The sequence below is a fragment of the Nostoc sp. FACHB-280 genome, from assembly GCF_014697615.1.
Classification (GTDB): domain Bacteria; phylum Cyanobacteriota; class Cyanobacteriia; order Cyanobacteriales; family Nostocaceae; genus Nostoc_B.
The window spans coordinates 115,343-173,013 of the sequence record NZ_JACJSD010000012.1 but is presented as its reverse complement, the minus strand read 5'-3'; the positions used below and the strand labels follow the sequence as shown (position 1 = coordinate 173,013).

General features: G+C 40.3%; 30 protein-coding genes, 1 tRNA gene and 1 CRISPR repeat array (2 of these 32 running past the window's edge). Of the genes, 21 read left to right on the top strand and 10 right to left on the bottom strand.

Going from position 1 to position 57,671, the window contains the following annotated elements; all coding sequences use genetic code 11:
• A protein-coding gene (hemN, locus tag H6G75_RS11580; RefSeq protein ID WP_190980081.1) for an oxygen-independent coproporphyrinogen III oxidase crosses the window boundary here: on the top strand, positions 1-363 show its 3' end. The gene continues 1,020 nt to the left of window position 1, outside the view; only the last 363 of its 1,383 coding nucleotides appear in the window; the start codon falls outside the window, past its left edge; it ends in the stop codon at positions 361-363.
• Positions 364-553: 190 nt separating this feature from the next.
• Here the strand turns inward: hemN and H6G75_RS11575 are convergent, their stop codons facing one another.
• Positions 554-1,408, bottom strand: a complete 855-nt coding sequence (locus H6G75_RS11575) for a sulfurtransferase (protein ID WP_190980080.1) — start codon at positions 1,406-1,408, stop codon at positions 554-556.
• A gap of 95 nt (positions 1,409-1,503) precedes the next feature.
• On the opposite strand from H6G75_RS11575, the gene H6G75_RS11570 reads away from it, so the two are divergent.
• Both H6G75_RS11570 and H6G75_RS11565 read left to right on the top strand, forming a co-directional pair.
• Positions 1,504-2,175 carry a LuxR C-terminal-related transcriptional regulator gene (locus tag H6G75_RS11570; protein WP_190980079.1) on the top strand — a complete coding sequence of 224 codons (672 nt, stop codon included), beginning with the start codon at positions 1,504-1,506 and terminating at the stop codon, positions 2,173-2,175.
• A gap of 1,001 nt (positions 2,176-3,176) precedes the next feature.
• Entirely contained in the window at positions 3,177-4,001 is an 825-nt protein-coding gene (locus tag H6G75_RS11565; protein ID WP_190980078.1) for a lectin ESA-2, read from the top strand.
• Between the two features lie 252 nt (positions 4,002-4,253).
• Here H6G75_RS11565 and mrdA read toward each other — a convergent pair whose 3' ends face one another.
• Positions 4,254-6,074, bottom strand: coding sequence for a penicillin-binding protein 2 (gene mrdA, locus H6G75_RS11560; RefSeq protein WP_190980077.1), 1,821 nt, complete (start codon positions 6,072-6,074; stop codon positions 4,254-4,256).
• Between the two features lie 383 nt (positions 6,075-6,457).
• On the opposite strand from mrdA, the gene H6G75_RS11555 reads away from it, so the two are divergent.
• The 5 genes from H6G75_RS11555 to H6G75_RS11535 all read left to right on the top strand — a co-directional run bounded on the left by H6G75_RS11555 (position 6,458) and on the right by H6G75_RS11535 (position 19,763).
• Positions 6,458-8,050 carry a tetratricopeptide repeat protein gene (locus tag H6G75_RS11555; RefSeq protein WP_190980076.1) on the top strand — a complete coding sequence of 531 codons (1,593 nt, stop codon included), beginning with the start codon at positions 6,458-6,460 and terminating at the stop codon, positions 8,048-8,050.
• Between the two features lie 219 nt (positions 8,051-8,269).
• Positions 8,270-8,545: a hypothetical protein gene (locus tag H6G75_RS11550; protein WP_190980095.1), complete on the top strand. Its 276-nt coding sequence runs from the start codon at positions 8,270-8,272 to the stop codon at positions 8,543-8,545.
• A 290-nt stretch (positions 8,546-8,835) separates the two neighbouring features.
• Positions 8,836-11,005: a CRISPR direct-repeat array (repeat unit 37 nt; unit sequence ATTGCAATTTCAACTAATCCCTATTAGGGATTGAAAC).
• A 357-nt stretch (positions 11,006-11,362) separates the two neighbouring features.
• The gene (locus H6G75_RS11545; RefSeq protein WP_190980075.1) at positions 11,363-12,622 is read left to right on the top strand and encodes a glycoside hydrolase family 10 protein; all 1,260 of its coding nucleotides are present in this window, start codon (positions 11,363-11,365) and stop codon (positions 12,620-12,622) included.
• Between the two features lie 314 nt (positions 12,623-12,936).
• Entirely contained in the window at positions 12,937-18,456 is a 5,520-nt protein-coding gene (locus H6G75_RS11540) for a tetratricopeptide repeat protein (protein WP_242051509.1), read from the top strand.
• A gap of 398 nt (positions 18,457-18,854) precedes the next feature.
• Positions 18,855-19,763 (top strand): DUF4351 domain-containing protein, encoded by a 909-nt coding sequence (locus tag H6G75_RS11535; RefSeq protein ID WP_190980073.1) that lies wholly within the window; start codon positions 18,855-18,857, stop codon positions 19,761-19,763.
• 24 nt (positions 19,764-19,787) lie between these two features.
• On the opposite strand, the gene H6G75_RS11530 is transcribed toward H6G75_RS11535, so the two are convergent.
• The 4 genes from H6G75_RS11530 to H6G75_RS11515 form a co-directional block, all read right to left on the bottom strand.
• On the bottom strand, positions 19,788-21,278 hold the full coding sequence (locus H6G75_RS11530) for an HlyD family secretion protein (RefSeq protein WP_190980072.1): 1,491 nt from the start codon (positions 21,276-21,278) through the stop codon (positions 19,788-19,790).
• A gap of 39 nt (positions 21,279-21,317) precedes the next feature.
• Complete coding sequence (locus H6G75_RS11525; RefSeq protein ID WP_190980071.1) at positions 21,318-23,534, bottom strand: peptidase domain-containing ABC transporter; 2,217 nt, start codon at positions 23,532-23,534, stop codon at positions 21,318-21,320.
• 51 nt (positions 23,535-23,585) lie between these two features.
• Positions 23,586-26,888: a type 2 lanthipeptide synthetase LanM family protein gene (locus H6G75_RS11520; RefSeq protein ID WP_190980070.1), complete on the bottom strand. Its 3,303-nt coding sequence runs from the start codon at positions 26,886-26,888 to the stop codon at positions 23,586-23,588.
• Between the two features lie 174 nt (positions 26,889-27,062).
• Positions 27,063-27,305: a mersacidin/lichenicidin family type 2 lantibiotic gene (locus tag H6G75_RS11515; RefSeq protein ID WP_190593185.1), complete on the bottom strand. Its 243-nt coding sequence runs from the start codon at positions 27,303-27,305 to the stop codon at positions 27,063-27,065.
• A gap of 493 nt (positions 27,306-27,798) precedes the next feature.
• Between H6G75_RS11515 and H6G75_RS11510 the strand changes: the two genes are divergently transcribed.
• The 7 genes from H6G75_RS11510 to H6G75_RS11480 all read left to right on the top strand — a co-directional run bounded on the left by H6G75_RS11510 (position 27,799) and on the right by H6G75_RS11480 (position 38,735).
• A complete protein-coding gene (locus H6G75_RS11510) occupies positions 27,799-28,350 on the top strand; it encodes a hypothetical protein (protein ID WP_190980069.1) in 552 nt (183 codons plus the stop codon).
• A 526-nt stretch (positions 28,351-28,876) separates the two neighbouring features.
• Positions 28,877-30,652 carry an XRE family transcriptional regulator gene (locus tag H6G75_RS11505; protein ID WP_190980068.1) on the top strand — a complete coding sequence of 592 codons (1,776 nt, stop codon included), beginning with the start codon at positions 28,877-28,879 and terminating at the stop codon, positions 30,650-30,652.
• A 9-nt stretch (positions 30,653-30,661) separates the two neighbouring features.
• Positions 30,662-32,089: a DUF1822 family protein gene (locus H6G75_RS11500; RefSeq protein WP_190980067.1), complete on the top strand. Its 1,428-nt coding sequence runs from the start codon at positions 30,662-30,664 to the stop codon at positions 32,087-32,089.
• Between the two features lie 107 nt (positions 32,090-32,196).
• Positions 32,197-34,527, top strand: a complete 2,331-nt coding sequence (locus H6G75_RS11495; protein ID WP_190980066.1) for a CHASE2 domain-containing protein — start codon at positions 32,197-32,199, stop codon at positions 34,525-34,527.
• On the top strand, positions 34,524-35,297 hold the full coding sequence (locus H6G75_RS11490; RefSeq protein WP_190980065.1) for a DUF928 domain-containing protein: 774 nt from the start codon (positions 34,524-34,526) through the stop codon (positions 35,295-35,297). The genes H6G75_RS11495 and H6G75_RS11490 overlap by 4 nt, the downstream gene beginning before the upstream one ends.
• A gap of 224 nt (positions 35,298-35,521) precedes the next feature.
• Entirely contained in the window at positions 35,522-36,091 is a 570-nt protein-coding gene (locus H6G75_RS11485) for a hypothetical protein (RefSeq protein ID WP_190980064.1), read from the top strand.
• A gap of 400 nt (positions 36,092-36,491) precedes the next feature.
• Positions 36,492-38,735, top strand: coding sequence for a GAF domain-containing protein (locus tag H6G75_RS11480; RefSeq protein ID WP_190980063.1), 2,244 nt, complete (start codon positions 36,492-36,494; stop codon positions 38,733-38,735).
• A 178-nt stretch (positions 38,736-38,913) separates the two neighbouring features.
• On the opposite strand, the gene H6G75_RS11475 is transcribed toward H6G75_RS11480, so the two are convergent.
• From H6G75_RS11475 to H6G75_RS11465, 3 genes are all read right to left on the bottom strand, one after another.
• Entirely contained in the window at positions 38,914-40,314 is a 1,401-nt protein-coding gene (locus tag H6G75_RS11475) for a Dyp-type peroxidase (protein ID WP_190980062.1), read from the bottom strand.
• A gap of 664 nt (positions 40,315-40,978) precedes the next feature.
• The gene (locus H6G75_RS11470; protein WP_199337826.1) at positions 40,979-41,431 is read right to left on the bottom strand and encodes a hypothetical protein; all 453 of its coding nucleotides are present in this window, start codon (positions 41,429-41,431) and stop codon (positions 40,979-40,981) included.
• A gap of 387 nt (positions 41,432-41,818) precedes the next feature.
• The gene (locus H6G75_RS11465; protein WP_190980060.1) at positions 41,819-42,028 is read right to left on the bottom strand and encodes a hypothetical protein; all 210 of its coding nucleotides are present in this window, start codon (positions 42,026-42,028) and stop codon (positions 41,819-41,821) included.
• 10 nt (positions 42,029-42,038) lie between these two features.
• Between H6G75_RS11465 and H6G75_RS11460 the strand changes: the two genes are divergently transcribed.
• The 5 genes from H6G75_RS11460 (at position 42,039) to adhE (ending at position 55,169) form a co-directional block, all read left to right on the top strand.
• Positions 42,039-42,110, top strand: a tRNA-Lys gene (locus H6G75_RS11460).
• A 416-nt stretch (positions 42,111-42,526) separates the two neighbouring features.
• Positions 42,527-48,484 (top strand): AAA family ATPase, encoded by a 5,958-nt coding sequence (locus tag H6G75_RS11455; RefSeq protein ID WP_190980059.1) that lies wholly within the window; start codon positions 42,527-42,529, stop codon positions 48,482-48,484.
• A 451-nt stretch (positions 48,485-48,935) separates the two neighbouring features.
• A complete protein-coding gene (gene pflB, locus H6G75_RS11450; protein ID WP_190980058.1) occupies positions 48,936-51,164 on the top strand; it encodes a formate C-acetyltransferase in 2,229 nt (742 codons plus the stop codon).
• Between the two features lie 431 nt (positions 51,165-51,595).
• Entirely contained in the window at positions 51,596-52,399 is an 804-nt protein-coding gene (gene pflA, locus H6G75_RS11445; protein ID WP_190980057.1) for a pyruvate formate-lyase-activating protein, read from the top strand.
• An 82-nt stretch (positions 52,400-52,481) separates the two neighbouring features.
• Complete coding sequence (gene adhE / locus H6G75_RS11440; RefSeq protein WP_190980056.1) at positions 52,482-55,169, top strand: bifunctional acetaldehyde-CoA/alcohol dehydrogenase; 2,688 nt, start codon at positions 52,482-52,484, stop codon at positions 55,167-55,169.
• A gap of 272 nt (positions 55,170-55,441) precedes the next feature.
• Here adhE and H6G75_RS11435 read toward each other — a convergent pair whose 3' ends face one another.
• The gene (locus tag H6G75_RS11435; protein ID WP_190980055.1) at positions 55,442-55,906 is read right to left on the bottom strand and encodes a hypothetical protein; all 465 of its coding nucleotides are present in this window, start codon (positions 55,904-55,906) and stop codon (positions 55,442-55,444) included.
• A gap of 703 nt (positions 55,907-56,609) precedes the next feature.
• Here H6G75_RS11435 and H6G75_RS11430 point away from each other — a divergent pair.
• A protein-coding gene (locus H6G75_RS11430) for an efflux RND transporter periplasmic adaptor subunit (protein ID WP_190980054.1) crosses the window boundary here: on the top strand, positions 56,610-57,671 show its 5' portion. 486 nt of this gene lie beyond the right edge of the window; only the first 1,062 of its 1,548 coding nucleotides appear in the window; the start codon lies at positions 56,610-56,612; its stop codon lies beyond the right edge, outside the window.

Here is a 57,671-nt window from a genome sequence, read left to right as displayed (position 1 = left end):
TATGTCCAAAACCATAAACAACTCAAAGAATATTATCAAGCAGTTGATAATCATGTTTTACCTGTGAGTAAAGGGATCAAACTTACTCAAGATGACATTATTCGGCGCGAAGTCATCATGTGCATTATGTCTCATTTTCAGTTGTACAAACAAGATATTGAAGAGAAATATCACATCAATTTTGATGAATATTTCTCCCAAGAATTAGCAGCACTACAGCCATTAGTCGAAGATGGATTACTGAAATTATCTGCCCATCACCTGCAAATTACAGACATCGGCAGGTTATTAGTCAGGAATATTGCGGTTGTTTTTGATGCTCATAATCAAAAACAAGACAAACAATTCTCCCGTGCTATTTAACTCTGAACTGGCAACTATTTCAGAAACAATCCTAGAGTTAGTTTAGTTAATTTACAACTCCAACTCATCTTAAACTTGGATTTTGGTATCACTGTGTAAGTCCTAAGAAGAAAACAACACTAGATTAAGACTCTGATTTGATTTTGGAAAAAACCAGTACATTCAGACAAGGCTTTTTCCTACTTTCTACTCATTGTTTACACAAGTGATGAATAGGGACATGAGTTAAACGACTCCATTCATTCCAAGAGCCGTCGTAATTGCGAACATTTGGATACCCTAGTAAATACTTTAAGACAAACCAAGTGTATCCAGAACGACCACCGATCGCACAATAGGGAAAAATTTCTTTATCAGGTGTAATACCTTGGCTGGTATAAAGATTTTTTAGTTCAGCAAATGATTTAAAAGTACCGTCCTCATTCAGTGTCAGGATATGTTCCAGATGAACTGCGCCGGGGATATGTCCAGTGCGTTCATTGGCTTTGGGTGGTTGGTTAAAAAACCACTCGCCGTTGTACTCTTGAATTGTGCGGACATCTAACAAAATGCGTTCCTGTTGATGAATTGCAGTTTCAACTTCAGGATGTAAGACTCTCAAACTATGATCAGGCGCTTGGGGTTGATAATCAGTGGATGGAAATGTAGATAACTGAGTTGCGAGTGGACGATTTTCTGATTGCCATTTTTGATAGCCGCCATTGAGAACTCGGACATTATCATGACCAAAGACTTTTAATAACCAAAAAATCCAGCCGCCTATGCCGGGATAATTGCCATAAGCAATTACTATTGTATCATTAGTGATACCAGAGCGTGCCATGAGTTTGGCAAAAGCGATCGCATCTAAATTAATTTTGAAATCTGGTAAGAGCAAGTCTGTAAAAATATTCCAAAATACAGCACCTGGTAGATGAGCATTTTTGTAAGGCTCTGGACTTGTATCTACTTCAACAATACGAACATTCAGATCATAAAGATGATCTGCTAACCATTGAGTATCAACGATAACTGATGGATCAGCGTAATCAGAATTTGTAGTCATAGTTACTTTATCCCAAAATCTGCACTCAGTACTTTGCTCTAAGATAAATTTGGTAGTGGTATTGCTTCTAGACCTCGAAAGTGTACAATTTGCCTATGGTTGCGTTACAAGATATATTTCGGGCAATTGCTCAAGCTCAAGATGAACAGACATTGCGATCGCACATATCCACAGATATCAGTCAGTATTTTGCCGCTACACGCAGTGGGCTGTTTTTCTTTGATCAAACTCATCTGATTGACAAAGCAATACAAATTGCCTTGTCACCCCAATACAACCCAGTTGCACGCTACTTACTAGAACGCCACGCCCCAGTTCACGAAGCCTTAGTAGTCGAACCAAAAACATGGAAATTGATTTGTCCCCGTCCCGATCATTATCATGTCATGGCCGGGCCAATTGTCAGCACTGGTAAATTAGTTGGTGCATTAGGTTTTACCCGTCAACAAGATATACCTAGCTTCGATTCGCAAAATCTCACAGATTTAAGTGCGATTTGCCTGCATATTTCCACTTGGGTCACAATGAATAAATCCCCACATCCACCTTTACAAACAACAAATTTAACCCCTAGAGAAGTGGAAATTGCTACCCTAGTCGCGCAAGGGTGTAGCAATGCAGAAATAAGTCGTGAACTGTGGATTACCCAGAACTCTGTTAAACAAGCTTTAAAAAGAATGTTCCGCAAGCTAGAAGTTTCATCTCGCACACAAATGTTAGCCAAGCTTTCTACAATTACCCAGTTCAAACAACTACCAAAACACTAATTGTAATTTTCATGATGTAAATTAACTTTTGCTATTTCTTTAGATGAATTAAGAAATAGTAAACATTAATCAATCTCAAAATTTGGAGAGTTCAGATCATGTCCGGTTAATCAGTTATGATTCCAGAAATCTGTGCAGAAACGTTAAAACCATCTCCTCTGCTCCTCTGTTTCCGGTCGCCGAGCGAAGTCGAGGTGCTGCTCCCTCTGTAGCCTTAATGATAAGTATTTGACCGGACATTATAGCAATCCTAAATGATATACAAACTCTCTCTACCTTGTCTCCCTAATCTCCCTTGTCTTCCTTGTCTCTTTTGTTCATTTCTCAAATAGGACTGCTATATATCAGATCCCCAACTTCTTTAAGATATTTATAAATTGCATAAGAAATTCTGAATTAACCTGTTAAGTGTCTTAAATGTCTGATTTTATTTAGTTTAGTAATCTTAAATGTCTTAAATGTCTGATTGTTAGACTTATTTCCTGATTTGTAAATTAAATTAAAGCAGCAGATAGCTGCTTAACGTATTGACAAATGAAAATTCATTGAATAGCATTGTCACATAGTTATCACATTTGATTTTTCACAAAATCAAGATACACTGATGACTTCTAAATAGTTCCCTATGTTTAGGATTGATTCAGTAAATCAATCTGAACCATCAATAAAACCGCACCATATTAGTCAAGATATTAGAAGAATATAGCAAGTCTAAAATAAGGCTTTGATGTCCAGTAAACAGCTTCTAAAAAGTCTCTAGCCAGATTTTAGACGTGCTTTGGAAATTGCTCTGTAGGAATCCTATTTGATTTCTGAAGACATATATATCAGAGTAGCTTAACTAGCTTTGAGCTAGTAAGCTTGGCAATACCTAATAAAAGTTGTAAGTGAGTGAAATAATTCACTCTCAATTGTGCTGGAACTCACCTATGTTTTCAGAAATCAAATGGGGTTCCTAAAGGAGAACCCTGAACTAAATCATCAAAACATTGGAGAAAAAAATGACAATTACTGCAACAATTAACAATCTCTATATCGTCCAAAACCAGTGGGGTGGTGCTTCTGCGCCTTGGAATCCCGGTGGTGCATGGGTAATTGGAGGCAGATCAAATCAACGTGTTGTTGCACTGAAAGTTACATCAAACGACAATGGTAAGACTCTGAATGGAACCACGACTTATGCTGGTGAAGGGCCAATTGGTTTTAGAGCTACCTTAACTACCAGCGACACATATAAAGTAGAAAATCAGTGGGGAGGTGCTTCTGCGCCTTGGAATCCTGGTGGAAGTTGGGTACTCGGTAGCCGGGGAAATCAAAATGTTGTGGCAATTGATATCACATCCAACGACGGTGGTAACACCTTCAATGGAACAATAACTTATGCAGGCGAAGGCCCCATCGGCTTTAAGAGTGCGGCTGCAAATGGCAGTGTCTATACTGTAGAAAACCAATGGGGAGGTTCTTCTGCACCTTGGAATCCTGGTGGAACTTGGGTACTGGGCAGCCGGGATAATCAAAATGTAGTAGCAGTGAATGTTACCTCTAATGATGGTGGAAAAACCTTAACTGGAACTAACACCTATACAGGTGAAGGCCCCATCGGTTTTAGAGGCAACCTTTTTGGTAGCAACAACTACAACGTAGAAAACCAATGGGGAGGTTCTTCCGCGCCCTGGAATGCTGGTGGAACTTGGTTAATTGGTAGTCGCGCCGGACAGAATGTAGTGGCAGTGAATGTTACATCTAATGATGGTGGAAAAACCTTAACTGGAACCATTACCTATGCAGGTGAAGGCCCCATCGGTTTCCGTGCTACTAAAGTCTAAAAAGGCGATCGCCCACAAAGGTTAGTATACTCAGTCAGGTAGGGTAGGCGATCGCATATCCTACTTGACTAATACTGGTTCTTGCTTAGGTAACGCAGAGACTGTCAGTGGATCGTAGCCTAATTGTTTGAGAAATCAACTCTCATCACCAAATCAAGAATATCACCACGAATGTCATACCAAATTCTCGCTCCTGACTTCTGAATTTTATTTTGAAAAACCAAACATTACCAGACTTAGCAATCTTTCACACTATTGTTTTTTCGCTTCTGGTTTTTGATACTTACCTGGATACTTCCTTTGATAGTAATCTTCCATAATTTGTAGAATCATCGGCGCGGCGACGCTACCACCACCACCACCAGAATGTTCTGCAAAGGCGACAATTAGCAAGTCTGGATTATCGGCTGGCGCGTAAGCACCAAACCAAGCATGATTTTGTTTAACACGACGTTTCCACGCTTCGGCTGTACCACTTTTACCAGCTACAGGGGGAATTGTGGGTTTATTTAAAACCTTACCTGTACCGTCAGAAACAACTTTCCGCAGTCCATCACGCAAAATTTTAACGGTTGTCGGCTTCATATTTAAAGATTCGCGCCAACTTTGAGCATCTTCATTATCTTTAAGTAAATGTGGCTGGACTCGATAGCCGCCGTTAGCGGGGACTGCAAACATAATTGCTACTTGTAAAGGTGTGGTTTGTAAAGCACCTTGACCAATAGACATATTAATTGTGTCGCCTACAGTCCAGGGTATTTTCCAGGCTTTTTGCTTCCAGTTTTCATCGGGGACTAATCCTTTGGCTTCTTCTGAGGCGAACTCAAAGCCAGTTTTTTGACCAAATCCATATTTGCGCGTCCATTCAATTAAAGCCGGGCCGCCAACACCTCTACCTATTTGATAAAAGAAGGTATCACTACTCCATTGCATCGCGCCGACAAATCCTAAAGGCCCGAAACCTGCGTGGTTCCACTCGCCAAATCTGGTTCCACCAATGGTTAAAGAACCGTAGGTTTGTAAAATTGTACTGGGGGAAAATTTGCCTGATTCTAAGCCGGCTGTGGTTGTGACAATTTTAAAGGTGCTGGCGGGGGGAAAGGCGCTGAGGGCGCGATTCACTAGGGGATGGTCTTCACCTTGTACCGATTCCCAGTCTTTTTGCGTGAGTTTCTGTTTAGAAAAGATGTTGGGGTCAAAGGTGGGATGGGAAACTAAGGCTAAAACTGAGCCATTTTTGGGGTTGATGGCTACTATAGCACCATCGCGATCGCCTAAAGCTTTTTCGGCAGCTCTTTGAATGTCTAAATCTAAAGTTAAATGCAAATCATTCCCGGCTTTGGCTTGTTTTTCTCCTAACACCCGCAACGGTCGCCCAGCCCCATCTACTTCTACTTGCTGACCACCCCATTCACCCCGCAACAGTTTCTCGTAAGCTTTTTCGACTCCCATCTGGCCGATAACATCGCCTAAACGGTAGCCGTCTTGTTTTCTTTCTTTTAACTGTTCTGCTGTTAATTCTCTGGTATAACCAAGTACATGGGCTAATGCTGTGCCGTGGGGATAATAACGTACAGCTTCCGTGTGAATTTCCACTTCTGGTAGTTCGTTTTCATACTCTTTGATTGCTGTGACTTGGGCTTCATTTAAATCACGGGCAATTCTGATTAAAGAAGATGAATTTGCACCTGCTTCATCTAGCTTTTTTTCAATGTCTGCTTGGGGAATATCTAAAATGCTGGCTAACCTCGGCCCCACAATTGGCCAAGAGGGTTTGGTGTGCGCCATTGGCCAAAGATACACGGAACGGGGATAGCGGGTACTGGCTAAAAGTTTGCCATTGCGGTCAAAAATATTTCCCCTTTCTGGCTGTTTGGCAATAACTCGAATGCGGTTAGACTCGGCGCGTTGGCGGTGTATGTTTCCCTCAACAATTTGCAAATATGCCAACCGCGCCCCGATGCCACTTAGCATTGTGAGGGTAAAGATCATCAAAAATATAGACTGAAAATTGCGCCCGACTGTCCGTGTATTTTTTTTGCTACCTAAAGGAGAAGGGTGTAATACTGCCATAAATAAAGGTAATTACTGATAAGTACTATCTGTATACAATGGTTCTGAGCTTCTACCGGGTATTACTGTTAATCACAATAATTTTTTGTATATAGTTTTACTTATTTAAGTAAAACCATATCGCTGATTCAGTTTATCAAGAATTATTGCAATTAGCCATTCGTAAAGTCTATGGCCAGAGTAAATTATTCTGGAGAAATTTAAAGACGAAGGGGACAAGGGGGACAAGGGGGACAAGGTAGAGAGTGTTTTTCAGGGGAAATGTTTACGTATATGGGATATTTGAATAAAATAATCTAATTCCCAGATTCGCAGATATATCAGTCTCCCGACTCCCTGTCTCGACAAGATGTTTAGAAATCAAATAGGATTGCAATATCTCAATGGACTGGATTACGCTGCTGCGATCGCTACAGTCTGATTTTATTCAAAGGCTAACATCTGGTTCTCTGCTACGTTGCGAAACGGAAGGTCAATACAGCGAATTAACTATAATCTCTGGGGAGAGATTAAAAACACTCCGCGACTTTTGCTGGCAAATGGCTGAAAAATACAAGCGGGTTTCGCCAGTGCGTGATGTTTTTATCAGCTATCTCAAAGGCAAATTAGGCGAGGAAGTTGTTAAAGAACGTTTGGCTGATTTAATTACCGAAGTTGATTATGAGAAACGCTTTGGTGGCGATGGCAAAATAGATTTTACCCTAACTACTAACCCATCAGTGGGAATTGAAGTTAAATCTCGGCATGGTAGCCTTGATCGGGTGAGATGGTCTGTTAGTTCGGAAGAAGTAGAAAAAAATGCAGTTGTAGTCTGTATTTTAATTCAAGAAGAAGTACACGAAGCGCAATCTGAGTATCATCTTTTTTTAGCCGGATTTTTACCAACTCGGATGATTAAACTCAAAACAGGTAGAATTGCCTTTGGCATAGAACAATTATTATATGGTGGTGGTTTGCGTTGTTATTTAGAACAATATCAATCTACTATTAATTATCAGGAATCACGCTCAGAAGATAATCAAAAAACACCAATTTTAGTGGCGCGTCCCGCAGTGAATCAAGATAATCAATTTTTGGTTGTGCAGGCAGAAATAGATTCTATCAAACTAGGTAATGATTGCTTTGCTAAGGGAGAATATGCCAATGCGATCGCTAATTATAGCCAAGCCTTAAAATTACACCCAAATGATGCAGAGATTTATTATCAACGCGGATTAAGCTATTATCAATTGGGAGATTATGCAGAAGCGATCGCAGATTATTCCCAAGCCATTCAACTTAACCTCAATGATGCCAAATTGTATATTAAACGTGGGTTAGCGAGTTATCAGTTAAGCGATTACACTTCAGCCATTCATGATTACTCCCAGGCAATTAATATTAATCCTCATCTGGCAGTAGCTTATAAAAATCGTGCCGATGCTCGTTCCCATTTAGGAGATAATCAAGGTGCAATTGAAGATTACAGTCAAGCACTTAAAATTAATCCTAACTATGCCATCAATTATCAAAACCGTGGCATGTCCCGTTATTTTTTAGGGTATCAGCAAAGCTTTACTAAAGCGATTAAGTTAAATCCTCACGATGCTATTGCTTACAAAAACCGTGGTAACGCGCGTGCAGATATTGGTGATTATGAAGGTGCAATTGATGATTATACTCAAGTAATTGCTATTAACCCTCATGATGCCCATGCTTATTATAATCGTGGTAATGCTCGTTATGATTTAGGCGACAATGCCGGAGCTTTTGAAGATTATACTCAGGCTATACAAATTAATCCTAATTATGCCGATGCCTATTATAATCGCGGCAATGTGCAATCAGAAATTGGCGACAAGCAAGAGGCAATTACAGATTTTAAAAAAGCTGTAGAACTTTATCGCAAAGAAGGTAAATTAGATGCGCTTAAAGATGCGCGAGGACGAGTTTTAGATTTACAAATTGAAGAGTCGTTGGATATTCTAAACTTTTAATTTAGGTTAGAGGTAACAGGTGACAGGTTAGAGGTAACAGGTTTTTTGTATTATTTGATGCTTCTAAAAATAGGGTAATTCTTAACAAGAATTTTTTTATTCATGCTTGACAAGTATAAATTTATACCATATCATAAAGATATGGAAAAGGCGATCGCCCTCGGCCAAGAGTCTGCGATCGCCTTCCTGTAATCCCCATATCGGAGTACAACTATTATGATGCCACAAAATCAAATTTCAGCCCAGTCACATTTAAGACAATACCTGCCTAGTGCAGAGTCCAATCCAGCCACCCCCAATCAGTTATCAGAAAAGCCACTTCCCAAACGCGAACCCGTCAAACATTTACTCATCGGTTCAGCGCCAGCCGTCACCATCACCATTCATCGTTTGCACCTCATTGGTTACGCCAGCGTTGGCGACTGGAGTCCACTTTTACCAACCGCCAACCCTGATGAAGTCATGAGTATTTTAATTCGCCAACTCTTGATGTAATATCTAGATCCCCGACTTTCTCAAAAGGTCGGGGATTTGAACACCATGACAAATTTAGTCAAAATGCGCGGATAGATAGGTGTACAAAATCGCCCTTGAGTAAGAATGGCTGGATGGCTTAGAGGGTAAGGTTTTGCAGAAAAAATTAATTAAAAATATCCGCGCGGCTTATACAGTATAGGTTTCAGCAATTTAGCGTAAATCGATTGACATTACACCATGTTAAAATTATCCCATCCGCGAAACCGCACCTTGAAAACTAAATACAGTAAGCTTTTCCGGCTCCCGCGATTGCAATTTCAACTAATCCCTATTAGGGATTGAAACGCTTGTAACCTTGGGCAAGGTTCGTAAGTACCTGATTAATAATTGCAATTTCAACTAATCCCTATTAGGGATTGAAACGCGGTTTTTGCGAGATCACGGCACAGTTGTCAAATTGCAATTTCAACTAATCCCTATTAGGGATTGAAACGGTATCCATCCTCAAAAGCATGGGCGGCATTTTCATTGCAATTTCAACTAATCCCTATTAGGGATTGAAACCCGAAGCAAAATGATAAATGCCAGTTCTGGGATGATTCGGCAATTGCAATTTCAACTAATCCCTATTAGGGATTGAAACATTTGCTGTTATTGTGTCACGGCTGCATCGACTGATTGCAATTTCAACTAATCCCTATTAGGGATTGAAACAAAAGTCCCCAGTTCCGGCGAATGGTTAGAACGTCATTGCAATTTCAACTAATCCCTATTAGGGATTGAAACATTGGCTATAGCCGTAAAAATTTAGCTATAGTTTATGGTTCAAATTGCAATTTCAACTAATCCCTATTAGGGATTGAAACTCATTAGAAGTACCAACCAAAACGCATTGTCTTGGAATTGCAATTTCAACTAATCCCTATTAGGGATTGAAACACTCAAATCCCGCTTGATGTAATCAATGCGACAACCGAAATTGCAATTTCAACTAATCCCTATTAGGGATTGAAACCAGCAACCCTGAACTTAAATATTCTTGAGATAGAATTGCAATTTCAACTAATCCCTATTAGGGATTGAAACTGCGGAGATTTCAAGAAAAATGGTGTAAGGTACAATATTGCAATTTCAACTAATCCCTATTAGGGATTGAAACATCAATGGCACTTTTTGTGCCATTCTTAGCAATTGTATTGCAATTTCAACTAATCCCTATTAGGGATTGAAACGAGAGTGATCACTTTACACTTGCTCATGCCAAATATTGCAATTTCAACTAATCCCTATTAGGGATTGAAACTTATCAATCCATCACAGCTAAGACTTCACCTGAGAAATTGCAATTTCAACTAATCCCTATTAGGGATTGAAACATTAAAATCCTGAATAGCCTTAATTTGGATATTTCATTGCAATTTCAACTAATCCCTATTAGGGATTGAAACAAATTTACTATCGTTGTTGATGTGGTCAATGACCAAAGATTGCAATTTCAACTAATCCCTATTAGGGATTGAAACAATAGTACTATAAAAGTTCCTCTCTAAGTTCGGAGATTGCAATTTCAACTAATCCCTATTAGGGATTGAAACTGTTTAGCTCAATCGGATCAGGTAATCCAAACTACAATTGCAATTTCAACTAATCCCTATTAGGGATTGAAACCCTGGCGATATCGGGCAATTGCCGGCTCTTGATGCATTGCAATTTCAACTAATCCCTATTAGGGATTGAAACCTTGCAGATTTAGCATAGCTTCCAGCCCGCTATTGCAATTTCAACTAATCCCTATTAGGGATTGAAACCAGCTTCACCTTTAGCTGTCCACAAAGGACATATTGCAATTTCAACTAATCCCTATTAGGGATTGAAACCAAAATTTGGAACAGAAACCAAAGTAGTAAGAGTAATTGCAATTTCAACTAATCCCTATTAGGGATTGAAACGTTTCTCAACTTTAGCCTTTTGCTTCTTAGCTTCTGCTAGGATTGCAATTTCAACTAATCCCTATTAGGGATTGAAACATAACTTTTCCCCAGTGAAGAAAGTGGGGAGGAATTTCACAGATTGCAATTTCAACTAATCCCTATTAGGGATTGAAACTTGACCGCTACAAAATTGGCTATACCAACAGAAAATTTGAAATTGCAATTTCAACTAATCCCTATTAGGGATTGAAACAACTTCATACCGACGGTAAATCCATCCGATATGGGATTGCAATTTCAACTAATCCCTATTAGGGATTGAAACTATATGTGTAGATGGATTTAATTGAACACAATTATTGCAATTTCAACTAATCCCTATTAGGGATTGAAACCGGGAGCAAGATAACCAAGATACTCAGCAAGCCTCAAATTGCAATTTCAACTAATCCCTATTAGGGATTGAAACGCGATTGCCGCTCAAATCCGCAAAACCAAAGTTTACCTTTAATTGCAATTTCAACTAATCCCTATTAGGGATTGAAACTTAGATGGATACTAATATTTAATAAATTTACTGGGTATTACAATTCAAACTCTTATAACTTCGTGTCCTACCTTGCGAGAAGCCGCTATCGCGTCTCTGCGTCCTTTGCGGTTCGTTTATTCCTTAATTAGAGCTAGATTATTCATCCCAGGCTTGCTTCGTGTCCTTTGCGATTCGTTTATTCGTAATTTTGCGTAAGTCTTGTAATGTATCGGCAGGTTGACGAGATAATTCACAGATTGATAATAATTTAGGTAAAATGCCCCTAAGAATTAAGAATTAGATTCACATTATCCGGAAAATGCTAAATTATTTTGTATTTATAATTGTTCTTTGTAAAAGCAGTCAAACCCACTGATGAATCGGTTGACTAAACATTGGATTATTTACTTAATAGCTTTAGAATTTATACTTTGTTTAACAGTATTTACTCTACCTTCTTTTTCATTTTATGCTCAACCAAAAAACCAACCAATGGTTACAGAAATTCGAGGTGTTTGGTTAACTAACGTTGCTAGTGGTGTTTTATTTGTTCCTTGGGGAATTGACCGCGCGATTAATCAATTAGCGGCGTTAAATTTTAATACAATTTATCCTGTAGTGTGGAATCGGGGCAGTACTTTTTACAAAAGTAATGTTGCTAAAAATACAATTGGGGAAGAAGCAGAACCAACACTGAATTTTATGCACGGTGGACAAGACGTTTTAGCCAAGATTATTAAACTTGCTAAACCCAAAGGTTTGACTGTAATTCCCTGGTTTGAATATGGTTTTATGACACCGCCAAATTCTGAGTTAGCCAAACGTTATCCTGATTGGTTAACAATTGGACAAGCAGGTGTAAATTCTGTTAAAGAAGTTTTGCCAGAAGATGCTAATAATGGGGCTGCGACTAAACAAGCTTGGTTAAATCCGCTAAATCCAGAAGTTCAAGATTTTATTTTAGAACTCATTTTAGAAGTTGTAAGTAATTACAATGTAGATGGCATTCAACTAGATGATCATTTTGGAATGCCAGTACAATTTGGTTACGATCGCTTCACTGTCGAACTCTACAAACAAGAACATCAAGGTCAAAATCCGCCGACTGATCCCTTTAACCCCGAATGGATGCGTTGGCGTGCTAACAAAATTACTGCATTCATGGGGAGAATCTATCGCAGCATCAAAGAAATTGAACCGAATGCAAAATTATCGCTGTCTCCCAATGCAAAAGCCTTTGCGTATAAATATTATTTGCAAGATTGGGAAACTTGGGTAAAAAACGGCTGGGTGGATGAGTTGGTGTTGCAAGTATACCGCCATAACCAAAATAGTTTTAAAACCGAACTAGAACAACCAGCCATAAAATCAGCCCTCAGCAAAATTCCGGTTGTGATTGGTATCTCTACCGGAACTTTACGCAACCCGGTGAGAATTTCCCAAATTAAAGAACAAATTGATATGGTACGCGATCGCTCTTTTTCTGGCATCTCTTTTTTCTATTGGGAAAGTTTATGGGGTTACATCGCACCGGAAACACCCCAAAAGCGGCGCAAGGTGTTCCAAGAACTGTTTAACACCAAAGCCATCAGGCCATTTCCGATTGATGACACAGGTAGTAGGTTGAGGTTGTGATTTGGGGGATGAGGGGATGAGGAGACAAGGGGGACAAGGGAGACAAGGGGGATGAGGGGTGTTTCGACTTAATAATATTTTTGTGACATTGGATTGACTAACAGAAATTATTCAAGATATTAATGGGACGGGACTAATAATTAAGTAATACCAATTTAATGTGAAGTTGCACATATTTCGATCCCCCTAAATCCCCCTTAAAAAGGGGTGCTAAGAAACTCTTAGAGTAATTCTATCTGCACTGTTGAATTGAACTTTGTCCCACCACTTACAAATTTACCAAAATATTTTTAATGCAATTCCCAGCATTGAGAATGCCTACACTTGCTGTTTTATTGGCTATCTTTTCTATTGATAGTGGGTTGATGAATTATCATCCCATACAAGGGCGAGTGTTGGCAGCAGAATTAATTGCTAATCACCAATTTGTGGCTCAAATCCCAGAGGCGCAACAACTGTTTGAGCAAGGTAATCAACAACTGGCGCAAAGTCAATTTACTTCGGCGTTACAATCTTTTCAACAAGCATTAAATATTTATCAAGCAATTGGCGATCGCGCTTACACAGCCGCAGTTCTCAATAAATTAGGAGAAGTTTATCGCCATCAAGGACAAACTCAAACCGCCCTTCAACATCATCAACAAGCCTTAGAAATTACACGGGAATTGAATAACCGTGCAGAGGAAGCCGCATCACTGCATCAAATCGCCGCCGTTTACGCAACCCAAGGACAGTACAAAAATGCTCTGCAATTCTATCAGCAAGCTTTATCTATACGGCGTGAGGTAAAAGATAAATCTGGGGAAGCGATTACTTTGATTGGCTTGGGAAATACTTACGTCAGCTATATTAAATCGCAACTTTACTACCAGAAAATCAAAAAGCCGGAGGAAATTAAGTCTTACTTGGAGGTAAGAAAATATTACCAGCAAGCCTTAATGATTATGGGGGCTTTGGGCGATCGCGCGGGTGTTGGTTGGAGTCTCAACGGAATTGGGATGACTTACGCCGCGTTAGATCAAAAAGAACAAGCTGTAAAATACTACGAACAAGCCTTAGCCCAGATGCGCCAAGCAGGCGATCGCATCGGCGAAGCTACAGTAATGTTGAATTTGAGCCAAGATTACAACTGGGGAATCGACAATCAACGGGAATCGCGCCCGATTTCTCTGGATTTCTCCGAACCAGCTTTAGCTATTGTCCGCGAAATTGGCGATCGCCCGTTAACAGCAAAAATCCTGAATGCGATCGCCTCCACCTACAAAAATCAAGGACAACAGCCGCAAATAGCCCTGGAGTATTATCAACAGGCTTTACCAATAGCGCGAGAAATTGGCGATCGTTCCCTGGAAGAGAAAATCCTGAATAATCTGGGCTATATTTACCATAACCAAGGCTACCCACAAACGGCGCAGGAATATCAAGAACAAGCCTTAGCCATCAGACAAGAAATGGGTATTCATGTGGGGTGGGCGACAAATATTGTCAAACAAGCAATTTTGGTGACTTACAACATACCCCAAAAAAGACCAACTTTAATTACACTCCTGACAGGGGAAGCACTCATCCACTACCGCAACGGTGCAGAACACGCCAAGTTTGCAAGATACCCAGCCGCCTTGTCATCCTATCAGCAAGCTTTAGCGATCGTCCGTCAGCAAAAAAATCGCCCCTGGGAATGGGTAATTCTCAATCAAATGGGGACAATTTACGAAACTCTCGGACAGTTACCAGTAGCCTTAGATACCTATCAGCAAAGCTTGGTAATTCGGCGGGAAGTTGCTGAACAGTCAACAAAAACACCAATCCCCCAGACAATTCGGGTCGCCTTTGGTACTGATGTTAACATTCATAGCCCAGAGGGAATCAAACTAGAAGATGGACTCAGCAACGGTTTGATTCAGGTAGGGAAAGGAAAACCAATCAAAACTGCTATCACGACTGTTGAATCCGCAGAAATAGCCGAGATAGAGAAACGCGGACAACGGCTAGAAGTAATCGCTGGGGTCGCTGGATGGCAAAACTTCGCTGAAAATGAGGAAGAAAATACCTTAGCGAATATTGCGGATATCTACAAAACTCTAGGACAGTACCAAACTGCCTTGCAATTCTACAAAGAAGCCTTGGCAATCATCAACGCAGAAATGTCCAGCCCAGAAAATATCGAAGTTCGTCGGCGCAGAGAGGAATTGTCACCAGGAGATTATCGCCAGCAGGAACAGCGAATTAAAAGAAGTATGGGTGAAGTTTACGCCGCATTAGGACAGTATCAAACTGCCTTGGATAATTATCAGCAATCTCTGGCAATTGTGGACATGGAGAACAGCAGCCACAGGTTGGTTAATCAAAAACCGATATTGTTAACCCAAATTGGGGAAATTTACACCAATTTAGGACAGTATGAAGCAGCGTTGACAGCTTACCAGCAAGCCTTAGCGATCGCCCGTGATCCTCAAACTCAAGATAACTATTTTGTGCCAGAACAGCAAATCCGCCAATTTGGACAACAGGAATTATTTCGCTGGACAAGAATACCCTTTGAAAAGCCAGATCAAGCCGCAATTCTCAACAGTATCGCCGCAATTTACGCCAAATTAGAGCAGAAGCAAACAGCGCAGGAGTATCGTGAGCAAGCAATTACATTACAGCGCGAAATTGGCAACCGTATTCAAGAAAATATTACTGGTCAAAAAGCAGTTTTAATTACAGAAGTTGGTAGAGATGCAGCGAAAAAAACCCTTGTGCAAGTACACCCACTGGAAGGAGAAGCAGTAGTTTTGTTTGCCAAGGGAAACAGTTACGCGACCCAAGGACAATACCTCAAAACTCAGTACCAAGCTGCATTACAAGCTTACCAACAAGCCTTAACAATTGTTCGCCAGCAAAAAAATCGTCCTTGGGAGGGGATAATTCTCACCCAGATGAGTGCGGTTTACAAACAATTAGGAGAAAATCAAGCGGCTACTCAAGTTGATCAACAAGCCTTGGCAATTAGACAGGAAATCGCAAAACAAAGTGAGAAAACAGCAATTATTCTGGGTAAAACGCCGTTGAGTGGGGCTTTTGAGGGCGAACAGATCGAAATTCGTTTTTCATCTGGTAAAATTACAACTTTTAAACCCACAGGTGGCGTGATTTTCTTCACTCAAACACCAGAAAAATTGAAAGCTGATCAACTGTATGAAGCAGCTTGGCGGCAGTATATAGAAAGGGAATATACCAGAGCCATCAAAACCTTTGAGGCAGCTTTATTAATTTATCAACAAATAGAAGATAAAACAAGTACGGGCAGAACTTTGTTCCACCTGGGAGACGTTTACCATCGCCAAAGAAATTATCAGCAGGCGTTGAAATATTATCAGCAAGCTTTGGCAATTCAACAAGAAATCGGCGATCGCGGTTGGGAAAAATCCAGCCTCAACTCCATAGCAGAAATTTACACCATCCAAGGTAATGAATTTTCGAGAGCAGGTAAATATCGAGAAGCTTTAGAAAAATACCAGCAAGTTTTGGAGATTGCGAAAAAATTAGGCAGCGAGCCAACCCAATGGTGGACTTTCCATCGCATAGCGAGAGTTTACAGCAGCTTGGGAGAGTATAAATTAGCTCTCGATTACTATCAAAAAGCCTTACCCATCCGGCAAGAAATTTTAGGCGACTGGGTACGAATTGAACTTGATATGGGACAGATTTATAAAGTGTTAGGACAATACGAACTCGCTTTGAAATCTTATCAGGAAGCCTTAAAAATCGCCAGAAGACCCGTACTGCTCGAATCAGACGGAAACAGAATAGGAGACATTGCAGGTGAAGTAAGGGCGCTGAATGCGATCGGCAATATTTACTACAGACAAGAAAAGTATGAATTAGCGTTAGATTTCTATCAGCAAGCCTTAACAGTGCTGCAAAAAATTCAGAACAAAGAACAACAAGAACTTCTCAAAGCAACAACATATTACAATATTGGGATTGTTTACTTCAAGCAAGAAAAATATCAATTAGCCTTGGCGTATTTGCAACCACCTTTAACTATTTATCAAAAATTCAAATCCAGAAATGCAGAAGGGATAAATCTCCACGCCATAGGAAACGTTTATTTAGAGCAAGGGCAATATGAATTAGCCGGAAAATTCTTGCACCAAAGTTTAGTAATTGCTCAAGAAATTGGCAACAAAGAAGGTGAAGGATACATCCTCAATACTATCGGGAAGTTACTCGAAAAACAGAACCAACCAGAATTAGCAATTATCTTCTTCAAACAATCAGTAAATGCTAGAGAAACAATTCGCAATAATATTAGGGAATTAAGCAAAGAACAACAGCAATCTTATACCGAAATCATTGCCAAAGATTATCGCCATTTAGCCGATCTTCTCCTGCAACGCAACCGAATTTTAGAAGCGCAACAAGTACTAGACTTACTCAAAGTCCAAGAAATTGAAGACTATCTCCGCGACGTGCGAAGAAGTGAAAAAACCGCGACTGGTGTTGTGGAACGTTCCCAAGAACGGCAAATTCGAGAGGTGATGCAAGCAGAATTTGAGCAAGCGATCGCCCTTGGTAGAGAACTCGCCCAACTGGAAAACATTAGTGTGAGCAGCCGCACCCCAGCCCAGAAACAGCGTATTTTAGAATTACGTAAAATTCAGCAGACACTAGCCAAAGACTTTAACACCTTCCTCGATAGCCCGAAAGTGCGCGAATGGGTCGCCCAACTCCAGCAAACCACCCAAGGGCAGAGTTTTAACCTGGAATCCTCCGCCAGCGCCTTACAAGATAACTTAAAAAAACTCCAGCAAGGCGCAGTCATACTTTATCCCCTAGTATTGAGCGATCGCTTAGAACTAGTTTTAGTCACCCCCTACGCACCACCAATCCGCCGCACCGTAGCTGTTACCCAAGAAGAACTCAACCGAGCGATTTTGGAATTTCGCACCACCTTACCAAAACGTACCCCAAAAATCACAGTTCCCGCCCAAAAACTCTACGATTTGCTGATTAAACCCCTAGAAAATGACTTAGCACAAGCACAAGCCCAAACCATCATCTACGCTCCCGACGGACAACTGCGTTATGTTCCCCTAGCCGCCCTTTATGACGGTCAAAAATGGTTAATCGAACGCTTCCAAATCAATAATATTACTGCCGTCAGCTTAACCGACCTCAACACCAAACCCCAAAATCGATTAAATGTCTTAGCGGCAGCCTTTACCCAAGGCAACTATAGTTTTCAGGTAGGATCTCAGCAGTTTGACTTTTCCGGTTTACCCTTTGCTGGTTTAGAAGTCGAAACACTCGCTCAAACCATTCCCAGCACCAAAAAATTATTAGATCAGCAATTCAATTCAGATATTGTGTTGGAAATGAATGATTACGCCGTCATCCATTTAGCAACTCACGCCGCATTTACCACCGGACAGCCAGAAGAATCATTTATTTTGCTAGGGAATGGCGATCGCGTCACCCTCCGAGATATCAAAAACTGGCGATTGCCCAATGTTGATTTAATAGTACTTTCAGCCTGCCAAACCGGATTAGGCGATCAATTTGGCAATGGTAGAGAAATTCTGGGTTTTGGCTACCAGATACAACAAACAGGCGCACGAGCCGCGATCGCCTCCTTGTGGTCAGTAGATGATGGTGGTACACAAGTATTAATGAATACTTTTTACAACATCCTGTCCCAAGGAAAAACCACCAAAGCCCAAGCCCTACGTCAAGCACAAATCGCCCTAATTACTGGCAAATACGGTAACTTAAGACCACAACTAAGCGGGCATCTCAGTCATCCTTTTTACTGGTCAGCCTTTATTTTGATTGGTAATGGCTTGTAATCAAAGAGGTGATATCTTGTCCGGTAAAAGAATTATCATCAAAGACCGCAGATAGGTAGGGAGCAGCTGACAGGTGTAGGTGACTCCTGAATGATATTGAGATAATTAACCGCAGATGGACGCGGATAAACGCAGATGAATTTATATTCTACCCAAGTGAAAATAACTAGACTCAACAAAAGCCCAAAGAATAATTTTGGAGGGGGTTTGGGGGACGCAACCGTCCCCCAATCGGGGGCTTGGGGGAGAATCCCCCAAATCTTAACTCATGGTCTGATAGTTAAGCAATTGAAGTAGTATGACAACTAGCTGGCGCGGTTTTTAGCTACCTTGTAGTGAGTGCGATCGCCTGATATATATGATGATTACTGATCACAGTTAAACTTAAAAATTATCCAGTGGCAAAAGCAGCAGATACCGGCAGTAAAAGATTAATTAGCCTCGCGCCCAATGCTTGGGCGCAATGGGTAACACAACTTCCAGATGTCGTGGCTCAGGAAATTCTGAGTGCTGAATTTCAATGGATTAGTCGGGAAACAGATGTGCTAATCAAAGCATACAGCGAATCCTGTGGAGATTTTTTAATTCTCAACGAGTTGCAGTTGCGTTACCCAAAAAATATGCCTCTCCGTATGAGGGCTTATGCAGCCTTAGCAGAAGAAAAATATCAACTACCGATTTATCCAGTACTCATCAATATCTTGCCTCCTCCATCCACAATCACGGTTGTGAGTAGTTACCAATCCGAGTTTTTGGGACTAAGAGTAATTCAAGACTATCACGTGATTAACTTGTGGGAAGTAGACGCAGAGATTGTGTTTAGCCAACCATTACCCTCACTATTGCCTTTTGTGCCGATTTTACGAGGTGGTGCAGAAACATCAGTTGTACAACGTGCATTACAGCAACTCCGAACCTCAGAACAATTTAATCAGTTAGAACCATTGTTAGCATTTTTTGCTAGTTTTGTACTAGACATACCTTTAGTCCAACAAATTATGAGGTGGGATATGACAGTATTACGTGAATCACCTTGGTATCAAGAAATTCTTACAGAAGGACTACAAAAAGGAATACAACAAGGAATACAACAAGGAATACAACAAGGTGTACAGCAAGGTGTACAGCAAGGACTACAACAAGGTGCGAGAAGACAGTTAATACAGGTATTGCAACTGCGTTTCGGTGCAATTCCCCAACAGGTGCAAGACCGGCTGCAAGATCAGAGCATTGAACAACTAGAAAATTTAATGGCTGCGGCGATCGCTGTCAACTCTGTCGATGAATTTCTTCAGAACCTTCCTTAACAAACGCTCTGCCGACTTCGGCGGTTAAACATCTGCAATTAACCGAGCTTTCCTCAGCAAAAATTTCAAAACTGTTTCTTTTTGGGAAATAATATCGGCTCTACCTTGCATTCCTGGTTGAATATGACATAGATGCTGGTTTCTACCAAAACTAAAACTTTTTGGGATGATTGTCACCTCGTAAACAGCAGAAACAGGATTATTGGCAACGGTGGAAACAACTTGATTTCCTGAAGGTTTGATTGTATCTTCAGAAATTTGACTAACAACACCTTTAAGAGTACCGTAATCGGGATAAGGACAGGCAGACACCCGCATCTGAACTTCTTGACCTTTGGCTAATTTACTGACATCATCAGGGGCGACGGCAGCCTTGATAACTAAAGGAGCATTGCTAGGGACAATTTGAGCAATTTCTTCACCCTGACGCACCGATTGACCAGGATTTCGCAAATTGAGTTGTGAGACAATTCCATTGTCACTGGCTGTAATTTTAGTTTGGCTGAGATCCATAACCACTTGTTGTAGTTCCTTGGTATCACGCTGGATCTGATTTTTCATTTGTAGTTGCTGTTGCAACAAAGCTTGCAATTCACGGTTGAGAGTGGCGAGAGTAGCTTGTCCACCGGCAATTTCTTGGGCTATTGTTTCTTGTGCGATCGCTACTTCCGCATCAATCGGATTGAGGGCAGCTTGAGCGCGGCGCAGTTTGGCTTGTTCAGCGACTACAGTTTGTTGTTGCTGGGCAATAATTTGCTTTTGTGCTTCTACCGCCGCTTGTCGCATCTCAATCGCTTGTTTTTGTTGAGCCACATCTAACTCTACTTCCTCTAATTGATTCAAAGACAAAACACCCGCTTGAACTATCTTTTGATAGCGATCGCGTTTAGCTTCCGCCGCACTCATGGCTATTTTTGTGGATTTCAACTGAGCATCAGCCCCACGTAATTCTATCTGGGCTTTGTACCATTCATTTTGCGCTCTGTTTAAATTCGCCTGGGCTGCGGCTACTTCTGCTTGGACGCTAATTTGCTGTTCTCGATAGTTGCGTTGGGCGCGATTGAATCCAGCTTGAGCCGAACTTACTAAACGGTTTTTGCGTTCAGTTTCCGCTTGAATTTGGCGATGGAGAGCTTGAATTTGAGCATCAATTTGTTGTAATTGTAATTGCGCCTGTTGGATGTTGCCTTGCAGTTGGCTTTTTTGAGTTTGTAGGCGGGAATCATCAATTGTCGCCAGCACATCTCCTTGATTCACTGCCTGATTTTCTTTAACCAAAACATTGGTTATCTGCCCAGTCATCGCCGCTTGGACAAGCCGTAATTCTCCCGTAGGCCGGACGATCGCCTGTCCTAGTACAGTGACTCTGTATTCGATGATCGAAGATAAAGCGATCGCTCCCCCCACAGCACCAACAAGTATCAAACTGCCGATTTTCACCCAATTACTCAACGGTGGCAGAAATTCATGATCTTCAACTGGGGGCAAAGAGTCTGCATTAAACTGACTAAGCATAACAGTATTCCTGATGAAGAGTGCTGAGTACGGTAGAGATTAGCGAATGCTGCTGGGGAAACTTGCATTCGGATAACACTGGCAAGAATTTTTGCTGACTGATAAATTCCCAGCATCCAGAAAATCTAAATGTTCACCAAATTGATGACACAAAGCCTCTGGAGAACCTTGAATTTTTAATTTTCCTTGTTCCAACATCACAATCCAATCAGCTTGCTGAATAACTTTGGGACGGTGACTAATTAAAATAGTGGTTTGACCTTGACGGTGAGCGAGTAACTGATTTAAGACTTGAGCTTCACTCACTGGGTCGAGTGCGCCAGTCGATTCATCTAAAATTAACACTGGCGGGTTATTTACAATCGCTCTCGCAATAGCTAATCTTTGCCGTTGTCCACCAGAAAGATTTGCCCCAAATTCCCCTAATACCGTTTGATATTTGTCAGGGAGATTGCTAATAAATTCATCAGCCCCAGCAATTTTGCAAGCTTTGACAATCTGCTCAAAGCTAATGTGAGGTGAACCTAAACGAAAATTTTCCATAATTGACCGACTCCAAAAGTGTGCATCTTGCGGTACTAGCACCACTTGTTGGCGGAGACAGTCTAAAGAAATATCCTCTAAATTATAAATACCAAAACGAATATTACCCGACTGGAGTTGATATAAACCTGCAATCAATTTTGCCAGAGTGCTTTTACCACAGCCCGATTTACCAATCAAAGCAATTACTTGACCCCCAGGAATGATCAGCGAGAAATCTTGCAGTAGTTCCACTCTCCCAGGATGATGAAAATTGAGGTTGGTACAAGTGATATCTGCATTACCTGGAATATTTACCCAAGGCTTTTGATTATGGTCTAAAATTTCTGGGGTCGCTTCAATGACTTCTGTGAGGCGTTGGGTAGCAGTTTTAGCACGGGTAAATTCATCCACAAAATCGATAGTAGTTTGAATAAAGTTGGTAAAGTTGCCATTCATACTATTAAAAGCTAAGAGCATCCCAATTGATAATTCTTGCTGAATGACTAAACTACTACCGAACCAAATTAAAGTAATACTGCCAATGCTGGATACTAAATTTGAAAATATGCCGTTCACAATACCAATTTGCATAGTACGGAAAGTCAAGTTAGCGAGGCGACTAAATCGACTTTGAAATTCTTCCCAAAATTGCGGAGCCGCAGTAGTTGTTTTTAGGGTAATAGCACCTTTAAAGGTTTCTACTAAAACACCTTGATTTTCGGCAGATAACACCAAAACACTGCGGATTTTTTGCTGTAATGTGGGCAAGAAAACTACGGTAGATAAGGTCATGACTAGTGCGATCGCCCCAGCTACAACTGTAAGTTTAATACTATAAAACAGCATGAAACCTAAAGATACTAAAGCAATAAAAAATTGGCTGGGCAGACTGACAACAACTTGCGAAATTAATTGGTTAATTTGTTGAATATCTTCTAGGCGACTGACAATTTCACCACTGCGCCGAGATTCATAGTAACTTAAAGGTAAGCGTAAAATCTGCCTGCCAAATTCTAAAATTAATCCTAGTTGTAACCGTTGCGAAAAATGGGCGACCAAATTTGATTGTGCTAATCGCAAACTACTACTAACCAAGTGCATCACAATCACAGCAATGGCAACACTAGTTAGCAGTTGGGTATCTCCCCGCACCAGCACATCATCGGTGAGAATTTGCAACAAAAAGGGCGAAGCGAGGGAAAGTAAACCTAAAATCGAGTTGAGTAATAAGGTTTGGCTCAGAATGCCACGATAAGGGGCAACACGCCGCAAAAAACGATCAAAACCGCCAATTTTTTCTGCTTCATCTTCCTGGGTAAAAAAGCGCACTGGATCTGGTTCCAGCAGCAGCATAACTTTGTTTGTCCATGCTTCTAAAAACCACTTTTTTTCTAGATAACGGATACCTGCACCTGGGTCAGCTACGACGTATTTATTACCTTTTTGTCCGTAGAAAACCACCCAATGATAGCCTTTCCAGTGGATAATCGCGGGTAAAGGAAGGGTGATTTCGTTGAAAGTCTCCAGAGGTACTTTTACGGCTCGTGCATTGAAACCCAGAATTTCTGCGCCTTGTTTCAATCCTAATAAAGTGCTTCCTTGCTGTCCTGTCCCGACCGCTTCCCGACAGCGAGTCATGCTAAAGGTTTTACCATAATGTTTAGCCACTGTTGCAAGACTAGCAGCACCGCAGTCTTCTTCGCTATGTTGTTGAATTAAGTGGTATTTCATGTTTTCTTTTCCCTGTTCCCTATCACCACGAATGAATTTAATTTTGTCCAACTACTTATTAACTTTGGGCGGTTCTAGTCCCAAAACTGAGGGAACAATTTCTGGTGCAGCGAGGCGGAGTAATTCATAACCAATACCAGCTAGTCCAGTCATCAGTCCTGGTGTCTCAACTCCCAAGGGAACACCACATAGCCAGCCGTGTTGATTGATACCTTCAAGAATGGCAGCAGCCAAGCGATCGCCTTGAGTTTTCCACTGTGGATCATCAAGAGTTAGACTGGCTTGCAACAGCAGTTCTAGGTTGCCTAAATCTCCGTGACAGAGGGAATGGTTGCTACCAAAGCCCTGGGTGATGGTGGTTTTTAGGGCTGTGTTAATTTCGGCACGGATTTCTGCATCATCAATGTATGGCAAACAACGCAATCGAGCCAAGCCAATACCAGGTGCGCCATGACACCAGGCTGTCATCAAGGCTGGTTGGGAATCACTAACATCTTTTCCGGGAACTTCCAAGTCGCGTAGATCCAGCCAATTTCCTTCCTGGATGGCGAAAAGACTGCGCTCGTAGGCGATCGCCTCCAGTGCGGCTGTGCGAAAACTTATTTCACCCGTTAAGGCGGCTAACTCTAGCAACGCCAAAGCAATTCCGGCTGCACCGTGAGAGAATCCAGCTAGAGGTTTAGTGCCGGCGTGACGAATTACCCAACCGATGCCTTTTTCCATAGATTGAGCTTTGGTGAGTAGCCTTTCGCCACATTGACGCGCCACCTCGATTATGCGATCGCTGGGAATATATTGATGCAGGTTAATTAAGCTGATAATACATCCGGCAGCACCACCGATAATATCTAATTGTTCGTCTTGCTTGATGGCATCGGGGAGAATTTCTAAAATTGCTACCGCTTCAGTCAATAGCTCTGGCTCCTCCCACAATACTGCTAAATGGGTCAAAGTATAAATCACACCTCCCCAACCGCTAAATCCACCAATTAACTTGAGAAATGATTTACCTAGCTGAGTCTGTTGTTGCAATGTCTTCAGTGCAGATTTGGCCAGCTTTGTGTAGCGTTCCTGTTTAGTGACAGCACCAAGGTAGGCGAGGAAAAGTGCCACCCCAGCCACACCACCATAAAGATCCAACCCCAAGGGAATTAGAGATAATTGACTGGTGATGGTAGGTGTTAAACCAATCCAAGTTACATGATTTTTGTCGTGCAGTGCTAGTTCTTCTAAACGATCGCCAATTACTTGAGCCGCCGTTAATAGCTGTTCCCGGTTAATCGCAGTCTGAGATTTGATTGCAGAGTAACTGGGGTGAGACGCTTGCTGCTCAACATTGAGCGCCAGGGTGCTTAAGGAAGCGCGAATATACCATATTTGTTGTTTGAGATCAGTTTCGCTGAGTTGTTGCAGACAGCGTTGAACGGCGATCGCACTTGGTTCTTGGAGAAAGTTGGCGATGCGGACATGAGAACTACTCCACATATCTCGTGAATTGGGATGAGTGACAAACAGTGGAATATCACCATTTTGTAAATCTGCTTGTTCAAAGGCGATCGCTCTAGCTATATCTGGGTAACTTTTGACCTCAGCCCACAATCTATCAAAGTAGCAATCCCGATCCAATGCGTTGCGTAGGATATCAGGATGAAAACTCTCCATAAACAACAGTCCGTAAGTTCGCGTTGGACGCAGGATAACTCGCACTTCATCGTTGGCGAACCAAGTAAGTGGACTATTTTCTGTTAGTAACTCATCGCGGTGTTGTAACAACAATCCATAAATTTTGGTGAATCCCGAAATGAGAAATTCTATATAATCTAAAGCATTAATTTCTTTACCATTGAGCGTTGGTCGATGTTGCTGTCCTAGCATTTCCATTTGCTGGCGCTGGAGTTGCATTTCATCTGTACCTACACCTTGCCAGTAAGGAAGACGATCTGGTGTTAGCTGTTTGCCTACCGTGCCTAAACCACTGAGATCAATGCCTCCAGACTCAGCGTTTGCCCAGGCGCGATAGGGGAGTAGTCCGACGCGCAAAACTGAGTCATACATAATATTATTGGCAAACTGATGTACTTGGTGGCGATCGCCTTCTTCCAGACGCGGGTGAAAAAGTGCCTCCAAGTCAATCAAAACCGGATGTTCACCCACTGCGATCAAATTTTCAAAGTGAAAATCTCTGGCTTCTAGAACGTAAAGTAATGCCAGATATGCCCCCATACGTTGGTAGAATCGCTCAACTTCGGCTGAGGAGGAGCAGTTTAGCATTTCCACAAACTCAACCCAGCCGTATGTACCTTGATTGAGAAGCTTCAGCGTGCGGAATGCTGGTAGATCGCTGCGTTGATTTAGCCAAGTTAAAAACTCTTGAAAATGAATATCTACACCTAATGATTTCGGCTTATAAACCAGTTGCCAACCAGAACTAAATTTGGCAATGGACACGCTGCGTCCACCTCTGTGGCGATCGCCTACAGTCATGTCTAATGCTATCAATAATCCTGGCTCTTGATCAGGGCTAAAAGTAGTTTTAATGGCTTGCCAATCAGAGCATAAATGATGCAGAAATTCTAAACTAAATGTTACCCATTGTTCGATGCAAGTTACAAGTTGACGAGCTAAAACCGGATACTCTTGCAATAAGTTTAACGCTGTTTCCGGTTGGCGTAATTGTGCTAAAAAGCTTTGGAATCTTTCTTTGGATGTATCTCCTTGGAGATTGCCTTGCAGACGGGCAACATTGAGTTCTAAAACCATTGTCCGGCTTAACATTGCCAGTAACTTTTCTGGTAGATTGGCAAACAACACTTCTGTAATTGTGCTGGGGACAAAAGGTAAATCAGATTGCGTGGCGATTAACGCAGCGATGCCCGCTTGTAAACGATCGCATCCTTGGCTAATTAATGGTGCGATCGCATCCAAAAAACCACTCATTTCTGCATTTTGCAATTTCTGGGGAAGCGGCGGTAAATTAGCAGCAACCGGGTGAGCAAAGGCTGAAATGATATCTGTTAACCATTGTGGGGGGTGGGGATAACGTTCTCGTACTGCCTCAATTGGTTCACCAAGTAAGTTGAAAAATTCTTCCTCACTGATGCCATTAATTGCTAAACGTTGAGCGAAGTCAGCTTGATCAGTAAAACTAGACTGTGACTGCCATTTTTGTACACGCCGCGCGGCAAGTTCAGCATCAACTTTTTTAGAGCTTAACTGTTTTTGAATACGCTCAGATAAAGTAATAGCCTGATACCAAGTAGAAGATATTGTGCTGGATTGGTTAATTTTATCAGATAAGTTTATTTCGTACTCTTTATCTGTTAATATGCGTGTATTATTATCTGCTTTTGACATAACTTTTCCTGAGATTAAAGACTAAATAAGATATTTCTACCGGGAGAAATTGAAGGATTAATTAAGATATGATTGGGCAGGTCATAGCCTACCCAATCTTGTTAGTTTTTGGCGCGGAAACTAAGTGCGATCGCCTGATTTTTATCTCAAGCAATCACATTCAGCCTCATACTATCAGGTTGTCAAACCGCCATTATCACAGCCTTTACAACCGTACTGGGGTGTAAGTCTTTCACAGACACGTCCACAAGTCCCTGTAAATATTGAACAACCGCCCCCGGATAAAGCATTGGATTCTGCATCGGGAAGTTCAATCAAACCTGCTGGGTTTTCAGGTAATTGAGAACGTTGTTCATCACTCAAACTATTGCGGTAGTCTTCATCTTTCCAAGCACGAATAATGTCAAAGTTAGACATGATTTTTCTCCTTAATTTAAATGACGTAAAATGTTGAATGAACAAGACACAAGTAAAAAGCTAAAAGTCAAAGAAAGAAAAAGAATAATTGTTACAAGCACCTAAATTTATTTATGGTGATTATCTTTTTACTTTTTACTTCTTACTTTTTACTTATTAAAAGGGTGTTTACTTAACGATGTGATGAGCGACAGTGAATTTAACTCGCTTCCTTTTCATCGTTGCGTTTGAACCCTTTCATTAGAGTTAATGGGATAGGCTTTTTTGATTTATGTACTTATCCCTGAGTTATAAATGTTTTTGTAGCTAGTAAAATTGCTGAAATTCTTACCCTGATAGGATTGTAGTGATTATTTTTTTTGTTAACAATCCTTTACAAAAGGCTTTTTTCAACTGTGAGTGGCTGGAAGTGCATAAATTAGCAAATCCTATCCCAATAACCAAATCAAAGGGTTCAAACCCCAAATAACAATAACTAGTCAAAGGATTTCTTATGTTTATCTCCAAAAACTTCCTAGCAGCCGCCACCATTGCCGCATCCTTAATTGTTCCTAGTGCTGCGTTAGCTAATGATCGGGATATACTAGCGACAACTGTCCCTGCTACCGCTTGTCGCCCAAATAGTGATAGTGGGGATGCGTCAGTTGTCATCTCGAACGGAGCTTATGTTTTCAATGGCTCTGCTACTGGTACAGTCACCCTTTACTGTCCACTGCCAATTAACGCCAACACAATATCTGATCTCACAAACGATAACGATATCTCAACCTATCGAGTTTATTACCGAGATAGTGATGGAATCGGGGGTGCATCTGAGATCACAACCAGGCTTGTATACCGCGATTCTGCTGGCTTGAATGGAGTAGGTAGCACATGGAGTTCCAATATATCCAACATGACTGATAATAGAACTCAATTTGTCAATCTCAATCATAGTGTAGGCTCGAACAGACTTTACTCATTCCTGGTAACTATACAGCGAACCAACACCACACAAAACCCAGCATTTAGTGGAATCGACTTTGCTTTTCCACCTATACCTTAGACTGTGCGTGTCAAAATTTAATCAAGTTTGAGCCACTATCAAGCTGATAAATTTGAGGGTAACAGGCTAAATCATCTGGCTAAAATCTGTTACCCTCATTATTTTATTACTCCTTGAACGGTGACAATTTTGCTTGAATTACAAAATTGTTGTTTCTTCCATGAAAATAATATGGAAGAATAAAATCAAGTTCTCATAAAAAAGTAACACTTACGCAAAAATCATCTGCAACTCTGATTTTTGGCGTTGCTGATTAAAGGGATGAATTTTGTTTCGCGCAAAGGCGCAAAGGCGCGAAAAATCAATCTTTCATTTTGGTTGAACATCTCAATTCATCCCGCATTTATGCAACGCATGATTTTTTGGTGTTGTGCTAGTTGCTAGGACTTTGGCAATCAAAGCAATGCACTGGCTTTTCTGTGTTTAGTCTTCTGTTACTAGTGCGTAAGTTCTGAAAAGCTCTGTTAAACTAGCTTCTTGCGCTCAAGGAGCAAGCTACTAAACACTAAGCGGAAAATCTCTGCAAATGAATGATCAATTCTGGACTTTGTATGACTTTACAGAAACTAGTGGTTATCCTCCTTTCAAACGGTTAATTCAAAATCGTTTGCGAGAGAGAATAGAAAAACTGGTGCGGTTGCATCCCCAATGGAGTGAGGGCGACTATGTGGATTATTTTGTCACAATTCTCAATAATGATTCTCAACCGGAAACAGAGAAAAAGTTAGCTCACTGGCACTTATTAGCTTACTTCGATCGCGATCGCTGTTATCTCATTTGGCGCAATTGGTGTCGTTTGCCGTTTTACGCTGCTTATGCTGAAAATTTATATGCTCTGACGAACGAACACCTGTGTAACCGCGAAAAATTACAGCAATATCTCAATAAGTACAAAACTAATGACTATAGTGGTGCAAGTCTCAAAACCTATATCTTAGGGGTACTAAGAAATGTCACTCGTGAGCATATCAATTGGGAATCACCCTGGCATCTGTTGTGCGATGTTGATATTAATAGTCGCAGAAAATTGCAAACCGCAGCCGAACGCCTGAAAGCAGCATTGCAAAGCACTGGTAAACAGGAACCAGAAATTTCCCAATATCTTTTTGCTTGGCAATATTTTATTCCTGTTTACAAAAACAACCGCGTCTACCATCCTCAAAGACAAGGCGGGGGAAAATGGCCAGAACCAGAATTTTCAGATTTTGTCCAAACGGCTAAAGATTACAACTCTCAGAGATTTCAACCAGGCGCACCCTTGCAAGTCGCCGTTGGTGCAGCCATCACACCAATCATGATTCAAAAATGGATGAATACCTGTATTGAAGCTTTACAGCAATCGGAGCAAATTAAGGAAGTGCCTTACGATGCTAACAGTAATGAACAGCCAGATACAGCTAGTTTCAACTTTTGGGAAACCGGAGAGACAGAAGCAGAAAACGCAGAATCTTTAGCAGCAGTAGACTTGATTTTACGTAGCGAACTTGAACTGATTGAGCAGAATTTAGCTAAAATTCGCAGTCAAATTCCCATACCTTACCGTCAGGCTGTGATGCCTTTATGCTATCCCCATCGCTTGGCGCTGCTAACTCAAGAACAGTTTGCTAGTAGAATGAACGTCCATCAAGGAACTGTCTCGCGCTATATTTCCAAGTATATAGAAACGCCATTATTAGAAAAGTTTCAGGAGTTAACCAGTGAACAATTTGATCCGGCAACTTATGTCAAAACATTTTTAACTGAGAAATTTAGTAATTTTAATCTAGTAGCTAATCCCCTTGCATCTCAATTAATTGCTGCACTCGCAGATTTAGAACCTGAATTACAACAAATCATTAAACTTAAATATGGTCAAAAACTGAATATTGCCGAGCTAACTAAAATTATTGCTCAGAATAAATCTCTTACTCAAGAAGAAGTAACACAAAAACTAATTATAGCTGAAAATGAATTACAAAGCAATTTTTTAAATATACTTAAGCAATGGCAAAATAACTATATCAAATCATGGCTGAAAAATTATTATCAAAATTTAATGCAAGCTGAGTTATTAAAGTCATTTACCCAATTAGAATCACCATGCCAAGAAATTTTATGGCAAAAATATGCTCAAAAAATTCTCAAATCTAATAGTGATGTTCAAACAATTACTACAGCTAAACAGCAGTTGCAGCGTTCTTTTATCCAGAAAATTGATCAGAAGTTTGGTATTTCTTTAGAAACGGAAATTCAACAAATTGGGGAAATAATTGAAGATTGGCTATCGACAAACTTGCTCTACCAAGAAATTCAGAGAAGTTGAGGAAGGAAAATGCTGAATTTGCAAAGAATTGCCACGATTTATCCAAATCAGATATGCTTGCCGTTATCACCAAAACTGCAAGCAGAAGCTTGGCAGCAATCTCAAGCTCATACTAATGCCGCAGCTTGCTGTCAAGCTTATCTGAATTATCTGTGCTTAAAGTCTTTTGTGCCTTGGTTAGAGGCTTGGTTAGCAGAAGAAGATGCTAATGTGAACATCAATAATATTATTGCCGCCAATACTTGTAACTCCCTGTGGGAATTTGTGAATGGAACTCCTATTGATTTAGGTGAAATTAGATTAGTTTTAATTCCCAGTGAAACGAGTGATTTAGAGGACTTTGTTGTTCCCGGCGAGTGGGTTGATATTCCTAGCTGGCGAAAAGATTATTATCTGGCTGTGCAGATTAATTTAGGTGAACCTGAGCAATCTTGGCTGCGGTTGTGGGGATATGTCAGCCATCAAAAACTGAAGAGTCGGGGGATATATGATCAGGGCGATCGCTCTTACTATATTAATCAGGCTGTCTTGACGGAAGATATCACACAATTGCTCCTCCTGCCCCAACCAAATTCTCGTCCCCAAACAGCAGCGCCACCGCAGTTATCTACAGCAGTAGTGGCAGATTTATGCACACAAATCGGTAATCCTGATTTATACTCCCCTAGATTAGCGGTAACATTTGAACAATGGGCAGCATTGCTAGTCAATGAAGAGTTGCGGCAAAAACTCTACCAGCAACGGTTATCACCGCCGAATTTAGCTGTCGTCAACTTGCGTCAGTGGTTACAAAGGGCTGACAGCATAATTGCAGAAATTTGGCAAGCGGTAGAGTCAGTTTTAACACCACCAGAATTCAGTGCTGTGCGGGGTGCGGAAGAGCAAGTTTCTGTGGAAGCGATCGCTCCAGTAATTCGCCTCCTCAAATCCAATCGCCCTGAAAAAGAACGTTGTCAAGCCGCCGGGGTGTTAGGACAAATTGGCGTGGGTCATCCAGAGGCGATCGCGGCGTTGGTAGAATTGTTACAAGTTGCCCAGGATGAAGAAACCCGTTGGGAAGCAGCTTTAAGTTTAGGCAAAATCGCCCCTGATCATCCCCAAGCCGGCATTAGTAAAGCCCGGTTGATTGATTTGGGCTTGCAATTGGCGGGTTGTCAAATGGCGCTGATTGTCACTATTCGTCCCAAAACAGAATCAAAAATCGCAGTGCGGCTACAAGTGCAGCCAATCAACCAGCAACATCAACTACCACCCCATCTGATTCTGAGTGTGATTGCTGGCGGTGAAACTCGTTTGCAAGCAGAAACAAGAAGCGACGAACAAGGCACAGGGAAAGACAAAATTCTGCAACTTGGCTTTAGTCCCCCGCCTGGAACTCAATTCCAAGTGCAGGTAACTTTGGATAAAGTCAGCGTGAGTGAGACTTTTATTGCTTAAACGAACCGCCAAGTACGCCAAGTACGCCAAGTACGCCAAGGAAGAGAGATATATTTGGATTAAAGTAGTGAGTGATTGTTTGTGCCTTTGTATGAGACACAAAATTTATGAGCAGGGTAGCAGTTCTCAAAATTGGTAGGGGAGATTTTGCTCAAGGGTTTGAAGTATCCCTAGAACTGAGGGAAGATGGCGGTTCTCCGGTGGGGGAAATTGAAGGTAGGTTGGGAGCTAATACTGAGATTGAAGGCTTGTATTTTTTGTGGCAACAATCTTTTCGGGATCTCACCACGCTCGCCCGCTATGATGGTTGGGAAATTGAGGAAAGTTTGCCAACGAATCGCGCGACTAAGGAAATTGCGGCTGACTGTTGGCAAAGAATGAGACAAGTAGAAACCAACCTCAACCAATGGTTGCAAGCATCGGGGGAAGTCGGTTGGCAAAAAATTCGGGAAAGGTTGAGTAAAGAGTTAGCCAGTCAGCCGGATACTCTGCGGTTAGCGATTAAAGCCAAGGAAGTAATGTTATGGAAGTTACCTTGGCATACCTGGGATTTACTAGCAAGTTATCCAAATGTTGGTGTTAGCTATAGTCCGATAGAATATGAATCTTGGGAAATTGGGAAACAGCAAACGCCACGCGATCGCGTCCGGTTGCTGGCAATTTTTGGTGATCATCAACACCTAGATTTAGAAGTAGATCGTCAGGCGATCGCCAAACTTCCACAAACAGAATCAGTTTTTTGTCATCAACCCCAAGGGCGAGAATTAATTACCCAACTCCGAAATCCCCAAGGCTGGGATATTTTCTTTTTTGCTGGCCATAGTCATACTGTAGAACAAAGAGGGCGCATTAGTCTTAGTAGTAGAGAAAGCATCGAAACTGACCAATTTAAACACGCTTTTCGGGAAGCGATGGAAAAAGGGTTAAAGATTGCCATTTTTAACTCTTGTGAAGGTTTGGGACTAGCGCAACAGTTAGCTGATTTACACGTCCCGGTGATCATTGTTATGCAAGAGATTGTCCCCGATATCGTTGCTCAATCGTTTCTCAAAGAATTCTTGAAGGAATATGCGGCGGGACAAACTTTATATACTGCTGTGCGCCGCGCCCAAGAACGACTAGAGGAATTTACGGATTTACCGGGTGCGACTTGGCTACCGATGATTTACCAAAACCCCGCCCAAGTAACACCGACTTGGAAAGATTTGCGGCCGATCAGCCGTCCTAATTACCGCCAACCGCTAGACTGGAAAGATTTGCCAGATATCTTGGTACGGAGTTTACTGACGACTGGCTTAATTATGACATTGCGGTTTTTAGGTGGACTCCAGCCGCTAGAATTGTGGGCTTTTGATTTATTTATGCGCTTACAACCAGATGGTGGAATTGATGAGCGTCTTTTGATTGTCAAAGTTACAGAACAAGATATTCAAGAGCAAGGGCGGTATCCTCTGAGCGATCACGTAATTTTGCAAACACTAGAGAAACTCCAGTCCTATCAACCCAGAGTTATTGGCTTAGATATTTACCGCGATTTACCAGTCGAACCCGGACACCGGGAACTAGCCGCCCACATCCCGAAAAACTCCCGGCTGGTAACAACTTGCGAAGTCGGCAAACCAGAGTCGAACACTGATAAATTTGGTGTTGCGCCTCCCCCTACTAGTCCGCCAAGTAATGTGGGTTTTACTGATTTTGTAGTGGAATCAGATGGCATCATCCGGCGTTCTTTGTTGCATATAGATCCAGGAAATTCCCGGTGTCAGTCATCCTACGCTTTCAGTGCCAAATTAGCCTGGCGTTACCTCAATTTTGAGGGCATCAAACCACAAGCCACATCAGAGGGTAATTTGCAGCTTGGCTCTACTGTTTTTCAGCCTTTGGAAAATCATACTGGTTTTTATCACAACATTGATCCGCGTGGTCATCAAGTTTTACTCAATTACCGTTCAGCGCAAAAAGTCGCCAGGGAAGTTACCTTAGCCGCAGTTCTCAACAATAATTTGCCGCCCCAATGGGTGAAAGATCGGATTATTTTGATTGGTGTCACAGCGCCCTCGATTGGCGATCGCTTTTTTACACCCTTTGGTAAAGAAGTTGACAAAAAAATGTCCGGTATCGTCATTCACGCCCAAATGGTGAGTCAAATGCTCAGTGTTGCTCAACAAGAACGCCCCTTACTCCGGTTTTGGCACCAGGGTTGGGATGCGATTTGGATTTGGATTTGGTCACTCATTGGGGGTTTATGTGTTTGGAGATTTGACTCGGTTTTATATAGTCGAGTTTTAGCTGCGATCGCCAGTGTTATCCTTGTGACTCTGTGTTTTGGCTTCTTCTTAAACGGTCTTTGTCTCCCAGTGATACCATCAGTATTTGGTTTGGCGATTACATACGTGATTAAAACTGGTTTAAAGCGGCATTTGGGAGGGAAATCATGATGCGGTTGATAGGATTAGGTTTGGTATGGGTTTTAGCTGTGAATCAGGGAGAAGTTTATTCATCCTCTATCAAGCAGTCCCAGTCAACACCCTCTAGAATTTCGTCGGTAATTTTTAATCAACCACCCCTATCATCCAGAGGCGCACCGGGAAATCGCCAAGGTGGCGGAACTCGTGACGGTCGCAATTGCGCCGCCTTAGATATTAAAGAACGTCTCACCGCTTTAGTACCGGCTGTGGAATCAGAACCAAAAATGAGCCATGTTTGGGGCTTAACTGTTAGCGCCTCTCCGACACTCTGGTTTTATGTTCCTTACCAGGCCAAAGATATTCAGGGGGCTGAATTAGAATTATGGGACGAAACTAGCCGCGAACAGCGAAATTACAAGCAAATTTATCAAAGAACTTTCACTGTTAAGGAAACACCGGGTGCGATCGCTCTCAGTCTGCCATCCACAGTTAAACTCGAACCAGATAAAAACTATCATTGGTATTTATCTCTAAATATCAATTGTCAGGGTGACAATGAATCAATCAATGTCAATGGCTGGATTCAACGAGTCAAATTTCAACATACTCCTTCAGCGAATCGCCAGCAAGTTATTTTGTATGCTCAAAAAGGCATTTGGTACGATGCTTTAACCCAATTAGCCCAACTCCGCCGCCGTAATCCCCAAAGCAAAACTTTGATGCAAGATTGGCAGAAATTACTAGGAGATGTTGGTTTAAAAGAGATTGCTAACAAGCCGATTGTTTCATGTTGTAATTAGGTAGGACTTACGCACAAATATTTTCTGTGGAGACTGGGTGTAAGGGTGTAAGGGTGTGGGGGTTTAAGGGTTTTAGATACATACATCATTACACCTCTATATCCCTTCTACCTTCTCCCCGTTATTCCTATCTCTGCTCCCTGCTTCCTTTTAACATTTTGAACTTTTTTGATTTTTCTCGCGCTGTATAGTAATCTCTACCATGCTTTACTGGCGAGAAGTTCATGTTCTTCACATCTACTAAAAGTCAAGTTGGTTTTATCTTGCAGTGGGCGATCGCAACTTTGGGTGGTTTTTTGATCAGTTTGTGCTGGATTGAAGTCGGGGAAAAGCCAGATGTGGGGGTGGCGCAGGCTTCTTTGGGTGGTTTGGCGATCGCATTTCCCCAAAGTTTACTCATCCGCCATCAAATTTTATCTGGGCGCTGGGTGTTAGCGACTTTGTTGGCTTGGGCAATCATCACGGCTATTGGTGTGGGTGCGGTGGGTTGGATTGTCCCCAATACAGCAACTTTACCCCTGAGAATATTTTGGGGGACAAATTTAGGTGCTGTTGCGGGTTTGATTATTGGTTCCGCACAGTGGACAGCGATTCCCAAGTCTGTAGCTTTGTCATGGCAATGGATATTTGTGAGTGCGATCGCTTGGGCGATGGCTGTACCCATTGGCGCAATTGTGGGAATAGTTTTACTCCGGTTAACGCGGTTGTTTTTAGGTGAAGTTGTTGGTTTAGCTATTGCTTGGATTGTTGTCGCCATCTTCACAGGGATCAATGCTTACCGACTATTGCGATAATTTATCATTTCTCCTACAGTCAAAATTATCATGCAATATTTTGTTATTATGCTGTTAATAGCACTCCGCATTAAAATAATATTAAGAAATGTAATTTTTGGCAAATATTGCTTTTGAGTATACTTAGATATATGCAACAATCTTAAATCATTCTTAATAAAAAATGACTAATAAATTTGCATCTGATTGCAAATGCACTCTGATCTTCAAGGAGATATATTTGTTGAGTTGACTGCTATTAAGTTTCCGATATTTCTGATAAGAATAGAAAAAGATCCAAAAATCAGTTGAGCAAAGACAGACAATGCTTTGCTGTAAGCGCAAAAAAGCATTTTTCATCACTTAGCATCATCAGGGGTTGCGCTTAAAGGAGTCATTAATAGCAGACAGGGACTCTCCCATGAATATAAATCCGGGTGAATCAACCGTTGAGTTGAAACAACAATTGCATTCTCAAATTCTCTTTGATCCAGAATTAGCGAAACACAGTGGTAGTGAACAGTTTTTACTGAGCATCTATAATTCTGTGCAGACATCTATATTTATTGTGGATGTTTTAGAAGATGGAGATTTTCGCTACGTAGCCTTAAACCCCACCCATGAACGATGGATTGGCATTAGTTCTGAGAATCTGAAGGGGAAAAAACCAGAAGATATCCTCTCGCCTGATGATGCGGTAAATGTGCGTCAGCATTATGCTGACTGCGTGCGGTTTGGTAAAACCATTTCCTACGAACAATGCTTGCAATTTCAAGGAGTGGCGACTTGGTGGAGTACCACATTAACACCATTGCGAGATGCAAACTCTCGCATTTATCGATTGATTGGCACAAGTAGTAATATCACGCCAGTGAAACAGGTAGCCCAAGCAAAAGAAATTCAAACGGCGCAAGAACAACTCCTAGAAGCGATCGCTCAATGGATTCGAGAATCGTTAGACTTAGATACATTGCTGCATCAACTTGTGAAAGAAGTGCGGCATTGTTTAGGGTGCGATCGCATTTTGGTTTATGCCATACAGCCTGATGAAACTGGCGTAGTCATTGCAGAATCGACAGTCACCACCAATTCTTGTTTAGGGCAGAAATTCCCCGATCCTAGCTTAATTGGCAAATATCAAGAACGCAGTGGACGCGGTTGCATTCAAATTATTGAAGATATTTACACAGCAGGGTTACATCCTGACCAAGTTAAGTTGCTGGAATCTTGGCCTGTCAGGGCGAATTTGGTTGTGCCGATTTGGTCACAGCAAAAGCTTTGGGGGTTAATTACTGCCCAACATTGTCATCAACCCCATCAATGGCAAGAAATCGAAATTGACTTACTCAAACAACTAGCTACCCAAATTGGTATCGCAGTTCACCAAGCCAAATTGCAAGAACAAGTACAGCATTTGCAAACCCAACTAGAACTGCAAAAACAGCAAGCAAATAACTTTCAAACATTAGTGTGTCACATTACCGAACAAATCCGCGACCATCAATCTGCGAACCAGGTAATGCAAACAGCCACTCAAGAACTAACTCAGTTATTTCAACTCCAGTCTTGTTACCTGGAAACTTACAATGCTGGTGGGAGTGAAACAACAGTTATCTATGAATACACAACTACCACCCCAAAATATCAAGGAGTAACCCGCCAAGTTGCAGACTTGCCAGAAGTGTATCAACCATTGTTAGCTAAACAACATTGGCAATCTTTAGAAATTGTTCCCGGATGGCACCCACAACTGAGGGTTTTAACTCAGTTAGCTTGTCCAATTTTTGATGACCAAGGTATTTTGGGTAACTTATGGTTGCATCGGCCAAACCAAGAAATGTTTGATGACTTTGAAATTAGTTTAGTACAACAGGTAGCCAATGAATGTGCGATCGCCCTTCGCCAGGCCAAAACAGCATCCACCACTCAAGCACAAGTGCAAACATTAGAACAGCAAGAACGCCGCAAAAACGAATTCTTAAGAACCCTCTCCCACGAACTACGCACACCCATAACCAGCATTAGCCTCGCCGCCCAAACCCTCGAAAGTGTCCTCACCCCAGAAGGCATCTTAGATATTGAAATTGTCCCCCAACTGTTGCAAATTTTGCAAAACGAATGTGGACGCGAAAGTAAGTTAATCAACGATTTAATGCAGCTTTCTTACCTCGAAGCCGAACCAAACACTCCCACGTTAATCACCATTGACTTACAAACATGGCTACCACCCATTGTTGAGTCCTTTCGAGACCTTTCCCATTGCCAAAAACAAAAATTACACCTCAATATTAATCATCAACTCCCGCCCCTCGAAACAGATATCACTGATTTAGAAAGAATCGTCACCGAACTTTTAAGCTATGCTTGCAAAAATACCCCATCAGGTGAAATCATCACCGTGTCGGCTGACTTTACAGTTGATGCGGTGCAACTGAAGATTTGCAACTCCGGCTTAGAAATTCCCGCCAGTGAAATACCCCGGATTTTTGAACCATTCCATCGCCTCATGAAAAATGACCCCTGGACATATAGTGGTACAGGCTTAGAGATGGCTTTAGTGCAGAAGATGGTCAAGCATCTAGGCGGTGCAATCACAGTAGAGAGTGCAAATCGCCAAACCACCTTCATCATTACATTGCCCAGTTTTGGAATGAGTAATGAGTAATGAGTTATGAGTAATAAGTAATGAGTTATGAGTATTTACTAGGACTTACGCACGAACTCTCTCAAACTCTTATAACTTCGTGTTCACCGTTAGGCGTTCTCGTAAGAGTAGCCAAAGAGCGCGTCTACGTTTTCTCATAATTTTGCGTCAGTCCTATTTACTCATTACTCATTACTCATCAATTACTAGCTATATATTTCAAGGCGGTAATACTAGGTAAAAAACAGTAAGCTCCACCTTTAGTTTTAACAAATCGCTCAAAACTAGTCAGCTTGATAGAAGGTTGGTCGGGGGAGACAGGAATATCGAATTGACTTTGATTACTGTCATTAACACCAAGCAGGGGATCTTGGGCATTTTTAGGTAGAGCAGCAAAACTTCCTTTATTCACCCACTCTTCCATGACAAATTCAAATTGGCGCTCTAGGCTCACACAAATGAATAGTCCTAGTAATCCCCTTTCTTGACCATCATTAGGACAATTAGGATTATAAGCAGGCCCATAAGGCATTCCTCTACGGAGGAGTCGGTGAATTTTTGTTACCCCTTGTATATTCGCATCACGGGGATTTGTGCGCCGTATGTGTGAACCAATGGGACATTTATATCCTTGTGGGTCTTCCTGACGATAGTTAAAATTATTGAATTGTTCGTAAGTAATTGGTTTTTCGGGGGGTGAAAGTTGGTCAGCATCTGGAGAAAGGACTAGCGGGACACCATTGCGCCATCGACCACACATTTTAGCTGCTAGTTTTTCTGGCTCAATTTTATCTTTTTGCTCTTGAAGGAACTTTTCAAATCCAGCTACATCCTGTTCCATCACTCGAAAAGCAGCAAAACTACCATTTAAACCCAACTTATCAGGAGTTGGTACGTAGTAAGGAGCTTTTGGTTCATCTAGTAGGATAAAGTCATAAGCAGGAATCGCTGGTTGAGGATCGAGAGATGCTGGAAGTCCAGCCTTTGATGGAACCCCTTCTATTTTTGGTTGAGAAATTCCATCGTTGTAACCAAAGTGAATGATATCGCTAGGTTTGCCTTGCTCATCGGGAAGTTTAGCTCCATCCAAGCAAGATAATTCTTTCAATGCTTGTTCTTCCTGAAAAAGTATTCGCAGTTGATCGGATTGCTTCTCTAACACTTCACTATCTTGAGCATAGAGGGATAGCAAAATATGAGTATTAGATGTTCCTAATCCACCTTTCCAATTTTCAGGAGAACTGTCTCCAACATCGCCTAATTTATTTGCTATTTCTGGATGATTAGCACCTTTTTTAAAGGAAAGGTAATACTTGTCTGAAAAAGATTGATCAACATTTCCAAATTGCAGTGATTTTAAACCCTCAAAAGTAAACCCAATATTCAGGCAGTAACTCGGTTTTACATCCCACAATGCAGCAGTAGTGATTTGGGGAATTGATTCATTACCATTTACTAAGTTACCAATAAATTTTTTGGCAGCTTTTGCATCTTGAACCTGAAGGACAAAATGTCTGGCAAAATCCATGTTATAGCCACGGACGATATAACCTTGTATATCACTGAAATCAAGCTGTGTTTGATTTTTACTAATTGTCATATCAACTCTTATTCTTGTTTGATGTCAAAGAGAAATATGTTACTATAGGACTCATATTTGATTTCTAAAAAATCAGTATACCCAGATTAAGCTTCTTTCCTACTCCCTCTTCCCTGTGTACACAAATAGATTCAGTAATCAAAACTTATTCCTATATTTTTAAGAAGTTGTTTTAAAAGTGATTTGTTGTGTATATCGGCACTTACAGATCCCCCCAACCCCCCTTAAAAAGGTGGGCTAAAAGCCTCTTAAAGTCCACGCCACTGAGGGAGTCGGGGAACCCGCCCAACGCAGTGGCTCCCCTTTTTAAGGGGGATTTAGGGGGATCTAAAATGTTTGGCTACCAACAATGGAACTTTTAAAACATCCTCTAATATTTAGCTAACCCGAATACCCGTAATACCCTTAGTATTACAGGTCATAAATTATCACTTCCTTGTGTTAAACTTCATCTAAATTTCTTCTTCACGTTAATAGATGATTCTGCTATAAAATATTAAAAGAATGTTTTTAGGTAAAGATTCTAGCTAATTGCGCTAATATACAACGCTATTTTTTAGAACACTTTTAAACAGTAAAACTTCTTTTAAGATTTTATTAGTAGCTAATTCTTCATCTGTGCTTAATTAGGTTTAGCTACAAGGCAGTGATAAAAGCGATAATCTTATGATTGAGCTACTAATTGACGGATGTCAACTACATTTAAATTCGGATAAGCACTATACCAGACTTTGACTTCCTGATCATATTTGTGTACATACTGTGCAAAATCTTGAGCATTTTTTTGAACTGGTATTACCTGATCTCCATCTTCTAAATGCTGTAATAGTAAATTAAAAAAATCACCAACTACTGCAACAAAGTCATCAACGTATTTTGTAAAATTTCCGTCATAGGCTGTAAAGAGAGCGAATTTAGCATAATACTCTTCTCCTGATTCTGGTGTAACTGGTTCGAGGAACATAAAACGTCCAAAATGTACCGTACCAATTTGATCTAGTGCTGCTCCAAAAGTCCCAGATTCTAAAATTTTCTTTAGAGCTTTATAGTTATCTGCTACTGGTGCTTTGATAGGAGCAACAAAGCTTAATGGACTTTGTTCTGGTTTATTACTCATGTTCATGACTCCGAAGTATTTTCAAAACTTAACGTAAGTAGTTACAAAACTCGCCACATTTATTAGTAGGTGATCTGCACTTTTCTACTTTTTGATGCAGTAATAATAAATTTGAACTTGATAGTGCTGACATAGGTGCATAAAAATAAACCGATATCTGCGGTACAGACAGCGTTGTTATGCCAGAGCGAATTGTATCCAAACAAATGGACAGAGATTTACGAATTTAATCTCATACTTTTTGGTTGGATATGTACACCTAATAGATTTACTGAAACAATACTCAGTAGCAACGTGGTTTTCACACTATTGCAAGCAATCAACTATCAAGCTGTATTGGCTAAATAAACTATATCCTAAGATAGATGTGTGTCAACTATTTTTAATCTAAATGGCTAAGATATCATTATTTTTTAATATTTTCGGCTCTAGAAAGAAGATTATTCCTGATCTCAGAAATCCCAATTCTCTTTCTTGAAAGGCGATCGCCATTTCACATTTGCTGTCTCGGCAGGATTCTGTTAGATCAACTACGCTGTAACCCGCTTCCTGATTAACTTTACGTTGGCATAACCCAAAAAAAGCTGCTATAATCATTATTTAGTGGGGGTGACTAGCTCAACGGTAGAGCAGTAGACTCTTAATCTATTGGTTGCGGGTTCAAATCCCTCGTCACCCACTGACTTGAGAATTTTTACAATATAGAAAATAAGTAATAGGTGACAGGTGACAGAGTTAAAAGTCTTTTGTTATCTAATACTAAATTGATATGAATAAGTATGTACTTAGCCTGCAAATGTAGGTTTTGTTTATATAGCCCCAGACTTCTAGAGACTAGATGCTGACGCATTAGGCGTAAAAGTTTTTGCTCATCTAAAGCAATCCAAAATCTCAAACACTAAATTGTATTAGACGTTTCTTGGAAAATTGAATCCATAAGCCGAGAAAATTAGGCAAGGATTTCTATTGTAAACATAGGTAAAATATTTAAGTGCAAATTTAATGGAAATATTAAATTAAAAAATCAAAATTATTGATGATAAATTTGCGATATGTGGGAAAACTAATATTTGAAAGTATTAAAAATTTAGTGGTATGTTGACAATTCCTGGATATCAATTGAGCGAAGTACTTTACGATGGCTTGAGAACACTGGTTTATCGTGGATATCGGGAAATTGATCACAAACCTGTAGTAGTTAAACTGCTGAAAAATCCTTATCCAAGTTTTAATGAACTAGTGCAGTTTCGCAATCAATACACGATCGCAAAAAATTTGCACAAACCTGGAATTATCGAAACATATAGCCTGGAACCTTATCAAAACGGCTATGTGATCGTGATGGAAGATATGGGGGGAATCTCGCTCAAGGATTATTTTACTGCGAGCAAACGGCAATCTGCTGGATTTTTACAAGAGTTTTTAGAAATAGTGATCGCTCTGTGCAGCATATTAGATACCCTTTATCGTGATGGCATTATCCATAAAGATATTAAACCCAGCAATATTGTTATTAATCCCAATACCAAACAAGTAAAAATCATTGACTTTAGTATTGCATCTTTGTTGCCTAGAGAAACTCAAACACTGATTAATCAGCATGTATTAGAAGGCACACTCGCATACATTTCTCCCGAACAAACTGGGAGAATGAATCGTTTAATTGATTACCGGACTGATTTTTATTCCTTGGGTGTAACTTTCTATGAGTTATTAACAGGAGAATTACCTTTTAAATCAAACGATATTATGGAATTGCTGCATTGTCATATTGCGAAAATTCCGCCACCATTAGTTAACAGTGCAGAAATTCCCCAGGTTGTTTCCGAGATTGTCATGAAACTGATGGCAAAAAATGCCGAAGACCGCTATCAAAGTGCCTTGGGAATCAAGTATGATTTAGAAAATTGTTTAACCCAACTCCACACAACGGGTAAGATTGAAAGTTTTAAAATTGCCCAAAGGGATGTGTGCGATCGCTTTATAATTCCTGAAAAGCTATATGGACGTGAACTAGAAGTTGAAACTCTGTTAACAGCATTTGATCGCGTTGCTAATGGTGCAACAGAAATTATGCTAGTGGCAGGTTTTTCGGGAATTGGTAAAACTGCGGTTGTGAATGAAGTTCATAAACCAATTGTTAGACAACGCGGCTATTTTATTAAAGGTAAATTTGACCAATTTAACCGGAATATTCCCTTTTCGGCATTTGTGCAAGCTTTCCGTGATTTAATGGGACAATTACTCACCGAAAGCGATGAGAAAATCCAACAATGGCAGCATAAAATTACTGAAGAATTAAAAGAAAACGCCCAGGTAATTATTGAAGTCATTCCCGAATTAGAATTAATTATTGGTAAACAAGCACCTGCACTAGAATTATCAGGTAGTGCCGCCCAAAATAGATTTAACTTACTCTTCCAAAAATTTATTAAACTGTTTAGCGCATCAGAACATCCATTGGTGATATTTCTGGATGATTTACAATGGATTGATTCAGCATCATTAAAACTGATGCAATCATTAATGAGTGAAGCAAATCCTGAATATTTACTTCTAATTGGGGCTTATCGAGATAATGAAGTTTCAGCCGCACATCATTTAATCTTAGCTTTAGATGAAATTGCTAAAAATGGTACCACTATTAATACAGTTATATTGAAATCCTTGGATGAATTGAAATTAAATCAGTTAGTAGCTGATAGCTTAATCTGTGCTGAAACTTTAGCCTTACCAATTTCACAATTAATTTATCAAAAAACTCAAGGTAATCCATTTTTTGCGACACAATTCCTTAAAGCATTACATCAAGATAAGCTAATTTATTTTAATTATGAGCAAGGACACTGGGAATGTGACATAGCAGCAATTAACCAGCGATCGCTCACTAATGATGTGGTTGAATTTATGGCATTACAACTCCAAAGATTGCCAGAAACAACACAAGAAATTTTAAAATTAGCGGCTTGTATCGGTAATCAATTTGATTTAGCCACCTTAGCAATTGTTTCACAACAATCACAACCAGAAACCGCAACATCTTTGTGGAGTGCATTAAAAGAAGGTTTAATTTTACCCCAGAGTGATGTTTATAAGTTTTTCATCTTCTCTGATCATCAAAATATTAACCAAAACAATCCTGAAATCATCACCTATAAATTTCTGCACGATCGCATCCAACAAGCCGCCTATTCGTTAATACCTGAAGAAGACAAACAACGTACCCATTTGCATATCGGGCAATTGTTATTAAACAATACTCCCAAAAATCAACAAGAAGAGAAAATATTTGCCATTGTTAATCAACTGAACTGGGGAATTAACTTACTAGCAACAGCAGAACAGCGAGACGAATTAGCACATTTAAATCTCAATGCAGCCCAAAAAGCCAAAGCCTCAACAGCATATAGCGCCGCTTGGGAATACTGCACATTCAGCCTACAACTTTTACCCAAAAACAGTTGGCAATATCAATATGAATTTACTTTAAAAGTATATGAAACAGCCATAGAAGCTGCTTATCTCAGTGGTAATTTTTCAGAAATGGAAAGGTTAGCTGAAATTTTATTACAACAAGCTCAGACAATTCTTGACACAATTACAGTTTATGAGGTTAAGACTCAAGCCTTAATGGCTCAAAATCAAGCTTTAGTAGCGATAAAAATGGTACTGAAAGTTCTACAATCATTAGATGTAGAATTTCCCGAAAATCCAACACCTAATGATATTGGTGTGGCATTACAAGAGACGCAATTAGCTTATCAAGGTAAAGAAATCGAGTCATTAGTTAACTTACCATTAATGACTGACCCATTAAAATTAGGAATTTTGCGCCTCATATCTAGTATTTTACCAGCAGCTTTTCTCACATCTCCTATCCTTTATCTCTTACTAACATTCAAAGAAGTAAAAATTTCAGTAGAGTCTGGAAATCATGCTATTTCTAGCCATAGTTATGGCTGTTATGCCGCAATTTTGTGTGGCGGGATGGGAGATACTGACACTGGTTATAAATTTGGTCAGCTTGCTTTAGATTTATTACACAAGCTGAATGCTAAAGAACTGCAATGTAAAGTTCATGCTCTGTTTTATGGCTTTATTAAACATTGGCAAGATGCCTTAAGTACAACTTTAAAACCTCTGCGAGAAGCTTACACTGTTGGTTTAGAAACAGGAGATTTTCAATTTGCTGGATATGCCGCAGTTTTATCTTGTAACTTTGCATATTTGACTGGGCTAGACAAAGAATTATCAGAACTGCAACAAGAAGGATTTGCTTTTCATGATTCCCTGCATCAAGTCAAGCAAATTACCTCTATATATTATTTACAAATGTTGCAACAGGCACTACAAGATTGCCAAATTGGGAGGAGTTCATCGCCATACTTACAAGGAGAATTTTTTGATGAACAAACTATTTTACCCCAATATATAGAATCAAATGATCGCTTGGGTCTATTCTACCTTCATTTTCATAAATTATTTTTAAATTATTTATTGGGAGATTACCACCAAGCAATTGTCGATGCTGCTGCAACCGCACAATACTTAGATGGGGCTGTTGGGTTTCCTTATATTCCTCTTTTTTACTTTTATGATTCTCTAGCACACATAGCGGTGTACAAAGAAAAACCACATCTGGATTTAGATGAGTTACTCAAAAAGATAGCTGAAAATCAGCAGAGAATGAAAACTTGGGCTGATAAAGCACCAATGAATTATCTACACAAATTTGAATTAGTAGCAGCCGAATGTCATCAGTTACTTAATCATCATTGGGAAGCCATAGAAAGTTATGATCGGGCAATTGAAGGAGCTAAAAACAATGGGTACATCCGTGAAGCAGCACTAGCAAATGAACTTTTGGCGATATTTTATCTCAAATTGAATAAAGAAAACGCTGCTCAAGGATATATGCAAGCAGCATACTATGGCTATGCACGCTGGGGCGCAAAAGCTAAAACCAATGACTTAGAAAAACGCTACCCGCAACTGCTTAAACCTATCCAACAACAGCAAAAACTTAACTTTAATCCGTTAGAAACAATTGCGACAATTGCTCAAACATCTACTAGTAATAGTACTAATATTACTGATGTAATAGATTTTGCATCAGTCCTTAAAGCGGCTCAAACTATTTCTAGTACTATTGAATTAGATGAACTTGTCGCCAGCTTAACTGAAATTATTTTAGAAAACTCTGGAGCGAAAAAAGCAGTACTAATTCTCCCGGAAGAAAATGGTATTTGGCAAGTCAAAGCAATTACGACAATTAATCACCAAGCAAGTTCTCAAGGGAAAATAGAAACTAGAATTAACTCCCAAACAATCAAGGCTTACCCAGAGATTCCTGTCAAACTGATTAATTACGTCAAACACACTCAAAAAACAATTGTCATCGATAATTGTAAAACAGATATTCCTGGCCTAATTGGGGAATATATGCAAACAGTCAAGCCCGCTAGTGTATTGGGTATGCCAATTATTTATCAAGGGCATTTAGTCGGTATTGTCTATTTAGAAAATAAACTGACAAGTGGTGTATTTAATAGCGATCGCCTGAAAGTTATCCAAATGTTATCAGCCCAAGCGGCGATTTCTTTAGAAAATGCCCGACTGTATCGAGAATCCCAAGAAAAAGCCCAACTACTGCAACAAACTCTCCAGCAGCAACAAACCTTATTTGAGGTGGTAACGCAGATTCGACAATCTTTAAATTTAGAGGCAATTTTTCGCGCCGTTACCCAAAATATCCGCCAAATTCTCCATACTGATCGGGTGGGAATTTATCAATTTCACCGAGAAACTAATTATGAATATGGTGAATTTATCGCCGAGGATGTTTTACCTTCATTTACTTCAGCTTTAGCTGTAAAAGTTCAAGATCATTGTTTTGGAGAACAATTTGCTACTTTATATAAACAAGGGCGCTATTGTGTCATTGATGATGTCAATACAGATGCAGTAGTTGATTGTCATAGAGAAATTTTAGTGCGGTTCCAAGTTAAAGCATCGTTGGTAGTACCAATTATGCAAGATGATGAACTCTGGGGTTTACTCTGCATTCATCAATGCGATCGCCCACGTAATTGGCAATCTTTTGAAATTCAATTTGCTCAACAAGTTGGTGTACAAATGGGAGTTGCTATCAAGCAAGCAGATTTATTAATTGAAACGCAAAAACAAGCCACCCAACTCGAACAAACACTCCAACATCTTCAGCAAACTCAACTGCAATTAGTCCAACATGAAAAAATGTCTGCCTTGGGTAACTTAGTTTCTGGGGTAGCACATGAAATGAATAATCCTCTAGGATTTATTTCTGCGAGTTTGGAACAGGCTAAACCGATGTTGAAAGATATTATTCAACATTTAAATATGTACCAAGAAAACTCAAAGCCTTGTAATCCAAATATCATTAAACATGCCAAAGAAATAGATTTAGATTACATGCTAGAAGACATCCCACAGATGATTTCTGCTATGATTTTGGCTTGCGATCGCTTAAAAAATATCAGCACTAGTTTACGTACTTTCTCCCGTGCTGATAGAGATTGCAAAGTCTTATGCAATCTTCATGAAGGTATCGACAGTACAATTCTAATTCTCAAACATCGCCTCAAAGCTAATAACCAACGTCCTGCCATTGTCGTGATTACTGATTATGGTAAATTGCCCAATATTGAGTGCTTTCCTGGACAGTTAAACCAAGTGTTTATGAATATTTTAGCAAATGCGATTGATGCTTTAGATGAATCAAATATTGGGCGAGACTTTGCCGAAATTGAAGCTCAACCCAATCAAATTAAAATTAAAACCTCTGTAGTAAAGCAGCAAGTAATTATATCAATTGCTGACAATGGTAAAGGAATGACAGAACAAGTCAAGCAAAAAATATTCGACCATTTATTTACTACCAAAGCAGTCGGTAAAGGTACAGGATTAGGATTAGCGATCGCCCGTCAAATTGTGGAAGAAACTCACAATGGCAAATTAATTTGTAACTCTGTGTTGGGTGAAGGTACAGAATTTATCTTGCTAATTCCTGTTTAAGATAGGAATTTGATTTGATTTCTGATGTCCGAGGAGCAGTTAAGCAATTCTCACAGTCATAATTCTATCTCAGAGGTTGTTTGAAAAGTAGTTGGTTGTGATGATTAAGGACTGCCAGATAATAAATTATCCAATTTATCTGCTTCAAACAACTGTCTTTCTCTCTGCTCTCTGCTCCCTACTCCCTTGCCATTAACGTGATTATATATTTTTTATTGGAACTCACTTAGTACTTCTTGATCCCTCCTTAAAAACAAGGTTTACGCCTAAATATCCTACAAATGTTTGTCTATGTGTATATACTTTTGTCTATAAAATTGTCAACTAAGAAATATCTCTTCATACTCTTTTTTGGCAATATTATTGAATATAAAAGCTAGGTGTGCTAAGTTATCACGCAAAAGATACCGCAGTCAATTATCAGCTTCATCAACTGGGGGATATCTCAAAGATGTTGGCACAATGGCAAGGCTTTAATAGTGGTAAATGGATAGAAGAAATCAACGTCCGTAACTTCATCCAAAACAATTACACTCTTTACAATGGTGATGAATCTTTTTTAGCAGGTACAACTTCAACTACTCAAAACCTCTGGGATCAAGTCAAGGACTTAATGTCAGTTGAACGCGAAAAAGGAATTCTCGATACAGATACAGAGGTTGTCTCGACAATTACCTCCCACCAACCAGGTTATATTAACCGCGACATAGAACAAGTATTAGGATTGCAAACAGATAAACCGCTAAAACGTGCAATTATGCCGCTAGGCGGGATTCGTGTGGTTCAAGATGCGCTCAAAGCTTACGGTTACGAGCTAAATCCTAAAACCGCAGAGATATTTACCAAATACCGCAAAACTCATAACGATGGCGTATTTGATGCTTATACCCGCGAAATGCGCTTATGTCGTCACTATGGTATTATCACCGGATTACCAGATGCTTACGGACGCGGCAGAATTATTGGCGATTATCGGCGTGTAGCTTTATATGGTGTTGATGCTCTGATTGAAGACAAAAAATCACAACTTCAATCCTTAGAATTAGATGTCATCGCCGAAGATATCATTCGCCTACGTGAAGAAATTTCTGAACAAATCAAAGCACTATTTGAATTAAAGACAATGGCTACAAGCTACGGGTTTGATATTAGCAAACCCGCAGCTACAGCTAAAGAAGCTGTACAGTGGCTATATTTTGGTTATCTCGCAGCTGTCAAAGAACAAAACGGTGCGGCGATGTCCTTGGGAAGAGTTTCGACGTTCCTCGATATCTACTTTGAACGGGACTTACAGCAAGGGACAATCACCGAGTCCCAAGTGCAAGAACTCATGGATCATTTCGTGATGAAACTGCGAATGGTGAGATTTTTGCGAACACCAGATTACAATCAACTCTTTTCCGGCGATCCCACTTGGGTAACAGAGTGTGTTGGTGGTGTAGGTGAAGATGGTAGACCTTTGGTAACTAAAAATAGTTTCCGTATCCTGCATACTTTGTATAATTTAGGTGCAGCACCAGAACCAAATTTAACTGTGTTGTGGTCGGAAAACTTGCCAGATAACTTTAAACGTTATTGTGCAAAGGTTTCAATTGATACTAGCTCTATCCAATACGAGAACGATGATTTAATGCGTTCGTATTGGGGAGATGATTATGCGATCGCCTGTTGCGTTTCTGCGATGCGAATTGGGAAACAAATGCAGTTTTTCGGTGCGCGAGTCAATCTAGCTAAGTGCTTGCTGTATGCGATCAATGGCGGTAAGGATGAAAAATCAGGGGAACAAGTTGCAAGCGCGATCGCACCGATTACTTCTGAGTATCTTGACTACCAACAGGTGTGGGATCAACTAGAAATCATGATGGCGTGGTTGGCGAAAGCTTATATCAATACCCTCAACGTCATTCATTATATGCACGATAAATACTGCTACGAACGCATCGAAATGGCACTGCACGATCGCGATATTTTACGAACAATGGCTTGCGGGATTGCAGGTTTATCGGTAGTAACAGATGCTTTATCAGCAATTAAGTACGCAAAAGTCAAAGTCTTACGAAATGAAACCGGATTAGCCGTTGATTACGAAATTAGCGGCGATTTCCCCAAATACGGTAACAACGACAATCGAGTTGATGAAATCGCCGTCAATTTAGTGACTAAGTTTATGGAGGAACTGCGTAAACATCCTACCTATCGCCAAGCTACACCCACGCAATCAGTATTAACAATCACATCAAACGTGGTCTATGGCAAGAAAACAGGTAACACACCCGACGGGAGAAAAGCCGGTGAACCCTTTGCGCCAGGTGCAAATCCCATGCACGGACGCGATAGTAAAGGTGCGATCGCTTCTTTAGAATCAGTAGCCAAAATTCCCTATGAATCCGCACAAGATGGAATTTCCAACACTTTCTCAGTTGTACCATCGGCTTTAGGTAAATTAGAAGTTGACCAAATCAACAACCTTGTGGGAATGCTGGATGGTTACTTCCATGATGGCGGACACCACATCAACGTTAATGTCTTGAAGCGGGAAATGTTGCTAGATGCAATGGAACATCCTGAGTTATATCCGCAATTAACTATTAGAGTTTCCGGTTACGCCGTCAACTTTATTAAATTGACGCGAGAACAGCAACTTGACGTAATTAAGCGGACATTCCACGAACGATTTTAAGTGTTATAAACCTGTTGTAGAAACGCGATAAATCACATCTTAAAACCTATGATATCCCCAGCTTATCTCAACAGTTGGGGATATTTATTTTTTGGAGGTATATATTTTGGATATCTTAAATGACAAAAATTAAATAAATCACAAATTTTATCTGCGTCCATTTGCGTTTAATTCCGACTGTACATCACTGGAATGGGAATTGCTATAGAATCATCAAAAATTCAAAATATCATGACTCTTTAACCAAACCTTAAAGTTACACCTTGCTATTTTGATAACTATCTAAGGGGGATCACTATAAATCAAATTTAATTCCTGAAATTGATTGTGTACAGTCATGAATCCCCACAACTTCCTCACATTTGTTATCTATAACTCATAGTTAGATGCAAAAGACAAATTGATGAGTGATGCCAAATTAGGTAAACTTCATGCAAAATGTACAATTTCCAATTCCTAAAATCGAACATCACACAATAGAAAATAGTCATATAACTCCAGAAATAATTAATTCTGGCTACATACATTCAGTAGAAAGTTGTGGAACAGTTGACGGGCCAGGGATTCGATTCGTAATTTTCACATCTGGTTGTCCTCTGCGTTGCCTTTATTGCAGTAATGTTGATTGTCGCTATCTGGAAAATGGTAAACAAGTCAGCGTTGACGAACTGGTGACAGAAATTCAGAAGTATAAATCTTATATGCAATCTTCTGGTGGAGGTGTGACAATCAGTGGTGGTGAACCATTAATGCAACCTGGATTTGTGCGAGAAATATTTAAACGTTGTCAAGAATTAGGTATTCATACAGCCTTAAATACTTCTGGATTTTGTAACTTAGAATCTGCTAAATCCGTATTAGAATTTGTAGATTTAGTCATGCTAGATATTAAATCTTTTGATCCAGCAACTTACACTCAAGTTACAGGAGCTAATATCAATCCATCATTAGATTTAGCGAAATATCTCAACATAATTAATCAGTCTACTTGGATACGATTTGTGTTAGTTCCCGGTCTAACAGATGCTCCAGAGAATATTACTGGTTTAGCTGATTTTATCGCCCCATTCAATAACGTAGAAAGATTAGAAGTCTTGCCATTTCATAAAATGGGTGAATACAAATGGCAAGAGTTGGGTTTAGAGTACCTATTAGAAAATACCCTTCCACCAACTCCAGAACAAGTACAAGCAGCATTAGATATTTTTCGTAGTCGAGAAATCTTTGCCATTTGATACATAAATCCTCTGGGATAAAGTGTGATTAATTACTCAACAACTGGAATCTCTGTAGTAAACTCCGCAACAGGATAAAAATATGCTGGTCACTAATATCGAAGAATTAGAATTACTTGTACAACGAGTTAAAGCTGCACAAGCTAAATACTCAAATTACTCTCAAGAACAAGTCGATGTCATCTTTAAAAAGGCGGCATTAGCTGCTAATGCTGAACGGATTCCCCTAGCAAAGTTAGCAGTTGCAGAAACAGGTATGGGTATTGTAGAGGATAAAGTGATTAAAAATCACTTTGCATCGGAATTTATCTACAATAAATACAAGCATGAAAAAACTTGCGGGATCATCGAAGAAGACCATACATTTGGTATTCAAAAAATATCTGAGCCTGTAGGAATTGTTGCCGGAATTGTCCCTGTAACTAACCCTACTGCGACAACAATTTTTAAAGCGTTAATTGCTTTGAAAACTCGTAACGCTATTATTTTTTCCCCTCATCCCAAATCTAAAAAATGTACTGTAGAAGCAGCAAAAATTATTCTGAAAGCTGCAATAGCCGCAGGTGCGCCAGAAGATATTATTGGTTGGATTGATCAGCCAACGGTGGAGTTATCCAAAGCCTTAATGCAGCATCCAGAAATTAAATTAATTTTAGCCACTGGCGGGCCAGGAATGGTACGTGCTGCTTATTCTTCTGGGAATCCATCATTAGGTGTGGGTGCTGGTAATACTCCCGCCGTCATTGACAGCAGCGCACATATTCAAACTGCTGTGAGTTCGATTTTATTAAGTAAAACCTTCGACAACGGGATGATTTGTGCTTCGGAACAATCAGTTGTTGTAGTTGATGATATTTACGAAAAAGTCAAACAGGAATTTATCAGCCGGGGTGCATATTTTCTCAATGATGAGGAAAAACAAAAGCTAGGTAGTGTAATTTTAAAAGAAGGCAGATTAAATCCTGCTATTGTGGGACAGTCAGTTGACAATTTAGCTAAATTAGCCGGATTTTCTCTACCAAATAATACCGATTCTTCCCAAGCACCAAAGATTTATAAAGTCTTAATTGGTGAAGTTGAAACAGTGGGAGAAGGTGAAGCTTTTGCTTATGAAAAATTGTCGCCAATTTTGGCTATGTATCGAGCCTCAAATTTCTCTGAAGCAGTAGATACAGCCGAACAATTGATAGAATTTGGGGGGCTAGGACATACATCGGTACTGTATACAAACCCCGCGAATTTAGATGACATTGCTTATTTTGAGAATAAGATGAAAACTGGGCGTGTCTTGATTAATACGCCATCTTCTCAAGGTGCAATTGGCGATTTATATAACTTTAAACTTGACCCATCTTTAACTTTAGGTTGTGGGACTTGGGGAGGTAATACAGTTTCCGATAACGTCACACCCCATCACCTAGTGAATATTAAAACGGTATCCCAACGTCGGCAAAATATGTTGTGGTTCCGAATTCCACCTAAAGTCTATTTCAAATATGGGTGTTTACCTGTAGCTTTACGCGATTTAGTAGGTAAAGAACGCGCTTTTATAGTTACAGATAAACCATTATTTGATTTAGGAATAGTCGATAAAGTTACTCAGGTTTTAGACGAAATTGGCGTGAAACATGATGTATTTCACGATGTTGAACCTGATCCCACATTATCCAATGTCAATAAAGGTTTAGCTTTACTTAGAAGTTATCAACCAGATGTGATTATTGCCATTGGTGGGGGTTCGCCAATGGATGCAGCCAAAGTTATGTGGTTGATGTACGAACATCCCGATGTGGAGTTTGAAGGCTTGGCGATGCGGTTTATGGATATTCGCAAGCGGGTTTATGAATTACCACCTTTGGGACAAAAAGCCATCATGGTAGCGATTCCTACAACTTCGGGTACTGGTTCAGAAGTAACACCCTTTGCTGTGGTGACAGATGACAGAGTAGGCGTGAAATACCCCTTAGCAGATTATGCCCTAACTCCGAATATTGCGATCGCCGACCCGGAACTGACGTTAAATATGCCCAAAAAATTAACGGCTTATGGTGGTATTGATGCGTTAACTCATGCCTTAGAAGCCTACGTATCAGTAATGGCAACCGAATTTACAGATGGTTTAGCACTACAAGCAATCAGGCTGTTGTTCAAATATTTACCTAGTGCTTACAAAAATGGTGTGAACGACCCGAAAGCACGGGAAAAAGTACATTACGCCGCCACAATTGCAGGTATGGCCTTTGCGAATGCCTTCTTGGGTATTTGTCACTCAATGGCGCACAAACTCGGTTCTACTTTTCATGTTCCCCACGGACTCGCTAACGCCTTGATGATTTCCCACGTCATCCGCTACAACGCTACAGATATTCCCTTTAAGCAAGCAATATTCCCGCAGTACAGATATCCTAATGCCAAGGATAGGTATGCTCAAATAGCCGACCACTTGCACTTAGGTGGCGATACATCTGATGAAAAAGTGGAATTATTGATTAGGGAAATCGAAAATCTCAAACGTCAAATTGATATTCCGGCCACGATTAAACAAGCGTTGGGAGATGAAGAGCAAGACTTTTATGCCAAGCTGGAAGAAATGGCAGAACAAGCCTTTGATGACCAATGCACAGGTGCAAACCCCCGTTATCCACTCATGAACGACCTGAAAGAATTATATGTTCTAGCCTATCAAGGTTGTCGTATCGAGGCCGCACTCTATCACACCACACCGGACTTTTCCGATGGTGAGGTCAGACTTCACAAGGTAGAGGTGTAGTAACAATTCAAAATAAGCTGATACGCATCTAGATTAATATTCTGGTGTGAGGTCTGCCAAGGGTCAAGAATATCTAGTGTGGTGATAAACTCTGCCCACCGTACTAGATATTCTTGCCTTTTGTTCCCTAAAAATCTCTACACAGTTGTTACCTTGGGTTGAAGTTGAGTAAGGGACTTCCAAATAAAAAAACATACAATTTTTCTTGTGGGGTGGACATCTTGTCCGCCCCACAAGATTGGATAATTTATTTCTTGGAAATCCCTAAATAGCTATTTTTGCTTAATTCCAAATAGTTCTAAACCCTTGCGAGACTCTGTTAAAAAACGCTTTTCTATGGCGCGATATTGAGATGTTGATACATTTTCAATGGTGTTATCTAGATGCCAAGCTGCAACTAATTTTTGATTGCGGAAACCATATCTGTGAAAATCTTCAGCACTGACGTGAATTAATTTTCCATTTTTGTATTTTAATACAGCAACATCCAGAGCGTCATTCTCACTGCCATCAGATGATTCAACACTTTGGATATATAAAGATATTGGCTTACCTTTAACTTGGCAAAGATTATATATAAAAATACCTTTTTTCCTTTTTTGGAGAGGGCAGTTTTTTGGCTCCATATCACCTTGGAAGTGTTTCTCAGTGACGAAGGATTTATTGGTGGCGAAAGATGGCAAACTTGTAGATAGTAGCAAAGATGAAATTGTCAAAAATTTCAGTAAATAATTCATATTTTAATGTCTAAATTTTGTCCTAATTACAGAATTATTATAGCTAAATTTGCTATAGATTTATTCAGCGATAATACTGAATAATTGATTTATATGCTCCTAGATATTCCTGGTTTTTCTAGATTTTTGAATAATGTCAATCTAGAAAATATTTGCAGTAGATATGCAATTAAAAATAAAATTATAGCTATAGCAATACTAAATGATTTATAAACATCTTTCTCCCTTGTCTACCCTGTCATCCTTATCTCCTTTGTCTCTGTTGTTCAAATATCAAATAAAAATGCTATAGCAATCCTAAATCATTTGTGAAATTCTCTTTCTTTTCTTTCTTTTCCTTCTTTGTGTCCTACCCTGCGGGAAGCCGCTATCGCGTCTATGCGTCCTTTGCAGTACCCTTCGGGAAGCCGCTTCGCGTCTACGTTAAAAAGAATACTTTTTCATAACTCAGATAAGATTGCTATATATAGATTTGGTATGACAATTTAATGACTTTAGTCATAGAGCAATCAGAAATTATTAGTGACTTTAGTCATAGAAGAAAACAGTCCATTTTAGCTGATAATAAAATGCAAACTTGAAATTTTCTACTTATCTAGTCACTATAGCGATGGTATAAGATTAGGCAATTTATAGTCCGAGCATCTAAGTGCTGGGACTTAGATAACTAGCTTGGTAGCCTTTTTGGACAACGGACAAAGTTATGAAACTTGATACATCAACCCCTGTAGATTCATCATCTCTACCCTTAGAACAAAAACAACGAAAAAAGTATAATTGGCTACTGTGGCTACTAATGCTTGGTCTGTTGGGTGGAATTGGCTATGGAGTTTATTATCGAGTGGCGGTAGTGCCGCGCCAAGAAGCTAGACAAAAAATATTGACACAGTCGGTAGAAAGACGAAATTTAGCGATCGCAGTTTCGGCTAATGGTACAGTCAAACCAGAACGCTCCATTAACCTTAGTCCCAAAAATTCGGGTGTACTCAAAACTCTGCTGGCTAAAGAAGGCGATACAGTCAAGAAAGGCCAAATTCTCGCTTATATGGATGATTCCAACCTGCGAGGTAGTTTAGTGCAAGCCCAAGGACAGTTAGCCCAAGCCGAAGCAAATCTCCAAAAAGCCCAAGCCGGGAATCGCCCCCAAGATATCGCCCAAGCCCAAGCCCAACTTGACGAAGCCGAAGCAAATCTGCAAAAAGTCGAAGCCGGGAACCGTCCCCAAGATATCGCCCAAGCCCAAGCAAGGCTAAGAAGCGCCCAAGCCAGCTTAGTCCAAGCCGAAGATGATTTACGACGCAATCAACAGCTATACAACTCCGGGGCTATTTCGCTGCAAACGGTTATTCAAAAACGGTCAGCCCGTGATAGCGCCCAAGCCCAAGTTAATGAAGCACAACAAGCATTAGCCTTGCAACAAGCTGGTTCACGTTCAGAAGATATTCAACAAGCTAGGGCGACTGTGAAACAGCGAGAAGAAGCTTTAGCATTATTAAAAGCCGGAAACCGCCCAGAAGATATTGAAGTTGCTCGCGCTCAAGTTATTTCCGCCCGTGGTTCACTGCAAAACATCCAAGCCCAAATCAACGACACCATTATCCGCGCCCCCTTTGATGGAGTCGTAACGCAAAAATTTGCTGATCCTGGTGCTTTCGTGACTCCTACCACTTCCGGGAGTGCTGTTTCTTCCGCCACTTCTTCTTCGATTTTGGCTTTAGCTTCCGTGAATGAAGTTGTTGCTAATTTATCAGAATCAAACATTGCC

Excerpts from the sequence above, each read along its gene's own strand:
- H6G75_RS11575 (WP_190980080.1), bottom strand. The coding sequence starts at position 1,408 with ATGACTACAAATTCTGATTACGCTGATCCATCAGTTATCGTTGATACT.
- H6G75_RS11570 (WP_190980079.1), top strand. The coding sequence starts at position 1,504 with ATGGTTGCGTTACAAGATATATTTCGGGCAATTGCTCAAGCTCAAGAT.
- H6G75_RS11565 (WP_190980078.1), top strand. The coding sequence starts at position 3,177 with ATGACAATTACTGCAACAATTAACAATCTCTATATCGTCCAAAACCAG.
- mrdA (WP_190980077.1), bottom strand. The coding sequence starts at position 6,074 with ATGGCAGTATTACACCCTTCTCCTTTAGGTAGCAAAAAAAATACACGG.
- H6G75_RS11555 (WP_190980076.1), top strand. The coding sequence starts at position 6,458 with ATGGACTGGATTACGCTGCTGCGATCGCTACAGTCTGATTTTATTCAA.
- H6G75_RS11550 (WP_190980095.1), top strand. The coding sequence starts at position 8,270 with ATGCCACAAAATCAAATTTCAGCCCAGTCACATTTAAGACAATACCTG.
- H6G75_RS11545 (WP_190980075.1), top strand. The coding sequence starts at position 11,363 with ATGAATCGGTTGACTAAACATTGGATTATTTACTTAATAGCTTTAGAA.
- H6G75_RS11540 (WP_242051509.1), top strand. The coding sequence starts at position 12,937 with ATGCCTACACTTGCTGTTTTATTGGCTATCTTTTCTATTGATAGTGGG.
- H6G75_RS11530 (WP_190980072.1), bottom strand. The coding sequence starts at position 21,278 with ATGCTTAGTCAGTTTAATGCAGACTCTTTGCCCCCAGTTGAAGATCAT.
- H6G75_RS11525 (WP_190980071.1), bottom strand. The coding sequence starts at position 23,534 with ATGAAATACCACTTAATTCAACAACATAGCGAAGAAGACTGCGGTGCT.
- H6G75_RS11520 (WP_190980070.1), bottom strand. The coding sequence starts at position 26,888 with ATGTCAAAAGCAGATAATAATACACGCATATTAACAGATAAAGAGTAC.
- H6G75_RS11515 (WP_190593185.1), bottom strand. The coding sequence starts at position 27,305 with ATGTCTAACTTTGACATTATTCGTGCTTGGAAAGATGAAGACTACCGC.
- H6G75_RS11510 (WP_190980069.1), top strand. The coding sequence starts at position 27,799 with ATGTTTATCTCCAAAAACTTCCTAGCAGCCGCCACCATTGCCGCATCC.
- H6G75_RS11505 (WP_190980068.1), top strand. The coding sequence starts at position 28,877 with ATGAATGATCAATTCTGGACTTTGTATGACTTTACAGAAACTAGTGGT.
- H6G75_RS11500 (WP_190980067.1), top strand. The coding sequence starts at position 30,662 with ATGCTGAATTTGCAAAGAATTGCCACGATTTATCCAAATCAGATATGC.
- H6G75_RS11495 (WP_190980066.1), top strand. The coding sequence starts at position 32,197 with ATGAGCAGGGTAGCAGTTCTCAAAATTGGTAGGGGAGATTTTGCTCAA.
- H6G75_RS11490 (WP_190980065.1), top strand. The coding sequence starts at position 34,524 with ATGATGCGGTTGATAGGATTAGGTTTGGTATGGGTTTTAGCTGTGAAT.
- H6G75_RS11485 (WP_190980064.1), top strand. The coding sequence starts at position 35,522 with ATGTTCTTCACATCTACTAAAAGTCAAGTTGGTTTTATCTTGCAGTGG.
- H6G75_RS11480 (WP_190980063.1), top strand. The coding sequence starts at position 36,492 with ATGAATATAAATCCGGGTGAATCAACCGTTGAGTTGAAACAACAATTG.
- H6G75_RS11475 (WP_190980062.1), bottom strand. The coding sequence starts at position 40,314 with ATGACAATTAGTAAAAATCAAACACAGCTTGATTTCAGTGATATACAA.
- H6G75_RS11470 (WP_199337826.1), bottom strand. The coding sequence starts at position 41,431 with ATGAGTAATAAACCAGAACAAAGTCCATTAAGCTTTGTTGCTCCTATC.
- H6G75_RS11465 (WP_190980060.1), bottom strand. The coding sequence starts at position 42,028 with ATGATTATAGCAGCTTTTTTTGGGTTATGCCAACGTAAAGTTAATCAG.
- H6G75_RS11455 (WP_190980059.1), top strand. The coding sequence starts at position 42,527 with ATGTTGACAATTCCTGGATATCAATTGAGCGAAGTACTTTACGATGGC.
- pflB (WP_190980058.1), top strand. The coding sequence starts at position 48,936 with ATGTTGGCACAATGGCAAGGCTTTAATAGTGGTAAATGGATAGAAGAA.
- pflA (WP_190980057.1), top strand. The coding sequence starts at position 51,596 with ATGCAAAATGTACAATTTCCAATTCCTAAAATCGAACATCACACAATA.
- adhE (WP_190980056.1), top strand. The coding sequence starts at position 52,482 with ATGCTGGTCACTAATATCGAAGAATTAGAATTACTTGTACAACGAGTT.
- H6G75_RS11435 (WP_190980055.1), bottom strand. The coding sequence starts at position 55,906 with ATGAATTATTTACTGAAATTTTTGACAATTTCATCTTTGCTACTATCT.